Origin of the sequence: Paraburkholderia sp. RL17-347-BIC-D, from assembly GCF_046027915.1 — a bacterium.
Lineage (GTDB): Bacteria > Pseudomonadota > Gammaproteobacteria > Burkholderiales > Burkholderiaceae > Paraburkholderia.
In genome coordinates this window covers 1-57443 of record NZ_JARESS010000021.1, presented here as the reverse complement: position 1 = coordinate 57443, position 57443 = coordinate 1, and the positions used below count along the sequence as shown (strand labels likewise).

The 57443-nt window shown below is 60.2% G+C and carries 48 protein-coding genes and 5 pseudogenes (1 of these 53 running past the window's edge); 25 read left to right on the top strand and 28 right to left on the bottom strand.

Annotation, left to right across the window (positions count from 1 at the left end; all coding sequences use genetic code 11):
* Both P0D96_RS25900 and P0D96_RS25895 read right to left on the bottom strand, forming a co-directional pair.
* Positions 1-173: the 5' end (the start) of a carboxymuconolactone decarboxylase family protein gene (locus P0D96_RS25900; RefSeq protein WP_408316149.1), read on the bottom strand. The gene continues 364 nt to the left of window position 1, outside the view; only the first 173 of its 537 coding nucleotides appear in the window; the start codon lies at positions 171-173; its stop codon lies off the left edge, out of view.
* 59 nt (positions 174-232) lie between these two features.
* Positions 233-1246 (bottom strand): HPP family protein, encoded by a 1014-nt coding sequence (locus P0D96_RS25895; RefSeq protein ID WP_408316147.1) that lies wholly within the window; start codon positions 1244-1246, stop codon positions 233-235.
* Between the two features lie 100 nt (positions 1247-1346).
* On the opposite strand from P0D96_RS25895, the gene P0D96_RS25890 reads away from it, so the two are divergent.
* Positions 1347-2222, top strand: coding sequence for a LysR family transcriptional regulator (locus P0D96_RS25890; RefSeq protein ID WP_408178681.1), 876 nt, complete (start codon positions 1347-1349; stop codon positions 2220-2222).
* 157 nt (positions 2223-2379) lie between these two features.
* On the opposite strand, the gene P0D96_RS25885 is transcribed toward P0D96_RS25890, so the two are convergent.
* The 4 genes and pseudogenes from P0D96_RS25885 to P0D96_RS25870 form a co-directional block, all read right to left on the bottom strand.
* On the bottom strand, positions 2380-3873 hold the full coding sequence (locus tag P0D96_RS25885; protein ID WP_408316146.1) for an acyl-CoA synthetase: 1494 nt from the start codon (positions 3871-3873) through the stop codon (positions 2380-2382).
* A gap of 19 nt (positions 3874-3892) precedes the next feature.
* Positions 3893-4186 (bottom strand): alpha/beta hydrolase, encoded by a 294-nt coding sequence (locus tag P0D96_RS25880; RefSeq protein WP_408316144.1) that lies wholly within the window; start codon positions 4184-4186, stop codon positions 3893-3895.
* A 235-nt stretch (positions 4187-4421) separates the two neighbouring features.
* Entirely contained in the window at positions 4422-5123 is a 702-nt protein-coding gene (locus P0D96_RS25875) for a potassium channel family protein (RefSeq protein ID WP_408291221.1), read from the bottom strand.
* A 205-nt stretch (positions 5124-5328) separates the two neighbouring features.
* Positions 5329-5508, bottom strand: a pseudogene (locus P0D96_RS25870) (transposase); the annotation flags it as partial.
* A 241-nt stretch (positions 5509-5749) separates the two neighbouring features.
* Between P0D96_RS25870 and P0D96_RS25865 the strand changes: the two are divergent.
* The 4 genes and pseudogenes from P0D96_RS25865 (at position 5750) to P0D96_RS25850 (ending at position 10349) form a co-directional block, all read left to right on the top strand.
* Positions 5750-6595 carry a transglutaminase-like domain-containing protein gene (locus P0D96_RS25865; protein ID WP_408291223.1) on the top strand — a complete coding sequence of 282 codons (846 nt, stop codon included), beginning with the start codon at positions 5750-5752 and terminating at the stop codon, positions 6593-6595.
* A 376-nt stretch (positions 6596-6971) separates the two neighbouring features.
* Entirely contained in the window at positions 6972-8192 is a 1221-nt protein-coding gene (locus P0D96_RS25860) for an NHL repeat-containing protein (protein WP_408316142.1), read from the top strand.
* 645 nt (positions 8193-8837) lie between these two features.
* Positions 8838-9149, top strand: coding sequence for a DUF4148 domain-containing protein (locus P0D96_RS25855; protein WP_408316140.1), 312 nt, complete (start codon positions 8838-8840; stop codon positions 9147-9149).
* A 581-nt stretch (positions 9150-9730) separates the two neighbouring features.
* Positions 9731-10349 (top strand): annotated as a pseudogene (locus tag P0D96_RS25850) (FMN-dependent NADH-azoreductase).
* Between the two features lie 788 nt (positions 10350-11137).
* On the opposite strand, the gene P0D96_RS25845 reads toward P0D96_RS25850, so the two are convergent.
* Together P0D96_RS25845 and P0D96_RS25840 are read right to left on the bottom strand one after the other, a co-directional pair.
* On the bottom strand, positions 11138-12598 hold the full coding sequence (locus tag P0D96_RS25845; RefSeq protein WP_408316138.1) for an alpha/beta hydrolase: 1461 nt from the start codon (positions 12596-12598) through the stop codon (positions 11138-11140).
* Between the two features lie 598 nt (positions 12599-13196).
* On the bottom strand, positions 13197-14405 hold the full coding sequence (locus P0D96_RS25840; RefSeq protein ID WP_408316136.1) for a cytochrome P450: 1209 nt from the start codon (positions 14403-14405) through the stop codon (positions 13197-13199).
* Positions 14406-14518: 113 nt separating this feature from the next.
* Here P0D96_RS25840 and P0D96_RS25835 point away from each other — a divergent pair.
* A pseudogene (locus tag P0D96_RS25835) lies at positions 14519-14956 on the top strand (IS3 family transposase); the annotation flags it as partial.
* A gap of 719 nt (positions 14957-15675) precedes the next feature.
* The gene (locus P0D96_RS25830) at positions 15676-16866 is read left to right on the top strand and encodes a porin (protein WP_408178692.1); all 1191 of its coding nucleotides are present in this window, start codon (positions 15676-15678) and stop codon (positions 16864-16866) included.
* Between the two features lie 231 nt (positions 16867-17097).
* Here the strand turns inward: P0D96_RS25830 and P0D96_RS25825 are convergent, their stop codons facing one another.
* The 3 genes from P0D96_RS25825 to P0D96_RS25815 form a co-directional block, all read right to left on the bottom strand.
* Positions 17098-18072 (bottom strand): LysR family transcriptional regulator, encoded by a 975-nt coding sequence (locus P0D96_RS25825; RefSeq protein WP_408316134.1) that lies wholly within the window; start codon positions 18070-18072, stop codon positions 17098-17100.
* Between the two features lie 175 nt (positions 18073-18247).
* Positions 18248-18484, bottom strand: coding sequence for a hypothetical protein (locus P0D96_RS25820; RefSeq protein ID WP_408316132.1), 237 nt, complete (start codon positions 18482-18484; stop codon positions 18248-18250).
* Between the two features lie 477 nt (positions 18485-18961).
* Positions 18962-20098 carry a porin gene (locus P0D96_RS25815; RefSeq protein ID WP_408178695.1) on the bottom strand — a complete coding sequence of 379 codons (1137 nt, stop codon included), beginning with the start codon at positions 20096-20098 and terminating at the stop codon, positions 18962-18964.
* A 364-nt stretch (positions 20099-20462) separates the two neighbouring features.
* Here P0D96_RS25815 and P0D96_RS25810 point away from each other — a divergent pair, with 364 nt between their 5' ends.
* The 4 genes and pseudogenes from P0D96_RS25810 to P0D96_RS25795 all read left to right on the top strand — a co-directional run bounded on the left by P0D96_RS25810 (position 20463) and on the right by P0D96_RS25795 (position 22237).
* Positions 20463-20756, top strand: a complete 294-nt coding sequence (locus P0D96_RS25810; RefSeq protein WP_408316268.1) for an IS66 family transposase — start codon at positions 20463-20465, stop codon at positions 20754-20756.
* A gap of 109 nt (positions 20757-20865) precedes the next feature.
* On the top strand, positions 20866-21450 hold the full coding sequence (locus tag P0D96_RS25805; RefSeq protein ID WP_408316130.1) for a BPSL1445 family SYLF domain-containing lipoprotein: 585 nt from the start codon (positions 20866-20868) through the stop codon (positions 21448-21450).
* A gap of 464 nt (positions 21451-21914) precedes the next feature.
* A pseudogene (locus P0D96_RS25800) lies at positions 21915-22067 on the top strand (IS5/IS1182 family transposase); the annotation flags it as partial.
* Between the two features lie 23 nt (positions 22068-22090).
* Entirely contained in the window at positions 22091-22237 is a 147-nt protein-coding gene (locus P0D96_RS25795; RefSeq protein ID WP_408316266.1) for a winged helix-turn-helix transcriptional regulator, read from the top strand.
* Positions 22238-22538: 301 nt separating this feature from the next.
* On the opposite strand, the gene P0D96_RS25790 is transcribed toward P0D96_RS25795, so the two are convergent.
* From P0D96_RS25790 to P0D96_RS25755, 8 genes are all read right to left on the bottom strand, one after another.
* Positions 22539-23303: an ABC transporter ATP-binding protein gene (locus tag P0D96_RS25790; protein WP_408316128.1), complete on the bottom strand. Its 765-nt coding sequence runs from the start codon at positions 23301-23303 to the stop codon at positions 22539-22541.
* Positions 23300-24178 (bottom strand): ABC transporter ATP-binding protein, encoded by an 879-nt coding sequence (locus P0D96_RS25785; protein WP_408316126.1) that lies wholly within the window; start codon positions 24176-24178, stop codon positions 23300-23302. The genes P0D96_RS25790 and P0D96_RS25785 overlap by 4 nt, the downstream gene beginning before the upstream one ends.
* A 1-nt stretch (position 24179) precedes the next feature.
* Positions 24180-25094, bottom strand: a complete 915-nt coding sequence (nikC, locus tag P0D96_RS25780) for a nickel transporter permease (RefSeq protein ID WP_408178699.1) — start codon at positions 25092-25094, stop codon at positions 24180-24182.
* A gap of 64 nt (positions 25095-25158) precedes the next feature.
* Complete coding sequence (locus P0D96_RS25775; protein ID WP_408316124.1) at positions 25159-26229, bottom strand: ABC transporter permease; 1071 nt, start codon at positions 26227-26229, stop codon at positions 25159-25161.
* A 55-nt stretch (positions 26230-26284) separates the two neighbouring features.
* On the bottom strand, positions 26285-27892 hold the full coding sequence (locus P0D96_RS25770; protein WP_408316122.1) for an ABC transporter substrate-binding protein: 1608 nt from the start codon (positions 27890-27892) through the stop codon (positions 26285-26287).
* A gap of 64 nt (positions 27893-27956) precedes the next feature.
* Positions 27957-28520 (bottom strand): D-alanyl-D-alanine dipeptidase, encoded by a 564-nt coding sequence (gene ddpX / locus P0D96_RS25765; protein WP_408316264.1) that lies wholly within the window; start codon positions 28518-28520, stop codon positions 27957-27959.
* Positions 28521-28593: 73 nt separating this feature from the next.
* Positions 28594-29064, bottom strand: coding sequence for an RES family NAD+ phosphorylase (locus P0D96_RS25760; protein WP_408316262.1), 471 nt, complete (start codon positions 29062-29064; stop codon positions 28594-28596).
* On the bottom strand, positions 29061-29516 hold the full coding sequence (locus P0D96_RS25755; RefSeq protein WP_408316120.1) for an Xre family toxin-antitoxin system antitoxin: 456 nt from the start codon (positions 29514-29516) through the stop codon (positions 29061-29063). The genes P0D96_RS25760 and P0D96_RS25755 overlap by 4 nt, the downstream gene beginning before the upstream one ends.
* A 247-nt stretch (positions 29517-29763) precedes the next feature.
* On the opposite strand from P0D96_RS25755, the pseudogene P0D96_RS25750 reads away from it, so the two are divergent.
* Positions 29764-30250 (top strand): annotated as a pseudogene (locus P0D96_RS25750) (DNA-binding protein); the annotation flags it as partial.
* 210 nt (positions 30251-30460) lie between these two features.
* Here P0D96_RS25750 and P0D96_RS25745 read toward each other — a convergent pair.
* Positions 30461-31216 carry a TetR/AcrR family transcriptional regulator gene (locus P0D96_RS25745; RefSeq protein ID WP_408316119.1) on the bottom strand — a complete coding sequence of 252 codons (756 nt, stop codon included), beginning with the start codon at positions 31214-31216 and terminating at the stop codon, positions 30461-30463.
* Positions 31217-31407: 191 nt separating this feature from the next.
* On the opposite strand from P0D96_RS25745, the gene P0D96_RS25740 reads away from it, so the two are divergent.
* The 5 genes from P0D96_RS25740 (at position 31408) to P0D96_RS25720 (ending at position 38376) form a co-directional block, all read left to right on the top strand.
* Positions 31408-33036: a bifunctional 3-(3-hydroxy-phenyl)propionate/3-hydroxycinnamic acid hydroxylase gene (locus P0D96_RS25740; RefSeq protein ID WP_408316260.1), complete on the top strand. Its 1629-nt coding sequence runs from the start codon at positions 31408-31410 to the stop codon at positions 33034-33036.
* A 13-nt stretch (positions 33037-33049) separates the two neighbouring features.
* Positions 33050-34120 (top strand): VOC family protein, encoded by a 1071-nt coding sequence (locus tag P0D96_RS25735; RefSeq protein WP_408316117.1) that lies wholly within the window; start codon positions 33050-33052, stop codon positions 34118-34120.
* Positions 34121-34154: 34 nt separating this feature from the next.
* Positions 34155-35111: a fumarylacetoacetate hydrolase family protein gene (locus P0D96_RS25730; protein WP_408316115.1), complete on the top strand. Its 957-nt coding sequence runs from the start codon at positions 34155-34157 to the stop codon at positions 35109-35111.
* A complete protein-coding gene (locus tag P0D96_RS25725; RefSeq protein WP_408316113.1) occupies positions 35108-37129 on the top strand; it encodes an acyl-CoA synthetase in 2022 nt (673 codons plus the stop codon). The genes P0D96_RS25730 and P0D96_RS25725 overlap by 4 nt, the downstream gene beginning before the upstream one ends.
* 506 nt (positions 37130-37635) lie before the next feature.
* Positions 37636-38376 (top strand): OmpW/AlkL family protein, encoded by a 741-nt coding sequence (locus P0D96_RS25720; RefSeq protein WP_408316111.1) that lies wholly within the window; start codon positions 37636-37638, stop codon positions 38374-38376.
* Positions 38377-39048: 672 nt separating this feature from the next.
* Here the strand turns inward: P0D96_RS25720 and P0D96_RS25715 are convergent.
* Entirely contained in the window at positions 39049-40884 is a 1836-nt protein-coding gene (locus P0D96_RS25715; protein WP_408316109.1) for a bifunctional diguanylate cyclase/phosphodiesterase, read from the bottom strand.
* Positions 40885-41817: 933 nt separating this feature from the next.
* Between P0D96_RS25715 and P0D96_RS25710 the strand changes: the two genes are divergently transcribed.
* Together P0D96_RS25710 and P0D96_RS25705 are read left to right on the top strand one after the other, a co-directional pair.
* Positions 41818-42339 (top strand): hypothetical protein, encoded by a 522-nt coding sequence (locus P0D96_RS25710; protein ID WP_408316107.1) that lies wholly within the window; start codon positions 41818-41820, stop codon positions 42337-42339.
* 412 nt (positions 42340-42751) lie between these two features.
* Complete coding sequence (locus tag P0D96_RS25705) at positions 42752-43150, top strand: hypothetical protein (protein WP_408178710.1); 399 nt, start codon at positions 42752-42754, stop codon at positions 43148-43150.
* 156 nt (positions 43151-43306) lie between these two features.
* On the opposite strand, the gene P0D96_RS25700 is transcribed toward P0D96_RS25705, so the two are convergent.
* Positions 43307-43858, bottom strand: coding sequence for a hypothetical protein (locus P0D96_RS25700; RefSeq protein ID WP_408178711.1), 552 nt, complete (start codon positions 43856-43858; stop codon positions 43307-43309).
* A 1322-nt stretch (positions 43859-45180) separates the two neighbouring features.
* On the opposite strand from P0D96_RS25700, the gene P0D96_RS25695 reads away from it, so the two are divergent.
* From P0D96_RS25695 to P0D96_RS25680, 4 genes are read left to right on the top strand one after another with little or no spacing between them, the layout of a single operon-like run.
* The gene (locus P0D96_RS25695) at positions 45181-46308 is read left to right on the top strand and encodes a sugar ABC transporter substrate-binding protein (RefSeq protein ID WP_132380161.1); all 1128 of its coding nucleotides are present in this window, start codon (positions 45181-45183) and stop codon (positions 46306-46308) included.
* 36 nt (positions 46309-46344) lie between these two features.
* Positions 46345-47919 (top strand): sugar ABC transporter ATP-binding protein, encoded by a 1575-nt coding sequence (locus tag P0D96_RS25690; RefSeq protein ID WP_408316104.1) that lies wholly within the window; start codon positions 46345-46347, stop codon positions 47917-47919.
* Positions 47916-48896: an ABC transporter permease gene (locus P0D96_RS25685; protein ID WP_408316102.1), complete on the top strand. Its 981-nt coding sequence runs from the start codon at positions 47916-47918 to the stop codon at positions 48894-48896. The genes P0D96_RS25690 and P0D96_RS25685 overlap by 4 nt, the downstream gene beginning before the upstream one ends.
* Positions 48893-49879 carry an ABC transporter permease gene (locus P0D96_RS25680; RefSeq protein ID WP_408316100.1) on the top strand — a complete coding sequence of 329 codons (987 nt, stop codon included), beginning with the start codon at positions 48893-48895 and terminating at the stop codon, positions 49877-49879. Before P0D96_RS25685 ends, P0D96_RS25680 begins: the two co-directional genes overlap by 4 nt.
* Before the next feature lie 153 nt (positions 49880-50032).
* On the opposite strand, the gene P0D96_RS25675 is transcribed toward P0D96_RS25680, so the two are convergent.
* On the bottom strand, positions 50033-50926 hold the full coding sequence (locus P0D96_RS25675) for a LysR family transcriptional regulator (RefSeq protein WP_093645171.1): 894 nt from the start codon (positions 50924-50926) through the stop codon (positions 50033-50035).
* Positions 50927-51052: 126 nt separating this feature from the next.
* On the opposite strand from P0D96_RS25675, the gene P0D96_RS25670 reads away from it, so the two are divergent.
* Entirely contained in the window at positions 51053-51901 is an 849-nt protein-coding gene (locus P0D96_RS25670) for an SDR family NAD(P)-dependent oxidoreductase (protein ID WP_408316098.1), read from the top strand.
* A 402-nt stretch (positions 51902-52303) separates the two neighbouring features.
* Here P0D96_RS25670 and P0D96_RS25665 read toward each other — a convergent pair whose 3' ends face one another.
* Positions 52304-52825 (bottom strand): zinc ribbon domain-containing protein, encoded by a 522-nt coding sequence (locus tag P0D96_RS25665; RefSeq protein WP_408316096.1) that lies wholly within the window; start codon positions 52823-52825, stop codon positions 52304-52306.
* Positions 52826-54233: 1408 nt separating this feature from the next.
* Between P0D96_RS25665 and P0D96_RS25660 the strand changes: the two genes are divergently transcribed.
* A complete protein-coding gene (locus tag P0D96_RS25660; RefSeq protein ID WP_408178775.1) occupies positions 54234-54581 on the top strand; it encodes a hypothetical protein in 348 nt (115 codons plus the stop codon).
* A 43-nt stretch (positions 54582-54624) separates the two neighbouring features.
* On the opposite strand, the gene P0D96_RS25655 is transcribed toward P0D96_RS25660, so the two are convergent.
* The 4 genes from P0D96_RS25655 to P0D96_RS25640 form a co-directional block, all read right to left on the bottom strand.
* Positions 54625-55779, bottom strand: coding sequence for a hypothetical protein (locus P0D96_RS25655; RefSeq protein ID WP_408178716.1), 1155 nt, complete (start codon positions 55777-55779; stop codon positions 54625-54627).
* Entirely contained in the window at positions 55766-56227 is a 462-nt protein-coding gene (locus P0D96_RS25650; protein ID WP_408316259.1) for an LssY C-terminal domain-containing protein, read from the bottom strand. The genes P0D96_RS25655 and P0D96_RS25650 overlap by 14 nt, the downstream gene beginning before the upstream one ends.
* Complete coding sequence (locus tag P0D96_RS25645; RefSeq protein WP_408316094.1) at positions 56228-57019, bottom strand: hypothetical protein; 792 nt, start codon at positions 57017-57019, stop codon at positions 56228-56230.
* Positions 57016-57443, bottom strand: a 428-nt coding sequence (locus P0D96_RS25640) for an LssY C-terminal domain-containing protein (RefSeq protein ID WP_408316092.1), incomplete at its 5' end; no start/stop codon positions are given. The genes P0D96_RS25645 and P0D96_RS25640, both read right to left, overlap by 4 nt.

Below are 57443 nucleotides of genomic sequence, written 5' to 3'. Positions count from 1 at the left end.
CTCTTTTTGAGCGATGCCTCAAGATTGAGTACTGCCTCCAGCGCGACCGGGCTATTAGCACCGATTCCAATGTATGAATTCGGGACCTTGCCGACAGCCGCTTTGACACCTTTAAACAATTCGGCCGTGTGGCCGGTGGCTTCAGACACTGAGATAGTATGGAAGCGAGGCATGTTGTATTCCTTTGGGGCGGTGAAAAATAGGCAAATAGCGGGCGGATGGCGCGTGAAGCTTAGTGAACCTGATCAGTCATCCGCTGTGAGCGTGCGCTTTGATCAAGCAATAGGGGACGAGCGAGCAGAAATGCGCCGACAAGCGCCGCACTACCCAGTGTGACAGCGAGCACGAAACGCCAATCAGGGTGCAGCATGATCTGTGGCAAAAGACCCACCGTCAGGGCGGGTGGAAAGTGGAGTCGCAGTGCACGTAACGTCACGATTCCGACCAGCAACGAAACGACGACGGACAACGGGCCGGCGCCGAACCACAAAAGCGCGGCGAGCCCCGCAGCGGCGGTGATCGTGCAGACAAGGGGCAAAGTGAGGGGCCGCTTCGCCCATGGACGGATGTTAGCGTTGGTGAAGATCTCGAATGCGGTCATAACAAGTGGGGGAAACAGGATCAGCCGTAGACCGGTGACGCGGGCTAATCCGTACGCCACGAGAACAAACCCGAAGAAAATGAAAATGGGTAGCCACATCCTGAGCCGGGGCGCACGCTCAATTTCATCGGCTTGGGCCACGGTATCGAGCGCGGGCGCCTGACCAACATCGCCCGAAGCCAATATACGGCCATAGATCGTGGAGACGAGGGCCAGAATCGCCATCACGGCAGCGATGGAGATTGGATACCACCAGCTCGTGATACCGAACACGAGGGGCAGAAAGGCTGCGGAAATGGCTGGCATGATGGGCGAACGCATCAAACCGATGATCAGTATCGCGCCGGCAATGGTCATCGCCACCGACCATAGGCTGTACACCATCGCTTGCGTGAGCGCGGTGCCCAGTGCCGCGGTCACAGAGGGCGTGATCGCCAGCATGACCGGCGAGCGTGCCCACTCTCCCGCGGGGCGCGTGAATACGTCATAGCTCAACGCGGCCAGTTCGGGAAAAAGAACGTAGAACGCGCCAGTCAAAAGCGCCGCCTTCGCGACAGCAGCGAGAAGGACAACCGAAAGCACTGGCCCAAGGATCAATGCGTCGGTGAACGTGCCACGTCGGTCGCGGCGCATGGAAATGCTCATCAGAAATAAACCCTACCGGCTTGCATAGTCCGATGATAGGGATTTCGGATTTGTGCGAATATTCCCCGTATCTGCAACCCTACCTTGCGTTAATGCACCGATGTTCGATTGGGAAAACATTCGATATTTCTTGGCTATTGCTCGCATCGGGACGCTGTCGGGCGCCGCCCGAAGCCTCAAGGTTGATCACGCGACGGTGAGTCGGCGTTTGAGCGCACTGGAGAGCGAAATCAAGACCTGCTTGATCGAGCGCCAGCCCAGGACTTGCAGGCTCACGCCGATCGGCCAGCGCGTGTTCGAATTGGCGCAGGAAATGGAAGAAGGCGCGTACGCTGTCGAACGACTCCTGGACGCCAGCCGTTCGCCGCTGAGCGGCAAGGTCACGCTCAGCGCACCGCCCGTCCTCGTGGCGAATTTTCTGGTTAAGCATCTAGCAGACTTTCGTCGTGCAAATCCAGGCGTACAACTGTCCGTTTCGTGCGAAGCACGTCAGGTCTCCCTAAGCCGAAGGGAGGCAGATGTTGTCCTGAGACTGACTCGGCCGGAGGAACTCACGAGCGTCGCGCGGAAGCTGGGGCGCGTGTCGTTTGGTCTGTACGCGAGCAAGGACTATCCTCATCTGCACGATCCGTCCGCCTGGGAGTTCATCGCCTATGACGCTGGCTTCGTCGGCGTGCCACAGCAGAAGTGGTTGACGAGCGTTGCAGGGAAAAGGCCTATTGCCTGCGAAATCAGCGATATCAATGGCCATCTGGTAGCGGCGCGGGCAGGCGCGGGCGTGGCGGGTCTCCCAGATTTCCTGGCGGATACCGATGCGAAGCTGCAGCGCCTCACGTACGGTGGCGAAGCGTTTTCGCGAGATATCTGGATGGCTGTTCATCGAGACTTGCGCCGTTCGCCGCAAATACGGGCAGTCATGGACTTCCTGGTGAAAATCGTAGCCGAAAATCCCGCCTTGGCGGACCATCGACCCTAAGCGGACGCTCGTTGCATTGACGCGAACGTCCCTTGTTGGCCGAGCCCGGTCCCCTGCGATGAAGCGATCAGGCTCTCCACGCTCTCGTTGTCGTACTTTGTGAAGGGCGTATGCGCCCAGCCGGCGATTGCTGTTGCCATGTAGACTCTTCCGGTATTCAGATCTGCTTGCGCAATTCGCGCTTCAGCACCTTGCCCGTGCTGTTCTTGGGCAACTCGTCGATGAAGAGGAAGCGCTTGGGTCGCTTGAAGCGCGCGATGTTGGCCAGGCAATGCGCGTCCAGTTCCTCCTGCGTCACCGACGCGCCGCCGCTGAGCGCGATGAAGGCGACGACGATCTCGCCCCACTCCGGGTCCGGCGCGCCGACCACACATACTTCGGCCACGCCGGGATGACGCAGCAGCACTTCCTCGACTTCGCGCGGATAGATATTGCTGCCACCGCTGATCACCACATCCTTCGAGCGGTCACGCAGCGTCAGGCAGCCGCGCTCGTCGAAGGAGCCCATGTCGCCGGTATGCAGCCATCCTCCGCGCAAGGTGTCCGCCGTCGCCGCCGGATTGTTCCAGTAGCCCGCCATCACTACGTCGCCGCGGCAGACGATCTCGCCAATTTCGCCGGCGGGCAGATCCCTGTCCTGGCTATCGACGACCCTGACCTCGACGCCGGTGCGCGGCCAACCAACCGAACCGAGCACGTTCTCGCCGGCGTCCACGTGGTCGCTACAGCGCATGCCGGTGATCGTCATCGGCGCTTCGCCCTGGCCGTAGATTTGTGCAAGTACGTGGCCGAAGGTGTTGATGGATTTTGTCAGCTCATCGACGTACATCGGTCCGCCGCCATAGACGATGCAGCGCAGGTGGCGGGGACGCAGCCCGCTGCGCTCGACCTCCTGCCGCAGGCGTTGCACCATCGTAGGCGGGAGAAAAGCGCCGCATGATGCATGCACGTTGCACAGCGCGAGGAATTCGTCCGGCTCGAACGCACCCGAAGCGGGAATCACGTGCCGCGCGCCACGCGCGATGTAGGCCGGTATGTACATGCCCGAGCCGTGCGACATCGGCGCGGCATGAATTTGCGATGCGTGCTCGTCGATCTGCTCGATGTCGGCCAGGTGCGCCACCGCCATCGCCAGCAGGTTACGGTGCGACAGCATGGCTCCCTTCGGTCGACCGGTCGTGCCGCTGGTGTAGAACAGCCATGCGAGCTGCTCCGGCCGCACCTCGACCGGCATGGCAGGGGCGGCATCCAGGCATTGCTGGTAAGCCGTCTCGCCGATGGCCACTACCGGACGCTGTGCGCGCAACTGCCCTGCCAGCGGCAGCGCATGTTTCGGCGAGGCGAACACCACGGCGGCTTGCGCATCCTCGGCGATCTGCGCCACTTCCTTCGCATGCAGATTGGCGTTCAATGGCACGGCCGCCATGCCGGCCCCCCAAACGCCGAACATCAGCTCGACATATTCCGGCCGGTTTTCGCTGACGATGGCGATGCGGCTGCCGGGTTCGTACATGCTGCCCAGTGCATTCGCCAGCGCGAGTGCGCGCCGGTGCAGTTCCGCATAGGTGGCAAAGAGTTCCGTGCCGTGGAAAACCGCCTCGCGGTCGGCAAAGCGCTGCGCGGAACCGTCGAGCAGGTGGAACAGGTTCACTTGCAATCTCCAGGGAAAATCAATGCACGCCGATACGGCGCGCCGACAGCCAGTCGAAAATCAGGGAGGTCGCCTCGGCCAGCAACGCGCGTTGCCCGGCGTAGTAGTGGGTCGCTCCCTTGACAACGTGGAAGGTGTTGTCGGTTGATAGCGCGGCATCATGCAGCATCTTCGAATGCGGCTGCGGCACGGCGTCGTCGGCGCTGTTTTCAATCACCAGTAGCAATCCGCCACCGCTCCAGCCGGCCAGCACGACTTTTTCCGAGCCGAGTAGCGCCTTCCATACGATATGACGCGGCGGCCTGGTGTTCAAGGAAGATGCTGGAAAGAAGGTCCGCGCCAGCCTTGGCATTGAAGTGACGTCTCGCCTCACTGGCGGCGCGATGTCGCTGCCTTGGCGCTTGCGGCCGAAGTCCTTCCAGAAGAGCATGAATCCGTGTTGACCGTCGTCCGCAGGGGCAACACTAAAATTGAAGGGAAGCGGTTCCGTCCTAAGAGAACCTTTGCACAATCGGCGAAACCTGACCCTCAGGGTCGGCACAGTGGCATCAGGATTTGTTCGAACCGGACCCGCTCCCTGCGACTTGCAAGGACACCAGTCGTGCCAGCACGATAGCGGGATAGAGTTGACCGATCAATGCTTCGAGATTCGAAAGCGACCTCGCCACGTGCGCGACGGGCGTGATATCGCCATACCCTACGGTTGTCAACGTGACAAAACTAAAGTACACCAACGTCGAGCGAGCTACGGAACCGTCATGCGCCGAAATGCCTACAAAAGAACCGGGAACTACGATGCTGATGAGCTGATACGCGTCAGCCCAAACGAGCCCGACCAACATGTAAAGCGCGACTGCTCCCCCGATCCGGTCGCGTGTCACCGTACCGGCTCCGAACACCTGCGTCCCCATGAGCGCGCCAAGCAGCGTAAGTGAAAGGATTCCAACTGCGTCACGGATCGGCAGCCCGGAACCATTTGGCGATAACCATCCTATCCAGCGCACGACGATCGCGACGAACATGACCAACGCGATCCACGCGAGTCCTTTCGAGCGGCCTGGGGCCGCCGCCACTCCGCACACGAGAATCGACGACAGAAGCACGTCTTGTGCGATTCTGTCGATCACACTGTTCGACGTAACAACGACCGGCAGAACGAACACCGTGATGATGAGCAGCACCAGCAGAATGACCATGCCGCCGTTGCGCAGCCGTGCGGCGCGCTCTCGCCAACGTTGTATGTATGTCATGATCCATCCCGCTTAACGTGCATCCGCGTCTGTCGCAAGGCCCGGGTGCGATGGGCAACTGCTCGCTTCGGCCGAGTCGCCGGTCACGCCTATCGCGTCAAAGGGCAGTTTATCCCCTCGTCAGCGGACATTCGCGAACGGATCGCGACAGACCGTGTATGGCCGGCACCTGCCTGACGCGAAAGACCGTGACCGACCCATTGCCGATCTGGAGCATCACGCCAGGGTGATAGGACGGGCGGCCCGTGATCGCCGGCATGGTACCGTTGAAACCAAGGTCTGCAACGTCCAACTCGTCGACGAAGGCGTCTATGACTCTGACCGGGTTGTCCTGTCCGATGTAGTCATCGACGCATTCGGGGAGTAGTGCGACCTGCTTGCGGTCATCGCATTCAACGAATCACTAGCGCACGGGGAGAGGCGTGCTGCGCTGCCTGTTGCTGCTCGCCGTCATCGAGATGAGGCGAGTTGGAACCGGTATCGCTAGCGGGCATGTTCGGAGTCTTCGGAATGTCGCGGGGCATCCGGCATCGGCGTGGAGAACGCCGCCTCGGGAACGGCCGTTGCTCTCACTTTCGTCAAGGCGTCAGTCAGGCGCCCGCAGTGCCGCCGATAAGGGTGATGGAATGAGACTTCGCGTGGGTTACGAATTGGTGTACGAGTGTCCGCAACCGACGCCGATGCTTCTGATGCTTAACACGCACTATTCCCGCGCACAGGACATGCTCGTTCCGGATCACATAAACACCGTACCGTCGGTTCCGCTGCGGCAGTATCAGGACACGTTCGGCAACCTTTGCACGCGTCTGACTGCGCCGCCAGGCGTCCTGACGCTGTCGGCACGCGGCCTATTCGAGGTGCCGCCGAATCACGAACTATCCGGCTCCAGCGACTATCAACATGCGATAGAAGAACTCCCCGACGAATGCATGATGTTCCTGCTCGGCAGCCGCTACTGTGAAACCGATCTGCTCTCCGAGAGTGCGTGGCAACTCTTCGGCCAGACGCCGCTCGGACGTAGTCGCGTGCAGGCGATTTGCGACTTCGTGCACAACCATGTCCGCTTCGACTACAACTGCGCCCGCCCGACGAAAACGGCGTGGCAGACGTGGCAGGACGGTGCGGGCGTCTGCCGCGACTACGCGCACCTTGCCGTCGCGATGTGCCGCGCGATGAACATTCCGGCGCGCTACTGCACGGGTTATATCAGCGATGTGGGACTTCCACCTCCCTACGCACCGATGGATTTCTGCGCATGGTTCGAGGCGTATTTAGGCAACGGCTGGGAGACTTTCGATCCGCGTAACAACGCGCCGCGCACGGGACGGATTCTGATGGCGCGCGGCCGCGATGCTGCCGATGTCGCGATCAGCAATACATTTGGCCCGTCGCTGCTCAGCAAATTCACGGTCGTCTGCGAGCCGGACAATGGACCCTCGAGCGACCTGCGGCGAGCGAGCCTCCGGACATAAATCGCCATGTCATGACGACGACACGGTCATGCAACTTTTTCTCCGTGATGCCCGGCTCGGTTGCAAGCCATTGCTGTGTTCTGGGCGCGTATGATCAAACGGATCTTCGCGGCCGTCTACCACGCGCTGAATTGGGGCGCAAACCATCACGAGAAAATTCGGTTTGGCTGGAGTTGCCCTTTGATCTGCTCGCTGTGTGCGACGGAGGGGCACGCGCGTCTCCGCTGCGGGCCGCCCGAACACGTCTTCCGGCACCGACATTGCTGTAGCAGCTCACAACCTTGCAATTGACCGCCAGTTTCATACGCTAGAAGTACGCCTTACGGTGTTCGACCTCCTGGGCTTCCACGCGCCACGGTTCAAAAGGAGAATAGTGATGGCAAACGCGACAAAGTGGATCACGGTGCTAGGCCACAGCATCGCCGGTTCAAGTTGGAAAGCACCATGTCGCGTCTCTTGTCGGCGCTTCCTTCGCGCTTGGCTCGGCGTGCTCTGCGCCCTTCTGCTGGCAGGCAACCTCGCGCAGGCTGCTACTGTCCATGGAGGCGATATCCTGGTTGTCGACGCTCGTGCGAGCAAGCTGTTTCTTGTGAATCCCAATACCGGCGCCCGCACTATCATCAGTGACTTTCTGGATCCGACACAAGGGCCTGTGGACAGATCGTTTCTCGCGGGTGTCGCCATAGGACGCCGGCAGATTTTCGTCGCCGCTGCTACTACCGGCATTTACGCGGTCGATCCGCGCACCGGTAATCGGACCCTCGTGAGCGACTTCACCACCGGGCCATTTCGTGGAGACGTCTTTGGCTCGACAGTGGATGCGTCCGGACGTCTCATGACAAATTGGGCGCAACCGCAATTCGGTGGCGCTCCGAGGTCAATTGTTCGCATAGATACACTGACTGGCACCCGCGTTGTGGTCAGCGATCTCGCGAACCCGGCTCAGGGCGACGTGTTCAATTGTTGCGTCGCGTACTTTACCGACCTCGCGCTGGAGAAAACCGGGGCGGTGGTCGCAAGCGTCACGTGGTTCGTCCCCGTCGGCCCCAGCCGGGACGTAGGAGACATGTACCGGGTCGATCCGGTTACGGGTCAACGATCGCTGCTCAGCGATTTCAACAGCCCGGCACAGGGTGCCACCGACCTGGTACCTTCAACCGGCATTGCCGTCGAGACCTCCGGGCAGATCCTGGTCAATTCGCATGGGTCGTCAATTGCGCCCGTCCCCAGAAATCTGCTTCTGCGAATTGATCCCAATACCGGGAACCGTGCTGTCCTCAGCGATTTCGACAATGCTGCGCAAGGACCGCTTGGGTGGCGCCTTTCCGGCATCGCCCTGGAGCAGCCGAGGGCGGGAGGAATAATCGTTGGCGCGGGTAACCCGGCGAATAGGGTCACCGACCCAACCCTGCTCTTCCGGGTTGACCCGCAGACCGGGCGACGGACTTTGCTTAGTAATTCAAGGAATCTGAAGCAAGGACCGCCGTTCGTGTGGATCTCTGAGATTGCGGTTGTGCCGGAAAACGCCAACGACGCGGGGTTTGTCGCCGCACCCCGAACAAATCCGTTCGCGAGTCCATTCGGACCGCTCGAATGAATTGCAGCGCAGACACTTCCGCAAGCCCTTTTCTGCCGCGCTGACCGCGCGGCTCCCGTCGGCCTTTGGGTAACCGCAGTAGGTGGTCGTCTTCGAGCGCCGGCGGCGCGGCACCGCCGCGCCCGAGACTGATCGCAAACGACTGGAGCACGAAGCTGGACGACAAGGTAGCGAGTCGAAGAGACTTTCAGGGAGCGACGACGGCTCGGGTGCGCGCCTCGCGTGAGCATTCGCCGCGCGCTTTCCTGACCTGGCTGCTAATAGCGAGGCGGGAACAATGCTTGCGTGTCGCAAGGCAAGTCAAAAGGAGCCTGACATGGCCGAACAGCACAAACCCAGCGAGAAGGTTCAGACGTCTGGGATCTATAAGGGTGAATGAAGGCGACGGTGGCTCCGGCTCAGAAGTGACGTGTGTCGAAGGCGAGCATTTTCCCTCAACGCGCAGCGGCAAGGGTGTGCGCTAGTTGGTTCACGGCGCGACGCACTCGCACAAGCGCGGCGAGCTTGACAGCGGCAACAAGTAGGTATTAGCCGGCAGCAAGACGGCATCGTCACTCGAAGGACGAAACGACTCGACCACGAGACGCCGGGCGCGGCGGCATGCCACTGGGCGGGCTGCCACCATCGTAGGGAAGGACACGTACTATGAGAAGGGCGCCTGGAATACGGTCAATACTTTCAGCTCTGGTGCTTTTGCTCGCCGGTTGTGCCGTCGGCGGCAGGCCGTATGCCGGGCCGCACCTCAGTCCAACAGAGTGCCGCGACCTAGCCGCGCTCAGGACCAACGCGCCTCCTACGATGGCGCAACACCATAGCGAACTGGCTGCCTTGAGGAAAGCGGGCTACAACCCGTCACCGTGGTATGACGATCCATACTACCCGGATGACCTACAAGCGGCACAGCGCCTGGTCGACTACTGGTTCCAAACGGAGTGCCAGCAGCCTCAACCCGGTTGAGAAAGTCAAGGTGAATGCCAACCCCTGCAGGCTTAGCGGCGCGCACTACCTGCACGTCGCATCGCGGTCGTGATCCCTTGGCGCGTGCGGTGGAAATCATCCAAGGGTTCCGCACTCAACGAGTCCATCCGATGCGGCACAGTTTTGATTGGGCCAGTTGCGCTGGCTGCAAGGCTTTAGGACTGAAGCCTGCCAATCCAAACGTATAAGCGCACGATACATACGGAACACTGCAGCGACCGTTCGTAGAATGGTTTCTTTTGGGCCGTCCGTCTATCTTGATTCCATGGTAGCGCGCGGCTCGATTCCGGGCCAAGCAACCACCGTGTCTCCTCGCTCGTGCGTCACCTGTCGCGAGCTTCGCCCGCCCAGCCTCGGCTGTCGCGGGCTCTTTGTTTACCCGCCCCAGCGGCAGGTGCGGAAGCAGCCGCAGCCGGCAGAGCGATGCCGATGCTGCAAAAGGGTACAGGGGGCGTGCCGTGCAACCTGTCGCACATGATGAACTTGCACGGGGCCAACGCATCGATTCAGAACTGAAAAAGCTCTCTCGTAACAGGGAAGCTTGCTTGAGGTTAATTAAATTGAACATTCTGCAAATCAATTCCAGCGCCCGTAGCACTGGATCGGAATCAACCCGCCTCGCTGACATTGTTGTATCTCGGCTGCAAATGGCGATCACACAGCGCGACAGTCATCCGCCGCGACCTTGCCAGCGCACCGCTCCAACATATCGATGAGTTTGCCCTTACCGCGTTGTTCACCGCGCCGGAGGAACGTAATGCCGAACAAGCTGCTCGCGTAGCCATCGACGATGCATTGATTGCAGAAGTACAAAGCGCTGACGTGTTAGTGATCGGCGCACCAATGTATAACTTCGGCGTGACCGTTTAACTCAAAAGCTGGCTCGACGCGATTGCCCGCGCACGGGTTACATTCCGGTATACGGAAAGCGGTCCGGAAGGTCTGCTCAAAAACAAGAAAGTCATCGTGGCCCTCGCACGCGGTGGGATTCACAAGGACGGTCCATCAGACAGCCAGGTGCCATTTCTTAGAACCATGCTCGCGTTCCTCGGTATGACGGATGTGCAATTCGTCTACGCTGAAGGCATCGCTTACGGTCCGGAAGCTGTTTCGAAGGCTCAGGCCGATGCGGAATCGCAAATCGATGCGATTCTGTCGCCTGATAACTGGAATCGATGAGGGGGCCGCACTAGTCAGGTCGGGCCGCCAGTCATTTCGTTGGCAAAGCATCCAGCGCAGCCTAATATCCCGGGCGAGAGCAGCCGCTGGCTAAACTACGGTTTCCGAGCAGTGGTGTGAACTGACGCTGAATGACCTAAGCCGCACTAACGCGGCGAGCCGGAAGATCCTCTAGCCATGAAAGGAAAGGTGAGAAGTTAATGCCGGGCCTTGAGCGAGTGCGACCGGTGGCTGCGTATCTAGGCAAAGATTTCTGCTGTTAGTTGGCCCTCTTCTTTTCGGGACATCTCGACGGGTCCTGGTGTCGGGAAAGCAGCCGGTCGGTCCCCGCCCGTATGCGTCGAATAGAGGAGGCCTGGTAGCACCGGCAACGCGACGAGGACCATGGCAATGGGGAGATCGACCCTTGACATCACCGCCCAAATAAAGAAGCAATCGGTGATTGTCGTCGCCGAAATTACTAGTAAGCGGTCATTGCAGATCGAGCCGCATTCTATTCGGGGCACGCGGAAAGAAAGGGGTATAACCCGGCTCGGTGCCTCTCCGCTGCGAGGCGATTCAGATGAGCACGATAACTCTCAGCGCCTCGGCCTGGGGTGCAGGGGATCGAGTGTTCGAATCACTTTGCCCCCACCATTGATCAAGTAGTCATAGGATAACTATCGCGAATCTAACTTTATCTAGCGTTCCCTAACGGCGTTTGCATTCGCGTCTTCGAAATGCATGGGGTCAAGGAATGGAACTCGGGAACACCACCGGCCTTGGGCGTTTTTGTTCATCGTAGGACATCAACCTGTCGTGAAATTCAGCGTGATTTGTCTGGCGCAGGTCGGGTCGACCGGCTTCGTCGGGTTGTCGAGGAAGGCGGCCATGATCGAGGGCGCGCACGTGGACTTGCCGAGGACCGAGTGGCCCGTGAAGGGGAATGGCACGACTTGGCCGTTCTTGAGGTCCGGGGTGATCACGTCGACCCACTCGGGCGCTGTCGCGGCATCGAAGGTGCCTTCGAGGATCAGCACTGGCACGTCGCTCACGATTCGGGCGCTCACCGCCGGGTCCGCCTTTCCGACGTTCCAGATCGGGCACTCGGTGAAGAGTCGTCCCTGTTTGGGCTGCACCTTTAGCACTCGGTCCGGGAACCCGGGGAGCGCCGCCTTCGCCTTCGCCAACGTGGCAGCCTCGGTGGTGAGATTGGCGCTCTCCGCGCAGAACACGTCGAGGGCCAGACCGACGCCGCCCAGTCCCACGAAATCATGCGGGCCTCGTAAGGCGAGATATGTGGCCGCGACCGCGCGGGGGTCGCCTCGCGCCATGTCGGCCATCATCTTGGGGATACCGGAGGCATCGCCGCGCTCGCTCGCCATGATGATCGTATAGGCGAAAGAGAACCCGTCGACGTTGACCCTCACCAATGCGCCGGACTCGTCCTTCACCTGGGTGACCGCCGGTGTCTGGTCGAGGCGGTTCACCGTGGCCGTGAAGTCCGATTCCAGGTTCGGGAAAGCCTTGGCGCAGGTGGCCTGGGCCGCACACGCGGCGAAGATCGCCTTGAACGAGCTGGCCGGAGCCGACCACCACGTCTCGACGATGTTGACCGTGGGGGGCGACACCGAATCGAGGACCACGCTTCGGATGCCCTGTGGGTGATCTCGCAGGACGGTCAACGCCAGCCTCGATCCGTAGGAGACCCCGTAGACGTTCCAGCTGTCGATGCCCAATGCCACCCGGAGGTCGGCGATGTCGGAGGCGTTCTCCGTGCTGTTGTAGGCAGCGAGGTCGACGCCGGTGGCGGCCAACTGGTCGCGACACTCCTTGATCGCCGCGGCGTCTGCGGCGGTGCTAGATTCCGCCGCGAAGGGAAGGCTGACCGCGTCGAACAAAAACTGCTCCCAGCCGGGACATCGCAGGAGGGAATCGGCGCGGTGCGTGCCACGCTGGTCAACGAAGATGACTTCGCGGTCGGCGTTGAGTCCGTGCTCGACCATGAACGCCACCTCGAACGACCCGGCCCCGCCGGGGCCGCCCGAGAGGTAGACGACTGGATCGCGCTTGGGCGTCGCCGAGACAGCGGGTGCGCGCATCACGAAGATACGGATACGGCGCCCGTCGGGCTTGGCCCGATTCTCGAGCACGGTGAGGTAGCCACACTGAACACCTGACGGGAAGTCGAGTTCGGGAAAGCCTGCGATGTTCGGTTGGGGACACGGTATGGTCCGGAAGGACGCCGCACGAGTGGACTTGCTGTTCAACAAGCCGTTCCCCGAGCATGCGGCCATCAGGCATACCGCCACGAGGCACACCGCCGCGATTACCACGCAATGCTTCGCAGGTCTCATCACGCTCGGCTCTCCCATATGCAATTCGTTCTGTTGCGAACCGCGCTGCCAGATTGGGTATTAATGTCGAAGGCGCTGCACGGCAGAGAGGCGACATTCCAGCAGTGGACAACATTCACACTGTGGCGATAGTACACGTCATCGTGTTGGACGTGCTTGTGCTTATCCGCCTCGGTTCTCTGCTGACGAAAGGGTCATACGCAGACGGGGTTTACCGTCGCGTTTTGCTTCCAGGCGGTTCGTCGGTATCTACTTCGTCAAGAAACCAGGCGAAGGGGGGCGCCCGCGACCGAGGGCGAGTTTCGCGCAGCGACGACGGGCAGAACGCCGTGGCGAAAGCGAGGCGTTGCAACGTCCGCTTTGCTGTTTTTGCCGGAAGTCGGCTGTTGGTCGAACTCAGCCTGAAGCTGAGCTTCCTTGGCCGGCAAGTTTCATCACTGAGGTTCACAAAGAATTCTGGTTCAAGCCAATACGCATTGATGTTTCGAGTGCGCGCGCGAGCCGAGGAAATTCACGTGGTCCGTGCTGACAGATGCACCGGCATGGCACTCAGGACCATGGTGAAGGCATTCATCTCTCGAATCGTACTTGGGTTGACAGCCATTCGGATCGAGAAGTTGGCCATCAGCATCGACAGCGCCAGGCGCATTTCCACAGCGGCCAGGTGACGTCCCGGACACACACGTGGCCCGGCGCCGAATTGCCGGTACGCACGTGAGTCGTGCGTGGTGCGCGGGCGGCTCCCGTCATGCAGCCAGCGATCAGGGTCGAACTGCAAAGGATTAGAGAAATTGCGCGCGTCGAGTGTGGCGGCCCGATTCAAGAAAAACATTTTCGTACCAACCGGTAGCGTGATGTCGTCGAGACACACGTCTTCCAATGGCTCAAACGAGTTGATCGCGACGACAGGACATAGCCTTCCAGTTTCCGTACAAACCGCTTCGGGCAGATCCAGTTGCTTCAACGACGTAAAGTCCGGGCAAACGGGAGCTGAGCCGAGCACACCGCGCGACGAGTCAAAGAGTCTCTGTTGCAAGGCCGAATCGGCAGCAACGTTTAGCAGCGTCCACGCTACCGAATTCGCTGTCGTGTCTTCGCCTGCAAGCAGTAGCGTGAGAACATTTGCAGCGACCTGGTCGTCGGTTACATCGGACTCCGGCGCGTCGCGCATAACCAGCATCGCTTCAAGGAGATGACTTGGCAACTCCGACGGGTCATCGCGCATTCGTTCACGTGCCCGGCTCATCATATTTCGCACGTATCCGTGGGCTTCGATCAGAGAGCGGTCGAGTTCGCAGTCCCGAGGGAGTTTCACATATCGCCAGTATGGAAAAGGCGCGTTGATACGATTCGTTAACATCGGAAATATAAGCGCGAGATGCTCTTGTATGACACCACGGTGTTTTTTTAGAGTTCTCGGATCTTCACCAAAAGCAAGAGCACTGGTGACATCCACCGTGTAGCGCTTGAGATCGTCAGTCATCTCGACTACATTTCCGTGCGCCGCTGCGCGTTGCCAACGTGGGTAAAGCCTCTCCGTAGTGGCCTTAAGACTGGGATAAAAGGCTTTGATATGTGGAATGGACAACGAATGCATAAGCAGTTTTCGTTGAGGCGCCCACGCTGCGCCCTCGGCAGAGAAGAGTCCGTTGCAGCCGAGCTCCTCCAGCACCGACTCTATCGATGCATGACGGCGATACCGGTGCGGACGTTCGCGCATTATGGTTTGGCCTCACGCTAGGGTCCGGGTGAGCGAACAACAAAAACCAAAGCGCCGTCACCGTCATGTGTGGCATTTATATCTTGGATCGTGGTCCAGAGGGGGCGCGATCTGGTGCCTTCAGAATGGCCGAGTTGCCCTTTATCGATCTGCACCGCGACGCCTTCGGGCTCGAGCCAATCTGCAAGGTCTTGCGGATTGCCCCGTCGGGCTACCGGCGTCATGCCGCACAACTTCACGATCCGTCGCCGCGATGTGGCCGCGCAAAACGCGACGAGTTTTTGCGGCCGCAGATCAAGCGCCTCTGGCAGGACAACATGCGGGTCTACGGCGCGGACAAAGTCTGGAAGCAGATGAAGCGGGAAGGTGTCGCAGTGGCACGTTGCACAGTTGAGCGGCTGATGAAGCTACAGGGTTTGCGCGGCGTGATTCGCGGTAAGCGAGTGCGTACTACCATCCCCGAAGTATCGGCCCCACGCCCGCTGGATCGTGTCAACCGTCAGTTCAGGGCAGACCGGCCAAACCAGCTGTGGGTTTCGGATTTCACGTACGGTACGCCCAGCCAGCGTAGCCCGCCCGTATGGGGGGTGAAGCTGCTTGAGCATGTCTGGAATGCAGTACCCGGAGAAGTTGACGTTGCGGTACCGGGGCATGCCCTCTCTCTGCTGCGAGAGGAAGTGAGCCGAAGCGGCTGTGACTTGCCGACACTGGCAAGGTGACGTAGTCCGTGGGAAACGGGGCTTGTGGCGAAGCGGGTACGCCAAGATGAGCCTCCAGACTGAGCATGGGACGGTTGAGGAAGACGAACCTGTTAAACCGCATCTGAGGATTGAAGTGTCACCCCTGAAGGTACTGCTGCATCACGGGCGAATGGGTCGCAGAGGATATAGCGGCTGGAGCGATCAGGGGCGTTGGCATAGGTCGGATCAAAGTTGCTTTGGCGCAGAGTCTGCGCCGGATTTCTCTCGCCACCGCCCAACCGTCCATAAATTCAGCAAATACTCCATACAAACTTCTCGGTTTAGTGGGTTACTGACGGGCTTCAGTACCGGTCTTTTCAGAACGGGGCGAAGAAAGCCCCGGGAAAACCCTATTAGGATCCCTACGTGTTGCCATGAAAAAAATAAACGGCAAGCAGTCCGAGTCAAATATGAGGCGCGTAGGTGTCAGTATTTTGATACACAATTTTGTTTCGCTTCGTTAATCCAAGGATATCGAGTTACCCTCCCGTTCGTAACAACAAAGCGAATCATTCTGCGCGGAGAAACGGATGAAACGAATTGCATTGTCGACCCTCTCGCTGGCATTGCTTGGCGCTGCAGGCGCAGCTCATGCACAAAGCAGCGTGACGCTCTATGGCTTGATCGACGAATCGATCCAGTACATTCACAACGCCAACACGGCCAACGACAACCTGTGGCAGCTGGCAGCCGGCAACCTGCAGGGTAGCCGCTGGGGCATGAAGGGTACGGAAGACCTTGGCGGTGGCCTGAAGGCGATCTTCCAGCTGGAAAGCGGCTTCGATCCGAATAACGGCAAAAGCCTCCAAAGCAGTCGCCTGTTCGGTCGTCAGGCGTATGTCGGTCTGGCGCACGACGCCTACGGTACGTTCACGATGGGTCGCCAATACGACCCGCTCGTCGATATGGTCCAGCCGCTGACGGCTGACAACTACTTCGGCAGCACGTTCGCGACGCCGGGCGACGTTGACAACAACGACAACAGCTCGCGTACGAACAACGCCATCAAGTACGTCTCGCCGGTGTGGAGCGGCTTCCAGTTCGAAGGCATGTACGCTCTCGGCGGCGTCGCTGGCGCAACGGGTTCAGGCCAATCGTGGGCAGGCGCAGCAACGTGGAGCGGCGGTCCGTTCAGCGTTGCTGCTGGTTACTTCCGCATGGAAAACGGCAACACGCTGGCAAGCCGCGGTTTCACTCCGGCAACGCCGGCTGGCGTCTGGGGTTCGGGCGCGACGTCGGACGGTACGTTTGACGGCTCGAACATCAACGGCGCGTACCAGTCTGCCAAGCAGATCGACATCACTTCGGCAGCTGGCCAATTTGTCACGGGTCCGTTCACGTTCAACGTGCGTTACAGCTTCGCGCAGTACAAGCCGGACGCATTCTCGGGCTTCGCGTCGCAGCAGAAGTACCAGGTTGCTGGCGCTTACGCAGGCTGGCAGGTCACGCCGGCAATGCTGCTCGGTCTGGGCTACACCTACACGCACGGCTCTGGCGATGCGTCGGCAAGCTACAACCAGGTTTCGCTGGGCGGCGACTACAGTCTGTCGAAGCGTACCGACCTGTACCTGATCGGTGCTTACCAGAAAGCAAGCGGCCATCAGCGTGATCAAAGCACGGGCGCCATCGTCGACGCAGGCGCATCGGTTGGCTCGTATGGCTTCGGAGCAGGTTCGTCCAGTCAGGAAATCGTCAGCCTGGGTATCCGTCACAAGTTCTAATAGAACGCATGACATACGGCTCGAAACGTCGGGCCGCACTCTTAAGCCAACCACGGGTGCAAGCCCAAAGGTTGGCTTTTTTGTTTTGTCATGTTCCTTGCACCCACACGAGGGCGCGTCTCCGTGAGCGATAACCGCTTACTCAAAGAACTCAAAGTGAGACCGGTATTGGCTCTCTAGTCTAGCCCTCTAATCGAAAAGTCGCGTTTATTTCGAGGTATCGTCAGTACCTCAGTTTTGTATGTCGTTTGCGGACATGCCGTTGCCAGCCGACGCCGCAGCAAGAGGCGCGAACGCGGCCTCATCACTAGCAAGACGTTGGGGCAACACTTCCTGCAGATACTCGACCCATGTCCTTATTTTTTTATCGAGAGGCAGGGGAGATGAGTAAACCACGTGGACATTACGCGTGTTCACCCTGTACTCAGGCAGGACGCGCACCACTGACTCAGCACGCAGTTCTTGCATTCCAACCCGAAGGGGCAATGGGCCTACGCCCAGACCAGCCAGAATGGAATCTTTGAGTACGTCGCATAGGTCGCTCAGAAGAACTGTGTGGCCGACCGAACATGCCTCATGACCCAATGGCCCCTCAAATTGCCATTCCCCAGATGACACATCGCCAGCGAGATCAATGCACCGATGTTGCTTAAGGTCATAAGGTGTCTTTGGTACTCCGTAACGTGCCAGGTAGACAGGTGAAGCACAGAGGATCGAAGACATCGCACCAAGACACTCAGAGCTTATGCCGGGTACGGGCGGTTCTGATGAGCAAAGAAGTACGACGTCGTGATGGCCAAGCATCGCTTCCTGTATCTGCTGCACCAGTGTAACGCTCACCGAAACCTGCGGAAATCGCTCCAGGTAGCCTGATATCAGACCCGGTAGGTGGTGCCGGTCAAAGCTCGCGGAGACGCCGATCCGAAGTGTCCCAGAGGGCTCGGCGCTCACTCCCAACGCCTCAGCCTCCGCCTGTTCCAAATGTTTGAGAATCACTTCGCAGTGGGAAAGATACCGCTCCCCTGCCTCCGTCAATGCCACGTGCCGAGTCGTCCTATGCAACAGACGTATGTTCAAGTGCGTCTCAAGGTCTGCTATAGCGCGTGATACCTGAGATGTAACGAGGTTGAGTTCTTGTGCTGCCGTGGTAAAGCTGGCAACTGATGCTACGTGAGAAAAGGCACGGATGGCCTGTAACATATCCATGGATCGATTTCGCTCCGTTCGGGCGTTAAACAATCGGTCAATGCCTGGAAACTGACTAGTCATACCACGGGGCGATTTTTTGCCGACCGGGACTGCGATGAATACACCTCTGTGCCCGAGGGGTCCGCATCCTTGTGCGAGCGGCTTTCTTTGGGGAATGTCGCCATAGTGTACTTCAGCAGAAAGGGACGGAGGTTTGCGAAGCGACGGCGAGGTTGAAATGCACGCGGCCGACGAGATTCCAGGCCGGGTGGCGCAACTTGAGGAAATCCTGAAGCGAGACTTTTGTGGTCGCCAGTTCCTGGTTCAAGGCAGCATTGATCTCGCGCCACAGCGTGGCCAGCTCATCTGCCGTTAGATACTCCCCGCCCGTCAGCGGCGGCGCATCGGCAATAAGGCAGTCGTGTTTCATCCGTCAATAGTGGCGCAGCGTCCTCCGGCACCGCAAGCAGGTGACCACTGGGCGTCAGGTGTGGCGCGAGAATATCGGAAGCAGTCAAACACGCCCGTCTTCATTGCACTGTTGCAGCAAGCCGTGAAGCCGCCTGTTTTCACGGAAAGCTTCGGAATCATCCAGCAGGCCCACCGGCCCAGTGCGAACTGAGCGAAGCTCCGTTTTCGCGTGGTCCGTTCGAATTGTGGGGTTGACCAAGCGTCCGGGGTATGCCTGGCCGCTGCGTTGCGCATGTCCTATGAACGGTCTTTTCATCTGCTGTAGGACAACCTGATTGCTACGTATTCACTCACGGAAGTTCGCCCCCGGCTGACAACCTTTGGCCTTCACGGCGGGCCGTGCTTGACGTGTCCCGCCGCGTGTCACAAATGCAGTGCACACGCGGTGTCGCCCCACCCCGCGAATTCGCAGGTCGCGCTTGTGCATGCGCTTGCTCTAGAAGCGATGACGCAGGCCCGCCGTCACTTCGACCTGGTTGGTGGTCGATGAAGGCGCGCTCAGTCCATTGATGAACGCCACCCCGAGTGCGGTGTTCTGGCTCGTGCTGACTGACTGGTAGACACCCTGCAGATACACGTCCGTGCGTTTGGAGAGCTTGTAACCCGTCTGCAGGCCAACCTGGTTCCAGTGCGGAGCACCGCTTCCGGCGTTACCGCCCGCGCGTGAGTATGTATACGCTCCGGACACGTTCATCGCTGGCGTCAGGTTATAGCGGATATTGCCCTCGAAGTTCTGGATATGGGTGCTCAAGCCAGTCTGGAATATCTCAGTCAGGTTGGTCTGTGTGTATACGAAACCAACGACTGCCGGTCCAAACGCGTAGTTCACCCCCGCTCCCCACGTCTGCTGGCGCGCGGCAGTGAGCGCCTGGCCATCCGTCACGGCGCCGTTGGCATTGAAGTTGGCCGCCGCCTGCGAGCTCGCGCCGTTATTCAGGTGAAGGTACCCGGCACCGAAGTTCAAGGGGCCCCAACTGTACGACGCGCCCACGCTGTATGCACGGTTGTTTGCAAAAGCGCCTGCTGCGTTGGAAAAGCCGTACAGCCCACCGAATTGGAAACCCGCATAGTTCGCACTCTGGTACTTGACCGAGTTGTTGATCGAGAAGGAATTGTTGTTCAGGTTATCGTTGTTGAACGGGTGGGCGAAGTGCGTTCCGCCATACTCCGTGCCAGTCAGCGCCAACGGCCCCACATAATCGATCATGCTGTCGTACTGGCGACCTAATGTGACAGCACCAAAGTCGACGCTCGACAGGCCGACAAAGGCCTGACGCCCAAACTCCCGACCGCTTTGTGAAAAGGTCCCGTTGTTCACGTTAAAGCCGCTTTCCAACGTAAAGATTGCCTTCAGACCACCCCCTAGATCCTCCGCTCCGCGCAGGCCCCAGCGGCTGCCCTCCACCGAGCCGCTCGTCATCTGCACGTTGCTGCGGCCGCCTTGGCTTGTGAGTTGGCTGTTCGTGTAGGTGATGCCGGCATCGATCAGGCCGTACAGCGTGACGCTGCTTTGGGCCTGTGCGGCACTCGCAAGCACGCCTAGAAGGGCTGCCGCCATAAGGTTTCTTTTCATTGCATCACTCCAGAAAATTACGGTGAAATAGCTTCACAAAATGGAGAACGCAGATCTCGAAGCACAAAAATCGCGAAAACCTCGGGCTGTCAATCTCACCGCATCTCTGGGTCGAGACAGCATAAACTCAGCAATCCTTTACATATATAGAGTTTTCTTTTTTGCAAATTTATTATTCACCGTTGTCCATCCGATTGATAGCGGGATGGATTGCATGTTGTAGTGAGCCGACAGATCAGGTTTTTCACGACCATAAAGAAGTCATGCAGACTCAGCCCCATAATGGTGCGCACGAAGACGCATCGTCGGCAAATTTCAGCAAGCGGCCCTTTGAAAAGCGGATTGGAGTCGGGATCAAACTAAGCTGTTCAAACAGTACTGTGATGAGCAGGCAAGGACGTTACTCGACGACCTTGGGAGATGGCTGCGGGGTCACCTATTGATCCTCCCGCTGCAGTCGGAAACGGCGAAGGCAATAAATTACTTCCTGAGCCGGTCGCAGGCACTCATCTATTACTGCGACGACGGCGTGGTACAGATCGACGATAACATCGTGGGTCGTGCTGCAAATGCGTTTGAGGTCACTATTAAGCACGCCAATATCACCAAAGTTCTCGTGACTGCTGTTCGCTACCGTACAGATACCATAGGGGGCTGAACACGAACTGCGGTTTTTCTCGAGGGGCTATTCACCTGCTGCTGAGCCACTTACTATGGATGAACAGTGCCATTAGTTAGCCGAACCAACAACGACGACGGAGGTAGCGATGAACAGGAGAGTGTTTGTACGGGCAGGCGCAGCACTAGTTGGCTCGGGTCTTGCGCTCACGGTGCCCCTAGGGGCGGTAAGGGACGCCATTGCTAACGAGTCCAACGATTCGAAGCGGCGGGCGATCGATGCAAAGGTCCATGGGACCTTGTCGAAGCTGTACGCGAACGTCAAGGGGTCCAGGGAATTGGTCGACAAGGCGAACGGTGTGCTCGTGTTCCCATCGGTGATCAAGGTCGGCTTCGTGGCCGGTGGCGAGTACGGCGAAGGCGCATTGCGCGTAGGTGGGAAGTCCGTTGGCTACTACAATACGGTATCGGGGTCATTTGGCCTGCAGGCGGGTGCTCAATCGAAGGCCATCATCTTCCTGTTCATGACCCATGATGCGCTCAACAGCTTTCGCCACTCCAAAGGCTGGTCGGTCGGTGGAGAAGGGTCAGTCGCGGTGTTGAAGGTCGGTGCGAACGGTTCAATCGATACGACAACGGCAACTTCACCAGTCAATGCGATCGTGCTGACCAATGCCGGTCTGATGGGAGATGTGTCGCTCTCGGGAACCAAGGTCTCGCGACTCAAAATTTGAGTGCGGCGATGGCCGCGTTCGTTTCGCGTAGCGTAACGGCTTTGCTTGGGACTCAAGCAAGCACGCTTTCGTGATCGCGCACGTTATTGAAGATGCGGGCGAGGCGCATGCCGTCGCCGCGCAGTTTGAAGGCCGCGTGCTTTTTCAACACTGACCGGTGGGTAAAGATGCGCGAGAGAAACGTGAAGGTCTATGCCGCGATTCGGAAGCCTTTTAGTACGCTGGCCCTTATGGGCATGGGGTTTGTGCGTGACGGATCGCAGATGGTAAAGCGTGGCGCGCGGAGCTTGGAGCAGGCGATTGCGTATAGTCGAGACGGCGACATCTGGCGCGTAACGCCGCTTGTGCGGCACTGGAAATAACAAAAAAGCGCTCGCGCCGGTCGTGCCGACTAACAAGAATTCGACACATGAGAGAGTTGGCTTTGTTGCCCGCGTTGGCGAGCGTAAATCTCGGCGCAATGAGCACGCCTGTTTCACAAGAGCAAAGGAACGGGTGCGACGCTCTGTTATATGGGTCATGTATTGACCGACAACCTGCACGGCCTGGTTGTCAACGTGCAGGTGACGCTGACCACGGGTACCGCCGCCGATTCAATGCGATTCGGCGTGACGTCGAAGGCATTTCGCAGAAAAGTCTGGTGCAGTGCCTCCGGCGACTTGAACGCAATGGCCTTGTGCGCTGGACAGTGTTGACCTTGGCCACGCTCGGTGTCGAATATGCGTTCACTGAACGGGGCCGGACGCTGGAACAGCCGGTCGGTGCCACTGTTCGAATGGACTACTAGTCATGCCGATGCCGTTCAGGCAGCCCACGCAACTTTCGAGGCGGCCGCGGAAGCCGATTAAGCTGGGCTTTTGTAGAACGATGGCATTCGGCAATGCATGCGTAGCATGGTCACGGATCGCCGACGCCCGAGGCCGCACGCCATAGGGCTGAACTCTCTCGTGTTGCAGTCACGAGTGTCAGTCCCAACGCAATGACATGAGCACATTCCTGCTCGGACCGGATGGTGGGTCGATTGCCGGGCAACAGATCGTAGTGGGCGGCGGTGGGTCGTTCTGAAGACCCGCGTGGACAGATGCGCTTCATAATGCTTGAACCGGCTTGCGCTGATAGCCCGCGGTCGCGAGAAGCAGGCTGCGCGTGTACTCATGCTCGACCTGTTGCGCGCGAATGGAAGCGACATCGCACTGCTCGACGATCTCGCCATTGCGCATGACCGCGACGCGCGAGCAGAGAAAGCCGACCACGGCCAGGTTGTGGCTCACGAGCATCATCGTCAGATTGCGTTCGCGATGAAGCCGTCGCAGCAGATTGAGAATCTCGGCCTGCACGGAAACATCGAGCGCGGACGTCGGCTCATCGAGCAGCAGCACGCGCGGTTCGAGAATCAGTGCTCGTGCGATTGCGACGCGCTGCCGCTGGCCTCCTGACAACTGATGCGGATAGCGGAAGCGATACGCCGGACTCAAGCCGACTTCGCGCAGCGCATCCACGATGCGTTCGTCCTGCCGGTCGATGCCGTTGATGGACAGCGGCTCGCGCAAGGTCTGATCGACCGTAAAGCGCGGGTGCAGCGAGCCGTATGGATCCTGAAAGACCATCTGCACGTCGCGTCGAAAGGAGCGGTTGATCTTCTCTCCAGGAACATGTGAGCCGACCTTCATATGACCGCCGGCGATGGGCGCAAGTCCGGTCAACGCACGCAGGATCGTCGACTTGCCGGAACCCGATTCGCCGACCAGCCCGAACACTTCGCCTGCGCCGACATGAAAGCTCGCCTCGCGTACTGCGTCAAAGTAACCGGTCTTGGTCCTGAAGCGGACCGTCAGGGCGTTGACGTCGATCATGCTGACGCTCCTGTCGATTGCGTGAGCCATGTTGCGTCTCGCTTCAGCACGGGCAGTTCATCGGGAGGATTGATGAGCGGTGGACTCGCCGCGAGCAGGCCGCGCGTATAAGGATGCTGGGCGTGAACGAGATCGCGGGCCGCACAGGTTTCCACCACGCGCCCCGCGTACATCACGACGACGCGGTCGCAGAACGACATCACGAGCGGCAAGTCATGGCTGATGAAAATGAGGCCCGTGTCGTGCTTTTCGATCATTTCGTCGAGAATTCCGAGCACCTGCATCGAGACGAGCACGTCGAGCGCGCTGGTCGGCTCGTCGGCGACGAGCAGTCGTGGGCCGGACGACACCATCATGGCGATCATCACGCGTTGTCCCATGCCGCCCGACAACTCGTGCGGGTAGGCATCGGCGACACGCTCCGGATTGCGGATGTGCACCGCCGCCAGCGCCGCGATGATCTTCTCGCGCATCTCGCGGCGGCCGAGCTTCGGGCCGTGCAGTTCGAACGCCTCGCGCATCTGCTGCGCGACGGTCATCACCGGGTTCAGTGAGTATTTTGGATCCTGGAGGATCATGCCCATTTGCTGGCCGCACAGTTGCCGGCGTTTGCGTGCCGACATCGCCAGCAGATCGTGACCATCGAACTTCATCGCCTTCGCATGGTATTGCGCGGCAGGCGGCAGCAGGCCGAGCAGCGCGCGCCCGGACAGCGATTTGCCAGAGCCGGATTCGCCGACGATGCCGAGCCGCTCGCCGCGATGGAGCGTCAGCGACAGGCCGCGTACGGCTTCCGTCAATTCGCCGTCGTGACCGCGAAAGCCGATTCGCAGGTCGTCGATTTCACACAGGGGCTGGGTCATATCGGCTGGCATGTCAGTTTCCATGGCGCGGATCGAAGACATCTCGTAGACCGTCGCCGAGCAGGTTGAAGGCGAGACTCACCAACAGAATGGCAACGCCCGGAATGGTGGCCACCCACCACGAATCGAGCAGCACATTGCGGCCCGACGCGACCATGTAACCCCACTCGGGGCTCGGCGGTTGCGCGCCGAGGCCGAGGAACCCAAGACCCGCGACGGTGAGGATGATGCCGGCCATATCGAGCGTCGCGCGCACGATCACCGACGACGAGCACAGCGGCACGATATAGCGCAAGAGAATGCGTATCTGCGACGCGCCCTGCAACCGCGCGACGTGAATGAAATCGGCTTGGACGAGCCGCAGGGTCTCCGCCCGCGCTAGACGTGCATAGGCCGGCCACGCCGTAATCGAAATCGCGATCACCGCGTTGATGACGCCCGGTCCCAGCGCGGCCGCGAAGGCGAGCGCCAGCACGATCTTCGGAAACGCGAGGGCCACGTCCGTGACCCGCATCAGCGCGTTATCGATCCAGCCGCCAAAGAAGCCGGCGGTGGTGCCGATCAGGAGGCCGACTGGAACCACGATCACCACGACCAGAATCGCGATCGAAAGCGTGAGCCGCGATCCATAGATCAGCCGGGAGAGGATGTCGCGGCCAAGCTGATCGGTGCCGAACCAGTGTGACGGCGAACCCGGCGGCAGAAGGCGGTCGGAGAGGACTTGCTGCAGTGGATCGTGCGGCGCGATCAGCGGTCCGATTGCCGCGACGACGATAAGCAAGGCGAGAATCACAAAGCCGAACACAGACAGCGGATTGCCCGCGAAGCGTCGCCAGCGCCGATAAGCGAGGCCGAGCGCGGCCTGTTTGCGTGAAGCAGGTGTGTCACTCAACAGCCAGTCTTTCCATCGTCGGGGCGGGGCATTCATCGGCCAGTCCTGCGTTTGCGTTGATTGATCGAGCGGGGGAAGCACGAAATAAACCGGCGGGGCATCAGCGGGCGCGCGGATCGAACACACGATAGAGCGCGTCGGTCAGCAGATTTAGCGCAATGAACGTGACGCCGATCACGAGTGTGCTGCCAAGTACGGCGTTCATATCGGCATTCAGCAGCGCGCCAGTCAGATACGAGCCGATACCGGGCCAGGCGAAGACGATTTCGGTCAGTACCGAACCTTCGAGCAGATAGCTGTACGTGAGTGCGATGATGGTCAAAAGCGGTACGGCGATATTGCCGAAGGCGTGACGCCAGATCACCCGGCGCTCGGGCAGACCTTTTGCGCGTGCCGTGGTGATGTACTCCTGGCTCAACTGTTCGAGCATGAACGAGCGCGTCATCCGGCTCAGATAAGCGACCGAGTAGTAGCCGAGAATGGACGCAGGCAGCGCGATATGGGAGAACGCATTGAAAAACACGTCCCATTCGCCGGCGATGAGTGAATCGACCATCAGGCTGCCCGTATGCGTATCGACCATACCGTCGAATACGGGATCGACGCGCCCCGGGCCGGCTACCCAGTGCAGCTTCGCATAGAACAACAGCAGTCCCATCAGTCCGAGCCAGAACACCGGCACCGAACTGCCAACGAGACCGATAAAACGTGCAACATGATCGATCCAGCGGTTGTGGCGCACGGCGGCGATCACGCCCAGCGGCACCCCGATCAGCACACCGATGATGGTCGATAGGGTCGCGAGTTCGAGCGTCGCGGGGAACACGCGCTGGATGTCTTCGATGACAGGGTGCGCCGTCAGCAGCGACATGCCGAAGTTGCCATGCAGCACATCGCGCACGTAGATCAGGAACTGCACGGTGAGCGGCTTGTCGAGCCCGAGCTGCAGGCGTGCCGCCGCGTAGGCCGCCGCCGAGGCGCGATCGCCGAGAATCGCCAGTACCGGGTCGATCGGTATCTTGCGGCCGATCACGAACGTGACGGCCAGCAAGCCGGTAAAGGTAATCACGAGCGTGAAGATCCAGCGCACGAGGCGCAAGGTCCAGCGCACGCTGGCGCTTTCAGTCGAAAGCGCGCGCATGCGTTCGAGAGTCGTGAGAGGAGTCGACATGATGGGTCCCCCGGCCGAAGGCGAAACCAGGACAGTTTCGCCTTCGCCGCATACGTTACTGCTTCTTCAGGTCGCGATACGACACGAGGTCGTTGATCGGACCCACTTCGAGCCCCGTCACGCCCGGCCGTGCGGCGACCTGAGAGACCTGTTGGAACATGATCACGAAGGGTGAGTTCGCAAGCATCTGCTTCTGCATCGTCTGGTACAGTTCGGCACGCCTCGCGGTCGACGATTCGGCGAGCGCCGCGTTAGTTTCCTTCGTCAGATCAGGAATATTCCACGAGTTGCGCCATGCGAGCATCTTGTACGCCGACTTGTCGGAGTTGTCCGGATTCCAGGTGAAGCCCTGCGCATTGCTGTGCGGGTCGATGTAGTCCGCCGACCATTCGCCGATATAGATGTCGTGCGAGCGCGAGCGGTACTTCGCGAGCGTCTGTTTGTTGTCCCCCGGGATGATCTGAACCTTGATGCCGCCTTGGGCGAGATTGGCCTGCACGGCCTCGGCGATTTCACCGTACGGGTAGCCGTTACGCACGTCCATCGTCACGGAGAAGCCATTCGGAAGTCCGGCTTTTGCCAGCAGCGCCTTGGCCTTTGCGACGTTCTGCTGGTAAGGATTCGTGTTCAGCACGCCGAGAAAGCCTTCCGGGAGGAAAGTTTCGTGCACCTTGTAGGTGGTCTTCGCGACATTGCTCTGAATGCCGTTATAGTCAATCAGCCACTTCATCGCTTCCTGGACTTCCGGTTTTGCCAGGTTCGGATTCTTGACGTTGAGGCCGAGGTATAGAAGTGTCGCCTGCGGCACGGCGGTCACATGGGCCTTGCCGGATTTCGTGAGCGCGGCGAGATCGTCCGGGCTCAGATTGCGCGCCACATCGACATCGCCGTTCTCAAGCAGCAGGCGCTGGCTCGATGCTTCCGGCACGTGACGCAACACAATGCGCTTCATCGCGAGCGGTAAGCGGTAGCCGTCGAAGCGCTGCAATACGATGCTGTCGTTGGCCGTCCACTTGACGAGCTTGTAGGCGCCGGATCCCGCCTCGTTCGTGCGCAGCCAGTCGTTGCCGAAGTCATTGCCTTTCTGATGCGAGAGCAGCAACTGCTTGTCCACCACCGATGCAGGCCACGCGCCAAGCACGTTCAGGACAAACGTCGGTGCGTATTTCTGGTCGGTCGTCACACTGACAGTTGTGTCGTCGATCTTTTTCACGTTGTTGAGCACGTTGTCCCTGGTCAAGCCGATACCTTGCAGCACGGCGGCCGCGCCTTTGTCGAGCAGGACCGTGCGCTGGATCGACCAGGCGATGTCGTCGGCGGTCAACGGATTGCCCGAGTGGAACTTGAGACCCGGACGGATCTTGAACGTGAAGGTCAGACCGTCGGGGCTGACGGTCCATGATTGTGCGACATCACCGTTGAACTTCGACGGGTCTTTCAGATCGACTCGCACCAGTCGGTCGTAGGTATTCGCCACATATTCTTCTGGCACCAGCTCGTATACTTCGCCGGGATCGAGCGTGGTGAATTCGTCGAGGAAAGTCGCCATGACGAACATGTCTTTCGGCGTCGCCGCTGCAGCGGAGCTGGCCGCTGTGAACGACAGGGTCAAGGCGGAGACGATCGCTGCCGCCGTCAATGCATTGCGCAGTACCAGTTTCATACTCGCTCCATAAGGGAATGGGTAGAGCCTGTCAGGGAACAACGGATGGGGAAATCGAAAGCCACTACATGAGGCGTAACGGGCCGCTTTCACTGTTGTCGATCAGAGGCAGCGCACGGGAGCCAGGCAGCTCGTAATGCCACCATTCGTTCTTGATGTGCGTGAAACCCGCGGCGTGCATGATGCCGAGCAGTAACAGGCGGTTGCTCTGCACGTGCTCGGGTAGGCCAGGATGGAAGTGCTCGGATTCGATTGTCATGGCGTCAAAGCCGGTGCCCATGTCGAGTTCGCTGCCGCTGGCATCGAGCAGCGTCAGGTCGATCGCCGTGCCGCGGCTATGGTTCGAACCACGGCCAAGCTCAGCGATGTAGGTGGGATCCGGCAGAAAATCCCACAGCACCTGCTGCGCCTGGGGCGGACGGTAGGCGTCGAAAATCCGCAGCGTCAGGCCGGCGTTGCGGGCAATCTTGACCGCCTTCCGCAAACCGGCTTCGGCTGGTTCGAGCAGCAGGCAGTGGGCCTCCTTGTAGATGGGCTTGCCGGTCAGGTTACGCTCGGTGGCATAGACGAGGTCAATGTCGACGCCGTGCGTGGCGGGCGTGATTTCGATGAGTCGCGGTTCTGTCATGGAGGGCGGTGGAATATCCAATGAAAGAGGGTTCAGCGATCGAACCGGTTAAATTCACCTTGCAGATTCGCAGCTATGCCCGCGTCAAAAGCCGGAGGGTGCGCGGATCCTGGCGCACCTCAATGGCCACGCTGATTTCAATGAGCGACGCATCTTTATGGGCGGGATTGAGAATGAAGCTAAAGGCAAAAGGCACCACGGCGCTGGGCACCTTGAGAATGGCAGAATTTGCATGCGCGAGCCATTCCGTTCCGGCGGCCTGGGTCCAGGCCTGGTCGTCGCGCCAATCGGGCGGAAAACCATCCTCTTCCATTTCGGCGATCGTCATGCCGTCGTCGACCTCAACCTTCAGCAGCTGGTAGGTATCGGGGAGATCCGCGGTACCGCCGATTTCCTGATGCACAAGCGTTTCCAGAAGGGCGCCAGCAGGATGCTCTGCCAGATAGACCACAGGTTGCCCTGCGAAATGCCATCTCCCGGGTGCACGGAGTCCGCCAATTCCTTTCAGATCGGCGAAGTTGCTGGTTCTCCATAAGACCATCAGGCGAAGTACCCTTCGTCGATCTGGATCAATGCATCCTCGACCAGACGCGCCCCATGTTCAGTGCTAGCCATCTCAAGCGCACTGCGGCCTGTGAAGCGCTTCTGCGGGTTTCGCAGCCAGTGCATCGCTTTTGCAGTGTTTCCGAAGACCGCTGTCGCCTGCGCCAGGATGCGCGCCAGACGGATGGCCCGGTCGGATTCCTCGGTTGAGAGACGTTCGTGCTGCTGACGCCTGTGAGTCAGGGTGCGTCGTGGAATGATGAATGCGAGTTCATCCGCCTTCAGTCCCTGCGCCGTCAAGCGGTCGATAACTTCAACGGCCAGCCGCTCGCTTGCGAGCTCGGCGAGATCGGTTTCGCTGCGAATGCGCGCGTCAAGCAGTTGCCCGAGCATCGTCAGTTGCGCCCGGCGCGGGTTTCCGGCTCCGGTAGGCACGAAGGCGATTGTGGTCATGGCAACTCCGTTTCGGCAAAATGCTCACTCATTATAGGCATTTTGCCGGAATCGCGCTTGGGCGATGGAGGCATCTGACTGATCGGTGCGGCCACCGGCGTGTCGTTGCCGTCGACATGCATAGTTTTATTCCCGCGCGTGGCCAATCGAAGTTTGGCTGGTAGGGCGTCGAGAACTGCGCCGTCATTTGTAGCCCGTTTGCCGGTTGGCTCCGCTACGTGAGGCCTGATCAATACCTGCCTCGCCTGTGACGGCCGACGTTCAGCCCGATGAAGTCCGCCTTGCCGCCGAAATCGACCGGCTGAAGGCCGAATTTCCGAAGACTCGCGAGCTGCACCGCGAGGTCTGCGCGCTGTTGTTCTTCCGCTTCGGCATCACGCCGACCGCGAACCGGCTGTATCAGCTGGTGAAGCGCGGCAGCATGAGCACGCCGACGCGGGTGCTCGGCGAGTTATGGATTGAGTTGCGCGCGAAGAGCCGCGTGCGGATCGACCAACCGGACCTGCGGGCCGCCGCCGGCGAACTGGTCGCGACGCTGTGGATGCGTTCGACCGCATCGGCGCAGGTGGCACTGGGACGAAAACGCCGCGCGCGACCTGGCACTGGTGCAGGCGAGTGTGGATTTCTCGGAGGAGATCGAGAAGCTGCGGGCCAGCGCCGGACTGGCCGAAGAGCGGCTACGGGCGACCGAGAAGCGGGCGCTGCTCGAGATCGAGCGTGAGCGGGCGCCTGCCACTAGTGCGATCTACTGTTCCCCGAGCCTCCACGGCTGGGACGTGTTGCACGCGCTGCGGAGCGGGTCTGAAAGAAATGCATCGCGTCGGCGGTTGAATGGAGTCCAGACCCGGATACAGATTGGTAGGCGAGGCCAGCCGGAAAGCACCGTTGCTCATTGTACCGGGGCGATGACTCCAGTCCCGTCACCTACGTTATCGTCGCCCGCCTCACTCCCCATCGACTTCCGTCTCGACGAGCGGCAACGCTCGCATTGCAATCTTCTCCGCTTCCGCGCGCTTGAGCCCGAGTGTCTGCAGAAGCGTTGCGGCAGTGCGCTCGGCGAAGTGCTCTCCGCTGAAACCAAGTTCTTCGAGCAGTTGCGCCGCCGGCGCGCCCGGTGAGACGAAATTCAGTCCGGCTGCAACTGCCGCGAGCACCGTGCCGCCCACCGAAAGAAAGCCGATGAAGGGGTCGGCAACCATGAAGCGCTTGGCGGCGATGCCATTTCCGATATCCCGCAGCAGCCGCTGACCCAGCCCGCGGCTCAGCATGCCCGCTGAAAACCCTTCCCGTATCAGGAAGCGCCCCCATACCGGATCGCGCCGCGCACGCATCAGGGTATGACGCACCGAGACGGCGATCACTTCTGCGGGGTCGGACAGGCCCGCCGCGAGGCGATCGAGCATGTCGGCGAATTCCTCGAACACGTTGTCCACAAGCGTCGTGTAGATGGCTTCCTTCGACTCGAAGTGGTTGTAGAACGAGCCGAAGCCGACGTCGGCGGCCTCAGTAATTTCGTTGATAGCTACGCCTTCCATGCCCTTTTCGGCCATCAGCGTCAAAGCAGCGTCGAGCAGGCGGGCGCGCGTCTCGCGCTTGCGACGGGCACCTCGCGGCTCGCGTTCTTCGGGAACGGCAACCGGGGAGACTGACGCCGCACGGGTAGGGCGCTTTGCTGTCGGGCGATTTGAAGTGTTCGGCATGATCGGTCCAGTTTTGGCCATACCGAAGTATAGATGCTATTGTCTATGTTGACAAAATAATCAATTATGACTTTAATGTCATTAACGGCCGACTAGCGCCGGTCTAGCAAACAACAGACGGAGTGACTGTGGAGACAGCAGCAAACGATGGTTTCGCGCCGTACAGCCGGGATGGCGAGGGTCGTGCGCCAATTGAGGCATTTCCGTCGGCCGTAGATGTTTTATTGGTGGGTTGCGGACCGGTGGGTGCCACCATTGCGAATCTGTTGGCACGACACGGTGTGAACGTGATCGTTGTCGACAGGTCGACTGAAGTATTCATGGCGCCCCGTGCGATCGCGCTCGATAACGAAGCGCTGCGCATCCTTCAGCTTGCCGGCGTTGCGGAGAGCGATTTCGAGACGATCGCCATACCGTACGTCCGCATGAGGTCGCCCATGCTGGGCCTGTTCGGCAGGGTGAATTCGCTGGGCTGCCTGGATGGTCATCCCAAGCTCGTCACCTTCTACCAGCCAGACCTGGAGCGGTGCCTGCGCGCCCGGCTCGCGACATACGACTGTGCGCACGTCGCGTTGGGGGTCGAGCTCAGGAGCTTCACAGAGGAGCGGGATCACGTGCTCGCATCTTTAGATCTTGGTCAGGGGCGCACTCATGTGGTCCGGGCCCGCTATCTGGTTGGCGCGGACGGGGCGAGTTCATTGGTACGCCAGCTCATCGGGCAGGAATTCAAGGGCAAGACGTTCGCCGAGGACTGGCTGATCGTCGATGCCCGCAATGTACCGCGTCCGATCGATCACATCGAGTTCATCTGCGATCACCGTCGACCGATCCCGCATATGGTCGCGCCTGGCGGCCGTGAACGCTGGGAATTCATGCTCCGGCCTGGCGAGCGTCGCGAGGACATGGAATCCGAGGCGCGTGTCCGGGCGTTGCTTTCCCCCTGGGGCAATGTCGATGACATGATCATCGAACGCAAGGCCGTATATCGCTTCCATGCGCGCGCTGTCGATGCATTCAGCAAGGGCCGGGTGTTCCTGGCGGGCGACGCGGCCCACATCACGCCCCCGTTCGTCGGGCAGGGGTTGGTCGCAGGTCTTCGGGACGCCGCCAACCTGTGCTGGAAGCTCGCATGGGTGGTGCAAGGACGTGCCGATGCAGGGATTCTCGATACCTATGACGAGGAGCGGCGCCCCCACGCAAAGGCGATGATCGACCTCGCGAAGTTTATGGGCAAGCTCGTCATGCCCCGGAGTGGGATCGTCGCCTTATTCACTCACGGGTTGATGCGTCTGTCGCGACTGGTACCGCGCCTGCGCGCCCAATTCGAGGAGCTGCAGATCAAGCCGAAGAATGCATTCCGCCGGGGGCTATTCGTCAAGGGTGGCTCGTCGACCAAGCTTGTTCGTGGCGCTGTTATCGCGCAGGGCTGGGTGCGAGGCTCGGACGGCGCCACGCGTCTGAGCGACGATGTGTTCGGCCAGGGCTTCACGCTGATCGGGTTTGGAGTAGATGCGGCGGCTGCGCTCGAGCACGCAACGGCCGCAGCGTTTGGGCGTGCCGGAGGGCGCGTTGTCCAGATTGCCCACCGGGGGCAACGGCTGCATCTTGCCCCGCGCGACAGCTGGGAAGACCTCGAAGGCGTATTTCTTCCCGGGCTGGTGCCCCTCGGGTGGGCTGCGGTAGTCCGGCCCGACAAGACGATCGTCCACGAGGGGCCGGCCACCGATGCAAACCGTATTGTGCGCGAGAGCCTTGCCTTGCTCGGTAATCCCTTGAGCGTGCCGACACCGGAAGTCGAGACCTCCATTCGAACCGCCTGATTTCTTATCCGTTATGAAACTGACCACTGCACAGCCGGCCCGTCACCCCACTCCCACGACGAAAGCGTCGGCACTAGGCTATCTGATATTCGATCGGCCAGACCTCGAGAAAGCCGAGCAGTTTCTCAATGATTTCGGGCTTCGAACTGTATCGCGCGATGGATCGCTCCTGCTGTTGCGGGGAACGGGTGCTTCGCATTTCTGCTATGTCGTCCGGAAGGCGCCGAAATCCCGGTTCGTTGGTTTTGGGCTAAAGGTCGATAACAGGGCCGATCTCGATGCACTTGCCAAGCTGCCTGGTGCCTCCGAGGCCGAACGGTCGCCCTTGCCCGGCGGCGGCTATATCGTACGGTTGACCGACCCTTCCGGCTTTCGCGTCGATGCAATATGGGGCCAGGCGCCAGCTTCGACGCTGTCGCACCGGCCGCCATTGCCGTTCAACTCCGTGGATGCGGCCGTCCGGATTAACGGGACGCAGCGACCGCCTGAGTGCTCGCCAGAAGTTATCCGGCTCGGGCATGTCGTGCTCGAACTCGCTGACTATCAGAAGACCTGCGCATGGTATACGCAGCATTTCGGCTTCATCCCGAGCGATGTGCAGGTGCTTCCCGAAGGCTCGCCCGTCGTCGCATTCATGCGGCTCGATCTTGGTGGCAAGCCGGCCGATCACCATACGCTCGCGCTTGCACAAGGCTTCCTGCCCACCTACAGCCATAGCGCCTACGAAGTCGTCGATGCAGACGCGGTCGGCATGGGCCAGCGCGTCTTGCGCGAGAAGGGCTGGACGCATGCGTGGGGAATCGGCCGGCATATTCTGGGCAGTCAGATCTTCGACTACTGGCAGGACCCTTGGGGCGACAAGCACGAGCACTACTGCGACGGCGATCTCTTTACTGCCGATGCGCCAACCGGTGTCCATGCCGTGAGCCGTGAGGCGATGGCGCAATGGGGCCCGACAATGCCGCGCAGTTTCACAAAACCCAAATTCACGCCTGCGAGCGTCGTGGCGCTCTTCAGGAACCTGCGCCGCAGCCCCGATCTGACGCTGAGCAAGCTGCGCTCGCTGGCAAAGCTTTTCGCCTGAACCAATCCCTTCCATAGAATCCGGAGATCTAAAAATGGCACTTCACGTTCTGCATTATTTGCATCAAGGCCGCGCCCAGTGGGGCGTGGTCACTAATGGCGCTATCACGCCGATTCCCGGCGAATTCAGGTCGACCGCCGAGTTTATCGAGGCCAATCCGGTTGAACGGCTGCTGGTGCTCGACGGTCGGACGATTCCCGAGTCGAAGGTCCAATGGTTGTCGCCCGTGACTGCCACCCAGCAGTTCATCTGCCAGGGCGCGAATTATCGCCAGCATATGATCGAGTCCGGCATGGACCCGGATGTGAAGAAATTCAACATGATCTTCACGAAGGCGACGAGCTGCATCGTTCCAGCCGACTCGGCCGTCGTGAAGCCAAATGAAGTCCGGTTCCTCGACTATGAGATCGAACTCGGTCTCGTCCTCAAACGCGACGTTACGTCCCGCGAGACCGTCACCGACGACAACCTGCATGAGTACATCGCCGGCGCCGTGATCGTGAACGACTACTCCGCGCGCGACATCCAGATTCCGCAGATGCAGTTCTACAAGGGCAAGAGCTATCGCACGTTTGGCCCTGTCGGCCCTTACCTTTGCCTGCTGGAGAAACAGGATATTCCAAAGCTGAAGGAGCTTGTGCTGACGCTGACGGTAAACGGAACTGTCCGCCAGAATGACTCCACTGCGGGTCTCGTCTACGGCCCGGCAGAGACCTTGACGGAGCTTTCCGGCATACATGACCTGCGCGCTGGCGACCTGCTCGCGACCGGGACGCCGTCCGGCTGTGCGCTGAGCGTTCCGTCGCCCGAAAAGCAGCGCGTTGCGGCGCAGCTGCCTGAAGCGGAAAAATGGCGTCTCTTCCTGAAGATGCAGGAGGAGAGGCCACAGTACCTGCGGGTTGGTGACGTCGTGGAGGCGTATATCGCCAGCTCTGACCGCTCGATCAATCTGGGCGTACAGCGTAACGTCGTCGTGGAAGAGGCAGCATGACAGGCGTCGCAAACGTACACGATGTCCTTGCCATTGAAACGCGGAGGCAACCAGCGGATCTTCCGTCGAGTACCTACGAGATGATCTGTCGGGGCGCGGCCCTCAATCCGTCTGCGCCCGCACTTTCGTTCTTTGCAACGGCCGACGACTACAGGAATGCCGAGTGCTGGACGTATAGTGAACTGGTGCACGATGTCACGCGAACCGCCAACATGCTTGCACGCCTGGGAGTACAGCGCGACTCAGTTGTCGCATACGTCCTGCCCAACCTTCCTGAAACGCATTTTGTGATCTGGGGCGGGGAAGCTGCCGGAATCGTCTGCGCGATCAATCCGCTGCTTGAGAGCGAAGCCATCGGTGAATTGCTCAACGCTTCATGCGCGAGCGTGCTCGTAACCTTGGCGCCGTTCCCCGAAACTGACCTTTGGCAGAAGGTGCAAGCGGTACTGCACAAAGCCCCTTGCCTGCAGGAACTGGTGCTCGTGAATCTGGCCGACCGCATGCCGGGCGAAAAGCGATTCGCGGCCCGAATGCTGCAACATGGAGAGTGTTCAAGACTGCATGGTCCTGGCGGCGTTCACAGTGCCGTTCCTTCGCATGTTGGGATACACGATTTCAGCACCGCAATCGCGAGGGAGGACGGGGAGGCGCTCAGCAGCACGCGTCGAGTGAGCCTCGACGATGTATCGTCCTTCTTCTGCACAGGCGGCACCACGGGGCTGCCAAAGATTGCAATTCGCCGGCACGGCAACGAGGTGGCCAATGCGTGGAACGCAGGTCAATTCTTCGGCGAAAGCATCGGTCCGGGAAAAACGATTTTCTGCGGATTGCCGCTTTTCCACGTCAACGCCGTGATGGTGACAGGTCTGCTGGCGTTCTCGCGTGGTGCCCACGTCGTGCTCGGCACACCGCAAGGTTATCGGGGCGAAGGCGTCGTCAAGCGCTTCTGGGAAATCGTCGAGCATTACCGCATCAACTTCTTCAGCGGTGTCCCGACACTGTACGGCTCGCTGCTGGACGTTCCGGTTGGCGAACGGGATATCAGTTCGCTCGAGTATGGACTGTGCGGTGCCGCCCCCATGCCGGTCGAATTGCTTCGCACCTTCCAGGATCGCACAGGAATCAGAATCCTCGAGGGCTACGGCCTCACGGAAGGCACCTGCGTTAGCAGCGTGAACCCACCGCTTGGCGAGCGCAGGGTCGGTTCGATTGGTCTTCGTCTGCCCGGTCAGGCCATGAAAGCCGTGGTGATCGATGAGAGCGGCCGGTATGTACGGGATTGCGTTGCGGATGAGGTCGGCCAGCTGGTTATCTCCGGACCGAACGTGTTCGCTGGCTATACCCGGCCGGGGCAGAACAGTGGCATCTGGATGGAGACTGGTGAGGGCGGCCGCTGGCTCATTACCGGCGATCTGGGACGCTGCGACGCCGACGGCTACTTCTGGCTCACCGGCCGGAAGAAGGAGCTGATTATCCGGGGCGGACACAACATCGACCCCGCGGCAATCGAAGAACCATTGCATCGCCATCCCGCAGTACAGATCGCCGCAGCCGTAGGCCGTCCCGATATGCACGCGGGCGAGTTGCCGGTTGCCTATGTCCAGCTGAAGCCGGGCACAATGGCAACCGAAGCGGAATTGGCCGAGTTTCTGCGTCACGAGATCAACGAACGCGCCGCGTTGCCAAAGGGGATACGAATCGTGGATGCGATGCCGCTGACGGGCGTCGGCAAGATCTTCAAGCCGGCGCTGAAACGGCGCGAAACGGCAGACGCCCTGGAGTCAGCCCTCGTAGAAGCTGGCGTCGAGGATGCAACCGTTAGCCTCATTGATGACACCTCGCGCGGAATTTCACTTCACGTCGAACTTGGCGACCCCGCGTTCGAAGCATTGGCGACTTCCGCGCTCGGACGCTTTCCGTTCGCATTTTCGATCTCGGCCGACGGGAGACAGCCAAAGGCGGAGCAGGCGACGGGGACGGACCCGGCAGCGACAGATGCGCAGGGCAGCCCAACGTGAGACGAGCCACGACATCAAAGGGACGCGTTCGGTCATGCGCCCGGATTAAAGGTTAGTCAGGCTTACGCGACGCGATGACACGATTCAAATGCTTGCCGGTGCCTATAAATCAGGAACCCTAATTGTGTGGAAGGAAAGTATGGGCGTTACATCAAAAAGGTCTTTGCGTTCGCAGGTTGAAAAATGGCTCGGGCCGACTTCTTCGACGCCGGTTCGGGTTACCCGATTCAGCCGTGCACGTTCGAATCAGAGACCGTGCGTGCGCATCGAGCTACTGCTGCCGACAGGCCCGCTTGGATTCTTCTTCTTCCGGCACCGCGACGGCACGTGGTGCGTGTTCCCACCTGAGACGGAACGCGTGGCCATGCACGCTTACCAGGGTGCAGGGCGATCGGAGTGTGTGGCATGTCTAGCTGTACCAAAGGAATAAAGCAATCAATTAAGCAGAGTCAGCCGCAACACCAATGATTCATAAAAATTTCCAGACATAGCGACAGGAGAGAGACATGAGGAATTACAAACGCGTAATCAGTTCGATCGGTATGGCGGCTTGCATCTGCTCGGCCGCGGTTATCGACGATGCCCATGCGCAGTCTGCCGGAAGCATAACGCTGTCGACAGGATGGCTTCACATTGCACCACAGGGCGACGCAACGCCACTGACCGTGGAAAGCATTGGCGGCGTAGCGGTGAATCAGCAGCTATCTGGTAGCGGAGCGCATGCCAGCTCGACGGATACGGTGGGAATTACCACCGAGTACTACATCACGGACAACATTGGTGTCGCCATGCTTTTCGGATTACCGATGAAAGTGAATCTGGTTGGCGACGGGACGCTACAGAAGTACGGCAACCTCGGCACGACAAAGCCGATGCCGCCCGCCATCGAAGTTCGATACCACCTGTTTTCAGCCGAATCAAAATTCCGTCCGTTCATAGGGCTCGGCGTGAACTATACGTGGTTCACCCAGGTTCGGACAACCAATAGCCAGTTTGTCACTGATAGCCTTGGCCCAGGCGGCTCGGCACGTGCGACACTCAGTTCATCATGGAATCCTGTATTCGAGGTCGGGGCAAATTACGCGATTACAAAACACTGGTCGGTCGGAACCTCTCTCGGCTACGTTCCGGTGAAGACCCACCTTACGTTATACGGGCAGACCGCAACGGGAACGCAGATCGTTTCCAGATCGACGCTCCGGCTCAATCCACTTAACGTCTTCCTGAGCGTCGCCTATACGTTCTAGCGTGCACAGGTCGTCGATGCGCCAATCGCGGGTTTGAACGTCATTGAAGGGTCGGGTGCTGCCATTTGAGGTACGGGAGCATCGGCCGAACGGTGATTGGGAGCACTCGGACAATAGGTGCCGTTCGCGCAACACAGAAGGCCGTCATTCCAACGACCGCGTAGCCATTGATTGGGCGCTTGGCTCTGCCGTGGCTTTCTGCTATACAACTAGACGTCGTCACGCAGGAGGTGCCAATGCCGCTCATTGTCCGATCTGCAAACGCTGTCTCACCGAGGCCGCAAACTCTCGAGGTCAATATTTTGTGAGCGCGAGAATGGGCGCCTGCACGCGAAGCCATTCCTGGCGACGTGGCCACCCTTTGCAGGTCGACGGTACAGCGCAAATGGGCCACTTTGCAAGGAACGAGCCTCATCCTGAGTTCAGGGAATACGGCTTGCTCGCATCAAATCATCCAATGATACCGGAGACCGACATGGACACGGCGCATATGGATATGCCTGGCATGACTCACGATGACAGCACGATGCCTAAAAAAACTGAGCAACAAATGCCTTAAAGTTTGCCAGCGCCAGACGGCCGATGCTCTGCGCGCTCGGCAACATCCTTGCCCGCACTCGCCACGTCAAGTACAGAGGGCCGCTGTCCGTGGTTTGCTATGCACTGTCCGCGTCACAATCCTGGGCCATCTTTGTCGTCGGCCCCGGCCACACAAGTCTGGTTGCGTCCTCGCCGCTTTGCCGCATATAGCGCTCTATCCGCGGTTGCAACCAGGTTAAGGCTGTCTCCGCCACTGTCCACTTGTTGCGCCGCCACTCCGCAACTGACAGTGACAATACCAGCGGCGGAAGCGCCATGTGGAATCTGGAGACTTTCAACGGCCTGCCGGATGCGCTCGGAAACTACGCGCGCTCCGTCCGGGTCGGTTTCCTTCAGAATCAATGCAAACTCATCCCCACCGTAGCGCGCGACTGTGTCTCCAGGACGTTTCGCCGAGGATGCAATAGCTTGTGCTATTGCGCGCACACATTCATCGCCAGCCTGATGACCGTATCGGTCGTTGTAGCTCTTGTATCCGTCGATATCGACCATGACAATCGCGACAAAACTGCGGCCTTCTTTCCAGAACTCCGGCTGCGATTGAAGTGCCAGTTCGCGGTCGAAGTACCGACGGTTAAAAACGCCGGTCAGTCCGTCCCGGAAGGCAAACGCATGCAGTTGACTTCGCTCATCTGCGAGGCGTTCCTCTGCCGCCCGGCGCTCCGTAATGTCGTGCGCTGTCGCCGTGAGCTCCTGAGGGCTTGCCGCGAAACCTTTCGATGACATGGCGAAGGTGCATTCCATCCACAGCACCTGGCCATCTATGCGCTGGAAGCGAATCACTTGGGAAGCCTCGGCCGCACCCATCGCCATGCTCCTAATTGTCGCAGCGAGGGCATCGCGGTCGTCGGACAGAACCAGGTCCGGGAGGTGCAAACCAACAAGGTTTTCAGGGGCAATTCCTATCACCGCCGTAGCGCGTGGTGAAACGTAGGTGAGCCTGCCATCGGGCGCCATGCTCATGACGATATCGGTCGCGTTCTCTGCCACTATCCGATATCGCTGCTCGAGGTCACGGAACATTGCAAGGAGGCGGCTACGCCCCGTCTGCGTGGCGCTGATAGGTAAGGCAATGCCCATTGCCGCGACGAGAAAAAGTTGGACCGCAAAGACGCGGCTGTGCATGTTCCCATAGGGAAAGGTCCATAGCGGTCCCGACCCGCTAACAGTGAACGACACCGCAATCCCCAGGCACAGGAGCAACCCGACCATCAAGCCTGCCATGTCTGCCTGAAACGCCAGTAACACGATGGGCAGAAGCGCCCAGTACAAATGCGGAAAGTGATTTTGCCCGAATACGCCGGTCGTGATGACGCAAACCAGGAGCAGGAGGCACCCCGTCCTTCGCCGACGCTCGACACGCAGCAGTTGGGTCACCTCCCCGGTCCAGAAGACGATGGCGGCGGGCGTCAATATGGCGAGGCTCAAGGCATCCGAGAGGAACCAGTTGCAAAAGTTTTGCAGCAGATGGCCGACCAGCTGTTCGTGCAGCATGGACGTCACAAGCAGCCCGGACACAGCCGGCGCGAGCAACACTGCACCGGCCATGAATTTCACGAGAGGCTTTGGACGAAGCAGTTCGGCGACCGTTGAGATAGGCGGGGCGAATGCCAACGCCACCAGCACCTCGAGGAGGTTGGCGCACAAATATGAGACGGACACGAATAGACGTTCACCAACCAGAAGGCCGGCGCTTAGATAGCCCAGTAAGCCCCCGGCAAATGCCCAGCATCGCTGTCTGTGCGGTGCCACTAATATTTGCGCAAGGAGGGCGGCATTGGTCAACCAGATTGGACCGATTTCTCCAGCTGTTGCCTTGAGCGCCCTGCTGACCAGGCTCGTCGCCGTCGTCACCGCCAATGCGAGCACCATGGCCCGGACAGCGTTGTCCCAGCCTGGTGGCAGCATTGTTTCGACCAGTGTGCTCGACCGGGTAGGCGGCTTCTCGGATGGCTGTCCCAATTGTCTTCTCTCAGGTTCTTGTTATTGCGAACTCGGGCGGACGCCTCCTTGAATCGCGCCGTTCTTTCAGGCTATTGTGAACGAAGCACCGACATGCAACTACAAGTCGACCTCAAGTTGTCCGCGGCCACCACTAATGCGAAGTTTCCATCAATTCAGTGCTTACCATTGATTCCGTATCGGCGGAAACCTGTTCGGGAAACTTCCACGTTTACCCGCAGTCACTGCTTTCGGTTCAACACAGGAATTGCGCCTTGACAGCGTATGCTCACGCGTAACCTCACACCCAACGGCTTGCCCGGATACTGAGCGGAGTACCCCAAGCATGCTCACCAGCGTAGGGAGTTGCTGCAGATGTGCAAGACATTCGCCAGGCTGACTCGGACAGAACCTTCGCAACCTGTGAATCGGCGTTTCCAGCGCCTTGCCGCGACGACCCTTGTGGCGATTACCGGTCATGCCGATGACGCAGGCAGGAGGCAGCCCTCGAAAAGCACTTGGATGTCCATGTGCCCAAGCCCGGCAATGCAAGCAAGCTTGAGCAGTTTCTGATTAGGCTTGGAGCGGATGACCAGGGTCTGCAGACATCCGCACGACCTGCCACGAAAAAATAAGTGTTCTTCGGTGCGTGCGCTTTGTCGGTGCTGGAAACTGCGCGACTCTCATGCCTTCGGCGCCGTGGTCGTATCGATCAAGGCATGCGCAGCTTGCCCGCTTCCCTCCAGACTGAAGCAGGGTCCAGGGCAGGCAGCGTCGACATCCCGCCGCCGTGGACCGTCGACCATCCCCGTCCTCGAACGATGCGCAACGCGCTCGCTGGCCGTCACCGTGAGAGCGGCTAGTATCATTCATAGGGGCGCAAAGAATGGAGATTCTGCAATGGATGACGGACTTGATAGACGAGAACTGCTGCTTCACCTCGGGGACATGCTCGAAGCTTTGAGCTGTTTGACCAGGGCAGGTCGGCCGGATGCGCTGGTGGCTCAACTTGCGAAGGAGCAAGATTCGTTGCAGGACTTCGGGTTCCTCCGGGCGCTTGCCCCGAAGATGACGGTAGCCGAGTTCAGCGCACGCGTTGCCAGCGCATTCTTCCTGTGGCCAAAAGAGCTGCTTGACTCTGAGCTCAACAGGAATTTGCTGGGGTCAACCGTTCAGCACGACCTCTTTGACGGCAACCGCGACGGCTGGAAGGCGTATGTCGCCCACATGCAGAAGAGGGTGAAGTGGTATGGAGCTGGGCTTCCCGAAATAAAAGCGGACGCCCCGTCCGGACTGACGCTCGATGCCGCTGAGGATGCGAGTCCGGTCGAAGCGTCTGTCGGGGCAGCGCCAGCTACTGAGTGGGATGCGCCCGACGAGAAGAAGGGTTGGCCTTGGCCCCAGCCAGGCTCGACGTCCTGATGCACTGCTGCTCGCACCAGGAAAGAACCAGAGACAAACGGAAGCTTTAGTCCGGGGCACTCAGGTTTGTGTTTCCTTCGTTCGCTGCTCAATTCACCGTCCCCGTGAGGGTACAGACGGAGGGCGGCAGCGAGCGCCTACCGGTGCAGAGAATGGCAAGGACTCAATTGGCAGGAAGAGGCGAAGGACAGTTTCAGGTGGGAACGAGACCACCCTCCGGGTAAGCTCCGCCAGCGGGCTTTTCGTAGCGGGCAAGTGCCGCCTGGAACACTGCTTCCTCCTCAGGCATCGTGGCTGGGGTCAGTCCGGCATCCGCCCGTACGCGCTCCATTTCCTCTGTTCCAGCGCTGAAGTATGCTCGTAAGTGCGCGCCGCATCACATCGTGGCGTCGCGACGAGACAGGAGCATGTCATGAAGCCCTTCCCGGCAACGGCGCGCGGCGGTAGCGCCCTTGCACTGCTTGCGCTGTCCGGCTGCTACTACGTCGGCCCCGGCTATTATCCATACGGATACTATCCCGCCGTTCCTGGTGTCGCTACCCAGCACGAAGTCCCTGCTCAAAGCTACGGCTTGTCGAACGGCGCGGACGCCCAGAACATCCCGCCCGCATCGCCGAGTGAACCCGCGTATGTCTTCCCGGCGCCCATGTACGTCGTGCCCGCCTACTACCCTGCGTACTATCCTCCCTACCCGTGGTATGGCTGGCCCGGCTGGTGGGGGCCGTCGGTGTCGTTCAACTTCGGCTACTGGGGTGGTGGACATGGCCACTGGGGCGGTCATGGCGGGCACGGAGGCGGGCATGGCCATTGAACCGCCCCAGGTTCCGCCATCGCGCTGCGTAACCGCGAGAGCTGCAGTCAAGCAGGCAGAAGAAAAGTGTGAGCCGAAGCGCGTTGTTTTCGCCGCATTTGGTGACCGTTTATCGGCTTCGCCACGATACACACCGCAAACCAGACGGAGCGAGCGCTATCGGGATTGCTCGCCCTTTGGGCTACGAAGTTCTGTGAGCAACCATACGGCGGAGCCGGTGCCCGCACTCTCACCCGCCGGGCACTTCAGGCGGCGTTCGGTCCAGCGCTTCCTTTCCGACGGCTGAAGCATTTCGTTGACGAAGCGTCCCGCGCGCGCCAGCCAAACGCGGCCGGATGGATCCGCGCTTGGCGCAAGCGTAGTCAGCCAGACGTTGGGGCCGGCCGACGGGCTGGTCGTTTCCGGTACCGCGATGGCGGGCGTGGGCGCTTCTGCGCTCTCCGCCGGGCCCGGCTCGTCCGGGGGGGCGAACCTGAAGCGCCGGTGCTGCTTCAGCAGGCGGATCAGCACCGTGGCGGGCGCCGCTGCGCGATCGGAGGCAACCACCCTGAGCCGTCCGCGCTCCCAGTACTCGACGGCCGCATCGTCATCGAGCAGCAGCGCGAATACGACGGGATGGTCGCGTTTCGCGTCGGCGAGCGACGGACAACCCCTCGCGAGGACGGCAGCACGGATGTCGTCACGGGTGACGGCAGCGGGGCGCGGCATGGCGGGTCTCCAGCGCGCTGGCCAGCGGTGCCGGGACGGCACGTCCATGCAGCGCAGGCGGGAAATTCCACTTTAGATTACGCGCCTGACGCCAGAAAACCGTTTTCCGGCCGGGAATGGCACCGGTTGCCGCGATACCAGCTGGCGAAGGCCATTGGCGCACTGTGCGCCGGAGACCGCCTCGGGTATCGGACCTGCCGCTGGTGCCAGTCGGGGCCGTTTCACTTCGGCGGGCGTCAACCGGTCCGTATCGGCGGCAACCCGCCGCATGAGTGGGTGCACGCCGAGTACGCCGGCCATCTTCTCAGTCTTGCCAGGCGTAGGGGACTTCAGTCGACGACTCGCGCTCGACGCTATGAGCTTGCGTGGGGCATCTCTTGTTCGGGCGAATCGGCAAAGCACCACGTAGCACCGATGATTCGACTCATGGGAAGGAACATGCAGATCGGCGTCCCACCATTCGACGTGGTGAGCCTTGAGCCGAAGAGGATGTGCGAAGTACTGTCCAGGATCTATGGCGACGGCGAGCGTGTGAAAGCGATTCGCCATACTGCGCCGACGATACCCCCATTGGAATCGTATCCCCAAGGCGCGTTCGCCGTCGCATCGACGCAAAGCCGGTGAGACACGTCCGATGCGGCCTCCATTGCGTGGGACGTCCGCTTCCGGCTTGTTGTGAAAGACTTCTGTGGGTCGACCTGAGCCGGACGCCGAGCGACCTGCGGCGGATCGATTATCCATTCAGCATCGGACCGGCCTCGGCCACTAGCTGCCGTTGACGCAATATGCGAAGGCGTCATTCCAACGTTCGCTCCGATGCCCGCCAGATGATCGAACGTGAGCAAGTCGGCCATTGCGGTCTTTGGGTCGATAGCCGGGCCCGGTCGGCGCGACCGCGTCGGCGCAGTTGACGTGTGCGAAAGATCGCCCATCTGCGGCTCTCGAAAGGGTCGAAGCCACCGGGCGACCGCTGAACTCGTCAAAATGGCCCCCCCATCCCCGTGCAGCGCCGCCTCCATCCACGGCAGCCCAGTCCTTATCCACCAAGGGTTTCAGCCCGGTAGCCCAGTGCGTTGGACTCACTGGTAAACCACTATCGCGCGTGGATTGGTATGCCAGTACTGTCAGACAGGAACGCGTATACGCATGCCCTTCTTTTCGCTTCGAGGAGGCGCCATTGAAAAGCTCCTTCTGCAAGTCCGATCCAGTCCCGCTATAGCAACTCCGCAAGGTTCCGTGCTTCACGCACACGGTGCCGGCAGTCCACGACCAGCCATGTGCGCAGGCAATCGGTACGTCCAATCGAACAAAAAGGAGGCAACATGCTTTCAGGAATCCACGTGCTTCGAGCGGCGGCGAGCGCCGCATTGGCGCTCTGCGCAAGCGGGGCTTTCGCGCAGGCTTCGATCGTTTCAGGGCCGCCCAGCGATCCCACCTGCATGGTCCCCTGGAAGAGCGACACGAAGTTCATCAAGTATCCGAAGAAGAACGGGCCTTACCGGATCGCACTCGTGAACGGCTATATCGCGAACACCTGGCGTATCCAGATGATCAGGACGGCCAAGGCCTATACCGCGCAACCGGCCGTTGCCGCCAAGCTCAAGGAATTCAAGGTCGTCTCGACCGGCGAGGACGTTCCGGCGCAGATCTCGGCCGTCAACAACTTCATCGATGCCGGCTATGACGCCGTCATCGTGAACGCGCAGAATCCCTCCTCATTCGGCCCCGCGATCCGCCGCGCGAAGAACGCCGGTGTGGTGCTGGTCGCTTTCGACAACACGCTCGACAGCGCAGACGCGATCAATGTCAACGTCGACCAGTATGGGCTCGGCGCGCTGTGGGCCAAATGGCTCGCGGGCCATCTGCCGAACGGAGGCAAGGTGCTCGAAGTTCGCGGGGTGGCGGGCACGTCGGTTGACACGGACCGGCACAATGGTTTCACGAAAACGCTGGACGACACCGGCAAGAAGTGGAACGTCGTCCAGGTCTACGGCAAGTGGGACGACGGGGTCGCGCAAAAGGTCGCCGCCGACGCGATTGCCGTGCAGGGTCATTTCGACGGCATATCGGCGCAAGGCGGCGACACGGGCGTCGTGCGCGCGATGATCGATGCGAAACACCCGTTCGTGCCTTTCGGCGGCGAGACGGAGAACGGCTTTCGCAAGTTCTGCGCGCAGTATGGGAGCCAGGGCCTGAAGTGCACGTCGGCGGGCACCGGGCCCGCGCAGGTGGCCGTGGCAATCAAGACGGCACTCGCTGCACTGGATGGCCAGACGATTCCCGTGGCGATCAAGCTGCCGCTCGACGTCACCGACGATTCGATGCTGAAGTCGGGCGTCAACTATTTTCCGAACGACTCCGACAACTTTTTCGTCGGCAACTCGTTTCCGACATGCGGCATCAATTTCTCTGCGCAGGAAATCATGAAGCAGAACCAGGGCAACCAGTGACCGGATGATGGCCCGCGCTGTGACCGGAGACGAAGCATGCTGCAGGATGCAGAGCAGCCGTTCTTTCAGATGTCTGGCGTGTCGAAAAGCTACGGCGGCGCCGTCGCGCTGGATCACGCCGAACTCACGGTGCGCAGAGGCCGCATTCACGCGATCCTCGGCGAGAACGGCGCGGGCAAGTCCACGTTGCTGAAGGTGATGTCCGGCGTCGTGCAGCCGGACGAGGGCACGATGCATTTCGATGGCCGGGAGGTCTCGTTCGCGTCGCCTGCCGAGGCGAACGCGGCCGGTATCGTCTGCGTGTATCAGGAACTGTCGCTGATCCCCGACTTGAGCGTGGCGGATAACATCTACGCTGCGAACCCGCCGCGACGTTTCGGGATGATCGACCGGCGGGCCCAACGCCGCCAGGCCGAGGAGGCGCTCGCGCGAGCGGGCGCCGCCGACATCAATCCGCTTGCGAAAGTCCGGGACCTGCCGCTGTCGCGCCAGCAGATGGTCGAGCTCGCGAAGGGGCTGGCACACGCGCCGCGCATTCTGATCCTCGACGAAGCCACCTCGGCGCTGACCGCGGCCGACGTCGCGCGCGTGATCGAGGTGCTCAAGCGCCTGCGCGAAGAGGGGCTCGCGCTGCTGTTCATCTCGCACCGCATGCACGAGGTGAAGGCGCTCGCGGACGAATGCACGGTCTACCGGAACGGTCGCCATGTGATGAGCTTCGAAGCCGGCACGCGCTCCGACAATGAGGTTGTCGAAATGATGATCGGCCGGAAGTACCAGCATGCGTTTCCTGCAAAACCCGCGACCAAACCGGCGGACCATCCCGCGGACGCCCGCAGCACCGCGCCGGTTCTCGCCTGTCATGATCTCGCATGGAGCGACACGCTGCGGGGCATCAGCTTTTCGTTGAAGTCCGGTGAAATCCTCGGACTGGGCGGCCTCGACGGACAAGGCCAGCGCGAACTGCTGCTCGCGCTGTTTGGCGTGTTGCGCGGCTGCGCTGGCAAGATCGAGATCAACGGCAAAGCCGTGTCGATCGGGAGCCCGACGGCCGCACGCGCCAACGAAATCGGTATGGCGCTGATACCCGAGGACCGCAAGACCGAAGGCTTGATGTTGCCGATGTCGGTACGCGAGAACCTGTCGTTTGCCGCACTCGATCGCATGTCCACCGCGGGCATAATCGATCGCGACCGCCAGCAGTCGCTCGTCGAGCAGATGATGGAGCTGCTTGCGATCAAGTCGTTCAGCCTCGACGCGCCCGTGGGCTCGCTGTCGGGCGGCAACCAGCAGAAGGTCGTCATCGCGAAGTGGCTGATGCGGCAGCCGAGAATCCTGCTGCTCAGCGACCCGACGCGCGGTATCGACGTCGGCACCAAGCAGGAGCTCTACCAGCTGCTCAGGCGTCTTGCCGACGAAGGCGCCGCGATCGTCTTCTATTCGACCGACTATGACGAGCTGATCGGCTGCTGCGACCGCGTGCTCGTACTGTACGAAGGCAGGATCAAGAAGGAACTCGTCGGCTCGGCGATCACCGAGCAGAACCTGATTGCCAGTGCTCTCGACCTGCCCGTCGGACAGATTGTGCCTTCCACGGGAGTGGCGCTATGAGCGGGCTGCGTTACTGGTATGCGGAGAATCGCGGAGCGGTGTTCGCGTTCGGCCTGTTCGTGCTGATGTTCGCGATCTATCTCGTCAACTATCCGTCGGCGTTGTCGGCCAACGTATTTCAGACGGCAGCGAACAAAGCGGTACTACTCGCGCTCGTCTCGATGGGGCAGGCGCTCGTCGTGCTGACCGCCGGCATCGACCTGTCGATCGGCATGACGCTGGTGCTGACGAATTGCATCGGGTCGTGGATCGTCACGGGCGACTCGCTGCACAGCGCGCTCGGCATCGCCGGCGTGCTCGGGGCGGGTGCGCTGTGCGGCGCGCTGAACGGCGTGATCATCATTTTCGGCCGGCTGCAGCCGATCGTGACGACGATTGCGACGGGCGCCGTCTACTACGGATTGGCGCTGCTGCTGCGCCCTGTGCCCGGCGGATCGATCAACGAGGACCTCGCCGACGCACTGACGGGCAAGGTCGCCGGCGTTCTGCCAGCGAGCTTGGTGATTCTGCTCGCCGCGATCGTGATCGTCTGGATTCCTTTCAAACGCTCGGCGATCGGGCGAGCGGCATACGCGACCGGATCGTCCGAACCCGCGGCTTTCCTGTCCGGCATGCCGATCCGCCGCGCGAAGTTCGCGAGCTATACGCTGGCCGGCCTGCTCGCGGCAGTCGGCGGCCTGTTTCTGACGTTCTTCACGGACACCGGCGACGCGAGCCTCGGCAGCGCGAACTCATACACGCTGTTTTCGATCGCCGCGATAGTGATCGGCGGCGTGTCGCTGCTCGGCGGCAAGGGCAGCGCGATCGGCGCGATCTTCGGCGCATTCGCGTTCCGTTGCATCGGCGATCTGCTGTTCGTGTTCAACGTCGATGCGCTGTGGCAGCCGCTATTTCAGGGCATGATTCTTCTGCTTGCTGTCGCGATCGGCGCGTGCGGATTGTTCAGGGTGCGCAACCGTCTGGAGTGGTTTCAATGAGCCACGCTTCCGCGACCGGCCGGACCACGTTCGTGTCGAGGCTCACCCGCAGAATCGACAAACCGATCGTGATCGCATTCGCGTGCATCGTCGCGCTGCTGCTCGTCGGCGGGATGTTTTCGCGCAACTTCACGTCGCCGGAATATATCCTGCTGCAACTGAAGGTCGGCGCATTCCTCGGCATCATTGCGACCGGCCTGATGATGGTGATCCTGCTCGGCCACATCGACCTGTCGCTGCCGTGGACGATCACCGTCGGCGCGATGATGGCGTGCGCGGTCGCGGGGCACGGCGATCTCGGGCGCGTCCTCGCGATTCCGGTCGGGATCGGTTGCGGCGTGCTGATCGGCATCGTCAACGGCATCCTCGTCGCACTGCTGCGCATTCCGTCGATGATCGCGACGCTTGCGACCAATGCGGTCGCGCAGGGCATCATGATTGTCTATACGGGCGGATCGTCGCCGCAGGATTCCGCGCCGGAGGTGATGCGCTGGCTCGCGGCGGGCTGGCTCGTACCGGGCGTGCCGAATGCCGTCGCGCTGTGGGTGGTGATCGGCGGCTCCACGATGTTCCTGCTGTCGCGCACGACCTTCGGCCGCGCGCTATACGCGATCGGCAACACCGAGCGCGCGGCGTATCTTTCTGGCATCGATACGCGGCTCGTCACGGTGACCGCCTTCGCTGTGTGCAGCGCGTTCGCCGCGTTCGGCGGCGTGCTGCTCGCGGGCTATGCGTCGAAGGCCGCACAGTCGATGGGCGATGCTTACCTGTTGCCGGCGATCGCGGCGGTCGTGCTCGGCGGCACGTCGATTCTGGGTGGACGGGGTTCATACTTGGGCACGGTGGCCGGCGCGATCCTCATCACACTGCTGCAATCGATCCTCTCGGTCGCGCAGATGCCGGAGGCGGGGCGTCAGATCATCTACGGCGTGGTGATCGCGGCGATGCTCCTGCTGTATGGGCGAAGCAAGCGAGAGGCGTAGGTCGAGCCGCTGGCCCGCCAGTCGCGCTCAATCAACGATTGCAACCGGGCCAGGAGCGGTCAGTTACCGGCGTTATTCGAATGACCGCAGCTGGGTCGGCAATGGACATTTATTCCGCAACATCCGGACCGGGAGCTAATGTCTCATACCAAATCAAGAACGATAACGAAGCGAGTCGATGACGACACGTACAGCGACCGGAAGTTGGCGTCGGTCGGGATAATAGAGGAAGCTTCCCGCTAGCGTGACAGACCATCCCTCTAACACTTGCGTCAATGTGCCTGACTTCAGGTGGGGTTGCACCTGTTCTTTGAGAACATAGGCGAGGCCGTTTCCCGCCAGGGCGGCATGGATAAGGATATCGCTGTCATTGGAGATAAAGACCGGATCGACTGGCACCTGGACGGATCGGCCCTCTCGCTCAAAGTCCCAGAAATGGAGGGCCTTCGAACTTGGTCGTTGATATCCCAGACATGCATGGCCGGCCACATCGTCCGGAGTGAGCGGCGCGGCATTGTTCTTCAGGTACGAGGGCGATGCAACCACCGCGGTTCGGTAGTCAGCACCGATGCGAACTGCCACCATGTCCTTAGCCAATAGTTCGCCATTTCGGATGCCCATGTCGAAGCCAGCCGCGACGATGTTTGCCAAGGAATCATCTACCGACAATTCAACTACGACCTCAGGATAGTCGCGCCGAAGTTGTGTGAGCTTCGGCACGACGAACATAAGCGCTGCCGTGCGATGAACACTGATACGGACACGGCCTGCTGGCCGGCTTCGATTGTCCGCAAGCGTGGTCAAGCCTGCCCCGATCTCGATGAAAGCGGGCCGCAACCGGCTCAACAGCTTTTCTCCCGCAGCGGTCGGTGCGACGTTTCTTGTGGTTCTATTGAGCAGCTTGACGCCGAGGCGCGCCTCCAGCAAGCGAATGGAATGACTGAGAGCAGAAGCGGAAACACCGAGCCGCGCGGCTGCACGCGTGAAGCTGGATTCCTCGGCGATGGTTGCAAAAGTTAGCAGATCGGCCAGATCCTCGCGGTTCATTGTTGAGTCTCGCTCATGATTTCATACAAAATTATGTCACTAATCAACAAAGCCGACAGGCACTAGACTGCTGGAACTGATGACAGTCCGACGCAATAAGGCGTCGTGCAGTGCGCAGGAGGATCGATGACAGCAAAGATGATCGCAGTGGTGACGGGTGCGAGCAGAGGCGCCGGAAAGGGCATCGCGATCGCGCTTGGAGAAGCCGGGGCCACGGTCTATGTCACCGGGCGCAGTGCCACTGGGGGCGAAACGCCCTTCGGCGGTTCAGTAGATGAAACAGCCGAACTCGTGTCTCGCGCAGGCGGGACAGGAATAGGAGTTGTGCTCGATCACGCAGACGATCTGGCAGTGGCAGATTTCTTCGCCGAGATCCGTCGTCAACACGGCCGTCTCGATATCCTCGTGAACAACGCTGCAAAGGTTGGCGCACCCGCTCAAGGCGGCTTCTGGCAGAAGCCGTTGGATACGGCCGATGTGATTACTGTCGGCCTGCGCTCGCACTACGTGGCTAGCTACTATGCTGCGCCGCTTCTGATTGCCAATGGCCGTGGGTTGATTGTCAACACCGGACACTACGGTGCCGTCAGCTACCATCAGAACCCGGCCTACGGCGCCCAAAAGGCAGGTGCGGACAAAATGGCGGCCGATATGGCGAAGGAGCTACGGCCATACAATGTCGCCGTGGTTTCCGTCTGGATGGGCGGTTTAGATACCGAACGTGCCCGCGCCTATCTCGCTACGCTCCTCGAAGACAAGCGCCCCAAGCAAAAGCGCGAGTCTCCACAATTTACAGGCCGCACTATCGCCGCGCTCTATGAATTTGAGTCCATGATGGCACTTTCAGGCAGGGCGCTGATCGGCGCGGAGATCGGCGCAACACTCGGCGTGACCGACATCGACGGTAGCCGGCCACTCTCTGATCGCTACGCGATGGGTGGCCCGCCTGAGTTACATCGTTCCCTTACCATTTAAGCCGTCCTGCCATATACAAATCTGAACACTAGCGAAGCGTGTCGGATGAAACCGTACGATGTCGGCTTTTGTCCGGGCAACGGCCATTCGTGATCGCGTGATCGTAGCCTACAGGGCGGCTGTGGGTCGGATCTGGGTCGGTCGTCATCCGACTCAGTGCGGCCACTTTCTCCGGGGCGGCCAGGAGGCCTTTCAGATGATTATCAATTCGGAACCAGAAGGCGGGCCTTCGCGCTCTGTCTATGCCCGTGGTGTCGTCGGGGAGTACGGAATGCGGGATGACCGATTCAAGTCAATACTTAATCCGGTTCCCGATAGCGCCTTCCGCAGCAGTGAACGATATTAAGCGTGCACGTACGACCGAATGGGATGATTCGATTCGCTGGTTGGATCCGGACGTCGTCAGCGCGGCAACCTGCCAGCGGTCGCATTGACGCCAAGCACTGTCTGACCATCACTGGCAAGGTCGCATTGGTAAATGATCGGCGTATAGGTGCCGACGTCGTTCTGGAACTCGGCCTTATCGCCAACGTATGTGATCGGGCCGCCCGGCTGATCGGTCCAGTGAAAGTAACTGAATTTCATCTCGTTGGGTGCCTCAGTCCATCTCACAGCGTGCGTCGCAAGTCGCTCGATCGGATCCTTGCAATAGGTGTCGGCCGCAACGATCGCTTTCTCTGCGAGACATTGGAGGTCGTCCTTGCAGCACGACTGGGCTTGATTCATCGGGTCGTGGCCATCTTTGGCGCCATAGGTCGAAACGCAACACCCGCTGATCAACGATCCGACTATAAGAATCCCGAAGCCACCCCTTATCTTTCTCGCGCCGGTCTGCTGCTTTACCCCGGGCGCGCCATACTTGACGCACTTCGTCGGCTTGCTGCGAGCCTCGCTCCCGAATTCCTTGCATTTGACCAACGCCATGAATTCCTCCGATCCACATCTCATCGGGCAGTTGCTCCAACAACGGACGAGATTTATCCCGAGAACCCTGAAATGCTCACCCCTTATTTCGTCGCAACTCTCTTTGCGAGTGGTTTGGCGGCCATGAGCAAATAACACACCTTTCCAGAGTAGAGGTAACGCGCCAGGCCGCAAGAAAATTATTGTTCCAGTGGACAATGGATGGTCCCAAATTCGTCCTGCGTGGTCATCACCCCGCGCAACGGGTGCACGTCGAGCCACCCTCGAGCGTACCTGTCGGCCAATGCGCCGACATGGATGACCGTCGTCATCCAGTAGTTGCCCTTGAGGGACGAAGGTTCGACCGGCGGCAGTGGGTCGGCTACGGTCCTCCGCGCGATGCACCGATCGGGATCCAGGTACGGGGTGTCGTCGGTAAGAGGTCGGCCATCAAGGGACATTCAACTAACGCTATCGAATGACCGAAGCTCGACCCGCAGACGACGTCGAATATAAGTTGGGATTTGATTGTAGCGCTGCGTGGCGTGCGTCGGATACGCGGTGATGCCGGTTGCGCGAAACATGTGGTTGTCGATCTTCGTACTGGTCCCGGCTCGGCGCACGATGCTGCATCATGTCTACGCGAACCCACCTTGGGCGGTGCCCGACAAGTGATCGACTAAGAAAGTTGACTCCAAGCGCTCAATATATTCGTTTTCCTCACAATGGAATGGTCGCGCCGTAGGGTGCAGAGGTGGAAAAGGGGACCACCGATGCATTCAACGCAGACGACCATGGCAGCTCCGGCCAAGAGTGGTCAATAGTTGCCGTGAGCCAGGATTCTCACCTTGTCGACTGTGTGTAGTCTTATTTAGGTGATGATGCCGCAGTTTCAATGGCGTAGATCGTGCCGGAAGCCCCGCTACCTTTGCCACTAGCGGTCGCAGAAGCGTCAGCTCTTGCGCAGATTTTCGTGGGATCTCTGTATGTAATCCAAACGTTTCCATCGTTGCTTACGTTCTTATTTCGTATCTCTCCAGTGTTGACTAAAAAAACTCGCTTCCAGCGTCCATTGCTGATCAGCCTTCATCAAAACCTCATATTGCTCGATAAGGTCTCGATGAGATGGATGAGCCGGTCTTGCAGGGGCAAGTCCAGATTGCCGCTCCCCGCGACATTGAACCAAGGTCCAATACCTGCCGGCGTGCGCCAGTCCTATTCTTTCCCTGACGTACTTTTGTTCGGAGATTGCCATGACAACGTCAACAGGCCTGTTGACGGCAATGTCAAGTCGGCTGGTTTGCCGCTCCGTTCGAGCTTGAGTCGGGTCGTACGAACTCGCAGAGCCGCAAAGCTTCCCGCCGCGATGACGTACAGATTGACGCGCCTGCGCGCCCGGAAGCGGGAAATCCAACTGGAGGGTGAAGAAATGAAACCGTTACCGCTTCTCGTCGTGACCATCGCTGTTTCAGCCTGTGCAAGCCAACCGATGCCGCCGAGCGCACAATCGCTTGGAGAAAGCCAGCAGCCCGTCCCCGCAGTCTCGCAATGCATCGCCCAGAAATGGGCAGACCAGTCTCAACAGACGGTCATATCGCAGGTGATTGTGGCGAACAACCAGGCGATGGACGTCTATGTCCCAGGACAGCAGCCTCCGAATGGCGCAGCCGCTCTCGTGCGGCCGTCGTGGACGGGTAACAGCAAAACGTCGGTCGGTTTCCGCGCAGGCAGCGGGACAGGCGGCAACACCGGCGGTGATGTTAGCGGCTGCCTCTAGGCAGCGGGTCAGTCTGCGTTCGGCATTGCGCACGTGCGCCGTTTCACTTTCCGGATGTCGCCAGATCTTCCTCCACAAAGCGCAGAATCGCCTCAGTCAGCGCCTCGCGGGGGTAAGCGTTCTGCGTGACGAACAGGGAGCCGATCATGGTGTGTGTTCGAGCAACAGGCACGGCCAATGCCCAGTGATCGGCATTAACATAGCCCAGGAGAGCGCTTCCGGGCACGACCTGATCATAGAAGATCACCTGGCTGTCGTTGCGGGCATCGACCCGCGAGAGTTTGTCGTAGCTCGATTTTAGTATCGACGATATGCGTTCCGGCTGAGGGAACGTCACGAGCGAGTAGTAGCGTAGCTCGTTCGGAAGTGGGTTCTGTGCCATCCACGCCTTGCGTGTTGCGGGGCGCAGGCTTTGCACGGCGCCGCCGTCTCCCGAGGTGCAAGTCGCGCCCGGAAAGTGCCGCAGCATGTCAGCCTGATATTGCTCGGCATCGTTGGCGAGCGGCGAGCCTCCAACCGCTCCCGCTGCGCTGACGACAGCCGCCACGCGGCTACGGATCTCCGGATACGCGACGACAGCCTCCAAGATGTCCGCGACACCCTTGGAGTAACCGACCAACACGAGCTGCGCTGCTCCAGCGGACAGTTGCATTGCCATGATGGCGTCGCGGATCTGATGTGCATTGTGGGTGGAACTCGACAGCCCGTCGACGTCGAGCATGACCCCGTCGTAGCCAAATTGTTGTAGCTGCTTAGTGACGGTTCCCGGCGAATTCAGCCACGGCTTGAAGCAGTCGTACCCGATGCCAGGGACCACTGCCGCGATGAGGTGGCGCCTCGATTGACCGAGATCGACGCTCGCGCCGGAGCCGGCAGGTTCAGTGCCGACGCGCGTCAGTGCGTCTTCGCAAGCACGGTAGTCAGGAAGCGCCGGGCCGTGCGCTTCAAGCACCGCACAGTAGATTTCGCGAAACCGCGCCCGCTTGTCCTGCACGCCCGCTTCGGATGCGGGAACGAGCGCGAGCGGCGGCGTGTCCGTCGTGTAGGGAACGAGCGGCTTCGTTGCGCACGCTACGAGCGCAAGGCAGGTCGTAAGGAGCGCGAAACTGATACCACCATTCTTCCACGCGCGCCGAACTGGAATCGGTCGCATCGAAACGCCATTTGGCGCTCCCGTGATGGGGTTACTTGCCGGCATTGCCGTTCTCCTTGCGTGCGGCGGACTCACGCTGCTCGAGGTAAGGCACCCAGTCAAGAATTTGCACGTTCGTAAAACTGAGCGGGCGTGTCGCGAAGAACATCACGGCACGCAGTCCGTCAGTGTAATAAGGCGCTCCATTCAGCGTTGTCCGCGGGTGTACCTGCGATGATGGACCCACGCCGTGCACGAAGCCGAGTTTATCCAAACCGCCTGAATACATCAGGTCCTGGATCAGAAAGTTCCGCGCCTCGTCGACGTCCCCATGCAGCGCGTCGCCTGCCGTATGATGGTGCGCGAAGCGACCGCCGACCGGCCGACCGACCTGCCCCAGATACACTGCGTCACCGTTGAAGCGAATGGGCGCGAGCCATGCGCGCAATGAAGTGGAGGGCGCGCCCGCTTGCGCTTCCTTGCGCAGGACGACATCGGGTCTGCGTCCAAATATTCACTGCGCGAGGTCGTTTTCACGCATGTAGCGACGATAGCTACGCCGCACCATTGCGGCACCAATGTCCCCAAGCGTACCGACGACAATCACGTTCAACGGATCGGCTTCCGTTGTCCCGTGCTCATCAGTGGCACAACACTGCATCCGTTCGAGCGCTGCGCGCAACGACACAAGGTCGTGGTAGTCCGTGAAGACAGTCTCGGGATACTGGAACGGGGTCAGCGCGAAACGCGGGTCCGCGGCATCGCCCGGTACAGGCAGAAACAGGGAGAAGGGGATCAGCGTTTTGCTTCCGAACAGATCGACATTGACGAGTTTGATCTGCCGGTCGGGATTGGTGAACAGAAACCCTGCGCGCGTTTCTCCGGGGGGAATGGGATTCCTGAATCCAAGCTTGTTCAGGTGACTGTCGATGCTTGCATTCGTCGCACCTCCGAGAAGCGTGTGCATGGACCACGCGACTTCGAGTGGCGAGAAGTAGTCCGGATCGGTGCCGGAATGCAGCAGCCATAACACCTGCGAAGTCCGATTCTCGACTTCGATCCACAGCGGCTGGATGTTGGTCTTGTTGATGTCGGCGCCGAACATGCGCTTGCTGTCGTCCGGCCCCAGCACGGCCACGCTTACCCGTGCGTCCTGCTTCGTCGCGCTCACCGCACGCTCACGAAGCGGCGCGTCGTCGATGCTGGTTGGGGCTGTCCACGTCGCACAGCCCGCGAAAATGAGCGAGAGGACGACGCCGCCAGCCGCATTCTTCAATGCACGTTGTAGCGACGACGATTCGCTCATTGCTTTGCTCCTGAGGGCAGGGCGTTGAGCTTTGCCGCCGCCTCCCAAGGGAGAAATTCGATCCCTGAGAGCGAGGTGGGTTGCCGGTCGAAGACGAGTACCTGCCGATAGCCGTCGGTGTAGTAGGGGTCAGTGGTGAGATTCTCGCTCGGTGCGACTGACGGGGCGGCGCCGACTCCCTTTACGAATCCGATCTTCTGAAGATTCTGGGAATAGGCCATGTCCTCGGTAAGTGATGTGCGCGCCTCATCTACGTCAGGGTCGATCTTGTGCGTCGTCAGCGTCGGTGAGTGAAACGTAAGGCGAACGCCGATATCCCGGCTGATCTGGCCCACCCACACGGGCTTGCCCCGATAGCGCATCGGGCTGAGCCAGAGGCGTAAGTGATTGCGCTGGTGAATCGTGTCGCGCGCTTTCTGCAGAG

What these genes read in the sequence shown, in the direction of transcription:
- P0D96_RS25660 (WP_408178775.1), top strand. Translation starts at nt 54,234, where the DNA reads ATGAAACCGTTACCGCTTCTCGTCGTGACCATCGCTGTTTCAGCCTGT.
- P0D96_RS25770 (WP_408316122.1), bottom strand. Translation starts at nt 27,892, where the DNA reads ATGAAACTGGTACTGCGCAATGCATTGACGGCGGCAGCGATCGTCTCC.
- P0D96_RS25855 (WP_408316140.1), top strand. Translation starts at nt 8,838, where the DNA reads ATGAGAAGGGCGCCTGGAATACGGTCAATACTTTCAGCTCTGGTGCTT.
- nikC (WP_408178699.1), bottom strand. Translation starts at nt 25,094, where the DNA reads ATGAATGCCCCGCCCCGACGATGGAAAGACTGGCTGTTGAGTGACACA.
- P0D96_RS25645 (WP_408316094.1), bottom strand. Translation starts at nt 57,019, where the DNA reads ATGAGCGAATCGTCGTCGCTACAACGTGCATTGAAGAATGCGGCTGGC.
- P0D96_RS25710 (WP_408316107.1), top strand. Translation starts at nt 41,818, where the DNA reads ATGGATGACGGACTTGATAGACGAGAACTGCTGCTTCACCTCGGGGAC.
- P0D96_RS25690 (WP_408316104.1), top strand. Translation starts at nt 46,345, where the DNA reads ATGCTGCAGGATGCAGAGCAGCCGTTCTTTCAGATGTCTGGCGTGTCG.
- P0D96_RS25745 (WP_408316119.1), bottom strand. Translation starts at nt 31,216, where the DNA reads ATGCCGAACACTTCAAATCGCCCGACAGCAAAGCGCCCTACCCGTGCG.
- P0D96_RS25735 (WP_408316117.1), top strand. Translation starts at nt 33,050, where the DNA reads ATGAAACTGACCACTGCACAGCCGGCCCGTCACCCCACTCCCACGACG.
- P0D96_RS25865 (WP_408291223.1), top strand. Translation starts at nt 5,750, where the DNA reads ATGAGACTTCGCGTGGGTTACGAATTGGTGTACGAGTGTCCGCAACCG.
- P0D96_RS25860 (WP_408316142.1), top strand. Translation starts at nt 6,972, where the DNA reads ATGGCAAACGCGACAAAGTGGATCACGGTGCTAGGCCACAGCATCGCC.
- P0D96_RS25840 (WP_408316136.1), bottom strand. Translation starts at nt 14,405, where the DNA reads ATGCGCGAACGTCCGCACCGGTATCGCCGTCATGCATCGATAGAGTCG.
- P0D96_RS25805 (WP_408316130.1), top strand. Translation starts at nt 20,866, where the DNA reads ATGAACAGGAGAGTGTTTGTACGGGCAGGCGCAGCACTAGTTGGCTCG.
- P0D96_RS25695 (WP_132380161.1), top strand. Translation starts at nt 45,181, where the DNA reads ATGCTTTCAGGAATCCACGTGCTTCGAGCGGCGGCGAGCGCCGCATTG.
- P0D96_RS25655 (WP_408178716.1), bottom strand. Translation starts at nt 55,779, where the DNA reads ATGCCGGCAAGTAACCCCATCACGGGAGCGCCAAATGGCGTTTCGATG.
- P0D96_RS25815 (WP_408178695.1), bottom strand. Translation starts at nt 20,098, where the DNA reads ATGAAAAGAAACCTTATGGCGGCAGCCCTTCTAGGCGTGCTTGCGAGT.
- P0D96_RS25680 (WP_408316100.1), top strand. Translation starts at nt 48,893, where the DNA reads ATGAGCCACGCTTCCGCGACCGGCCGGACCACGTTCGTGTCGAGGCTC.
- P0D96_RS25715 (WP_408316109.1), bottom strand. Translation starts at nt 40,884, where the DNA reads ATGCTGCCACCAGGCTGGGACAACGCTGTCCGGGCCATGGTGCTCGCA.
- P0D96_RS25775 (WP_408316124.1), bottom strand. Translation starts at nt 26,229, where the DNA reads ATGTCGACTCCTCTCACGACTCTCGAACGCATGCGCGCGCTTTCGACT.
- P0D96_RS25895 (WP_408316147.1), bottom strand. Translation starts at nt 1,246, where the DNA reads ATGAGCATTTCCATGCGCCGCGACCGACGTGGCACGTTCACCGACGCA.
- P0D96_RS25705 (WP_408178710.1), top strand. Translation starts at nt 42,752, where the DNA reads ATGAAGCCCTTCCCGGCAACGGCGCGCGGCGGTAGCGCCCTTGCACTG.
- P0D96_RS25785 (WP_408316126.1), bottom strand. Translation starts at nt 24,178, where the DNA reads ATGCCAGCCGATATGACCCAGCCCCTGTGTGAAATCGACGACCTGCGA.
- P0D96_RS25730 (WP_408316115.1), top strand. Translation starts at nt 34,155, where the DNA reads ATGGCACTTCACGTTCTGCATTATTTGCATCAAGGCCGCGCCCAGTGG.
- P0D96_RS25670 (WP_408316098.1), top strand. Translation starts at nt 51,053, where the DNA reads ATGACAGCAAAGATGATCGCAGTGGTGACGGGTGCGAGCAGAGGCGCC.
- P0D96_RS25790 (WP_408316128.1), bottom strand. Translation starts at nt 23,303, where the DNA reads ATGATCGACGTCAACGCCCTGACGGTCCGCTTCAGGACCAAGACCGGT.
- P0D96_RS25665 (WP_408316096.1), bottom strand. Translation starts at nt 52,825, where the DNA reads ATGGCGTTGGTCAAATGCAAGGAATTCGGGAGCGAGGCTCGCAGCAAG.
- P0D96_RS25825 (WP_408316134.1), bottom strand. Translation starts at nt 18,072, where the DNA reads ATGGATATGTTACAGGCCATCCGTGCCTTTTCTCACGTAGCATCAGTT.
- ddpX (WP_408316264.1), bottom strand. Translation starts at nt 28,520, where the DNA reads ATGACAGAACCGCGACTCATCGAAATCACGCCCGCCACGCACGGCGTC.
- P0D96_RS25725 (WP_408316113.1), top strand. Translation starts at nt 35,108, where the DNA reads ATGACAGGCGTCGCAAACGTACACGATGTCCTTGCCATTGAAACGCGG.
- P0D96_RS25755 (WP_408316120.1), bottom strand. Translation starts at nt 29,516, where the DNA reads ATGACCACAATCGCCTTCGTGCCTACCGGAGCCGGAAACCCGCGCCGG.
- P0D96_RS25820 (WP_408316132.1), bottom strand. Translation starts at nt 18,484, where the DNA reads ATGAAACACGACTGCCTTATTGCCGATGCGCCGCCGCTGACGGGCGGG.
- P0D96_RS25720 (WP_408316111.1), top strand. Translation starts at nt 37,636, where the DNA reads ATGAGGAATTACAAACGCGTAATCAGTTCGATCGGTATGGCGGCTTGC.
- P0D96_RS25875 (WP_408291221.1), bottom strand. Translation starts at nt 5,123, where the DNA reads ATGACATACATACAACGTTGGCGAGAGCGCGCCGCACGGCTGCGCAAC.
- P0D96_RS25675 (WP_093645171.1), bottom strand. Translation starts at nt 50,926, where the DNA reads ATGAACCGCGAGGATCTGGCCGATCTGCTAACTTTTGCAACCATCGCC.
- P0D96_RS25700 (WP_408178711.1), bottom strand. Translation starts at nt 43,858, where the DNA reads ATGCCGCGCCCCGCTGCCGTCACCCGTGACGACATCCGTGCTGCCGTC.
- P0D96_RS25890 (WP_408178681.1), top strand. Translation starts at nt 1,347, where the DNA reads ATGTTCGATTGGGAAAACATTCGATATTTCTTGGCTATTGCTCGCATC.
- P0D96_RS25830 (WP_408178692.1), top strand. Translation starts at nt 15,676, where the DNA reads ATGAAACGAATTGCATTGTCGACCCTCTCGCTGGCATTGCTTGGCGCT.
- P0D96_RS25685 (WP_408316102.1), top strand. Translation starts at nt 47,916, where the DNA reads ATGAGCGGGCTGCGTTACTGGTATGCGGAGAATCGCGGAGCGGTGTTC.